The sequence below is a fragment of the Streptomyces sp. NPDC026522 genome (assembly GCF_055567555.1).
The window spans coordinates 476,454-531,290 of the sequence record NZ_JBVHQF010000005.1 but is presented as its reverse complement, the minus strand read 5'-3'; the positions used below and the strand labels follow the sequence as shown (position 1 = coordinate 531,290).

The 54,837-nt window shown below is 72.4% G+C and carries 57 protein-coding genes (1 of these 57 cut by a window edge); 22 read left to right on the top strand and 35 right to left on the bottom strand.

What is annotated here, in order from left to right:
• Positions 1–69: 69 nt before the first annotated feature.
• The 3 genes from ACZ4M3_RS16495 to ACZ4M3_RS16485 form a co-directional block, all read right to left on the bottom strand.
• Positions 70–1,047, bottom strand: coding sequence for an SPFH domain-containing protein (locus ACZ4M3_RS16495; RefSeq protein WP_467733075.1), 978 nt, complete (start codon positions 1,045–1,047; stop codon positions 70–72).
• A gap of 84 nt (positions 1,048–1,131) precedes the next feature.
• Positions 1,132–1,563 (bottom strand): NfeD family protein, encoded by a 432-nt coding sequence (locus tag ACZ4M3_RS16490; protein ID WP_467733073.1) that lies wholly within the window; start codon positions 1,561–1,563, stop codon positions 1,132–1,134.
• 66 nt (positions 1,564–1,629) lie between these two features.
• Positions 1,630–2,424: an ABC transporter ATP-binding protein gene (locus ACZ4M3_RS16485; RefSeq protein WP_467733071.1), complete on the bottom strand. Its 795-nt coding sequence runs from the start codon at positions 2,422–2,424 to the stop codon at positions 1,630–1,632.
• Between the two features lie 134 nt (positions 2,425–2,558).
• Here ACZ4M3_RS16485 and ACZ4M3_RS16480 point away from each other — a divergent pair, with 134 nt between their 5' ends.
• Positions 2,559–3,341 (top strand): hypothetical protein, encoded by a 783-nt coding sequence (locus tag ACZ4M3_RS16480; protein ID WP_467733069.1) that lies wholly within the window; start codon positions 2,559–2,561, stop codon positions 3,339–3,341.
• Between the two features lie 249 nt (positions 3,342–3,590).
• Here ACZ4M3_RS16480 and ACZ4M3_RS16475 read toward each other — a convergent pair whose 3' ends face one another.
• The 3 genes from ACZ4M3_RS16475 to ACZ4M3_RS16465 form a co-directional block, all read right to left on the bottom strand.
• A complete protein-coding gene (locus ACZ4M3_RS16475; RefSeq protein WP_467733067.1) occupies positions 3,591–3,836 on the bottom strand; it encodes a chaplin in 246 nt (81 codons plus the stop codon).
• A 138-nt stretch (positions 3,837–3,974) separates the two neighbouring features.
• Positions 3,975–4,622, bottom strand: a complete 648-nt coding sequence (locus tag ACZ4M3_RS16470; RefSeq protein ID WP_467733065.1) for a response regulator — start codon at positions 4,620–4,622, stop codon at positions 3,975–3,977.
• Complete coding sequence (locus ACZ4M3_RS16465) at positions 4,615–5,766, bottom strand: GAF domain-containing sensor histidine kinase (protein ID WP_467733063.1); 1,152 nt, start codon at positions 5,764–5,766, stop codon at positions 4,615–4,617. The genes ACZ4M3_RS16470 and ACZ4M3_RS16465 overlap by 8 nt, the downstream gene beginning before the upstream one ends.
• 521 nt (positions 5,767–6,287) lie before the next feature.
• On the opposite strand from ACZ4M3_RS16465, the gene ACZ4M3_RS16460 reads away from it, so the two are divergent.
• Complete coding sequence (locus ACZ4M3_RS16460) at positions 6,288–6,947, top strand: transglycosylase SLT domain-containing protein (protein WP_467733061.1); 660 nt, start codon at positions 6,288–6,290, stop codon at positions 6,945–6,947.
• 103 nt (positions 6,948–7,050) lie between these two features.
• On the opposite strand, the gene ACZ4M3_RS16455 is transcribed toward ACZ4M3_RS16460, so the two are convergent.
• Positions 7,051–9,555: an ABC transporter ATP-binding protein/permease gene (locus ACZ4M3_RS16455; protein WP_467733059.1), complete on the bottom strand. Its 2,505-nt coding sequence runs from the start codon at positions 9,553–9,555 to the stop codon at positions 7,051–7,053.
• 316 nt (positions 9,556–9,871) lie between these two features.
• On the opposite strand from ACZ4M3_RS16455, the gene serB reads away from it, so the two are divergent.
• From serB to ACZ4M3_RS16430, 5 genes are all read left to right on the top strand, one after another.
• Positions 9,872–11,071, top strand: a complete 1,200-nt coding sequence (gene serB / locus ACZ4M3_RS16450) for a phosphoserine phosphatase SerB (protein ID WP_467733057.1) — start codon at positions 9,872–9,874, stop codon at positions 11,069–11,071.
• Positions 11,072–11,278: 207 nt separating this feature from the next.
• Positions 11,279–12,085, top strand: a complete 807-nt coding sequence (locus ACZ4M3_RS16445) for an SDR family NAD(P)-dependent oxidoreductase (RefSeq protein WP_467733055.1) — start codon at positions 11,279–11,281, stop codon at positions 12,083–12,085.
• Positions 12,085–13,371: an aminotransferase class I/II-fold pyridoxal phosphate-dependent enzyme gene (locus tag ACZ4M3_RS16440; protein WP_467733053.1), complete on the top strand. Its 1,287-nt coding sequence runs from the start codon at positions 12,085–12,087 to the stop codon at positions 13,369–13,371. The genes ACZ4M3_RS16445 and ACZ4M3_RS16440 overlap by 1 nt, the downstream gene beginning before the upstream one ends.
• Positions 13,368–14,315, top strand: a complete 948-nt coding sequence (locus ACZ4M3_RS16435; RefSeq protein ID WP_467733051.1) for a diiron oxygenase — start codon at positions 13,368–13,370, stop codon at positions 14,313–14,315. Before ACZ4M3_RS16440 ends, ACZ4M3_RS16435 begins: the two co-directional genes overlap by 4 nt.
• Complete coding sequence (locus ACZ4M3_RS16430) at positions 14,308–15,144, top strand: tryptophan 2,3-dioxygenase family protein (protein WP_467733049.1); 837 nt, start codon at positions 14,308–14,310, stop codon at positions 15,142–15,144. Before ACZ4M3_RS16435 ends, ACZ4M3_RS16430 begins: the two co-directional genes overlap by 8 nt.
• A 61-nt stretch (positions 15,145–15,205) precedes the next feature.
• Here ACZ4M3_RS16430 and ACZ4M3_RS16425 read toward each other — a convergent pair whose 3' ends face one another.
• The 4 genes from ACZ4M3_RS16425 to ACZ4M3_RS16410 all read right to left on the bottom strand — a co-directional run bounded on the left by ACZ4M3_RS16425 (position 15,206) and on the right by ACZ4M3_RS16410 (position 17,632).
• Positions 15,206–15,727, bottom strand: a complete 522-nt coding sequence (locus ACZ4M3_RS16425) for a SixA phosphatase family protein (protein WP_467733047.1) — start codon at positions 15,725–15,727, stop codon at positions 15,206–15,208.
• Between the two features lie 108 nt (positions 15,728–15,835).
• Entirely contained in the window at positions 15,836–16,057 is a 222-nt protein-coding gene (locus tag ACZ4M3_RS16420) for a hypothetical protein (protein ID WP_467733045.1), read from the bottom strand.
• A 160-nt stretch (positions 16,058–16,217) separates the two neighbouring features.
• The gene (locus tag ACZ4M3_RS16415; RefSeq protein ID WP_467733043.1) at positions 16,218–16,337 is read right to left on the bottom strand and encodes an SGM_5486 family transporter-associated protein; all 120 of its coding nucleotides are present in this window, start codon (positions 16,335–16,337) and stop codon (positions 16,218–16,220) included.
• Positions 16,338–16,342: 5 nt separating this feature from the next.
• Positions 16,343–17,632, bottom strand: a complete 1,290-nt coding sequence (locus ACZ4M3_RS16410) for a CynX/NimT family MFS transporter (protein ID WP_467733041.1) — start codon at positions 17,630–17,632, stop codon at positions 16,343–16,345.
• Positions 17,633–17,719: 87 nt separating this feature from the next.
• On the opposite strand from ACZ4M3_RS16410, the gene ACZ4M3_RS16405 reads away from it, so the two are divergent.
• Complete coding sequence (locus tag ACZ4M3_RS16405; protein WP_467733133.1) at positions 17,720–18,391, top strand: FadR/GntR family transcriptional regulator; 672 nt, start codon at positions 17,720–17,722, stop codon at positions 18,389–18,391.
• Positions 18,392–18,399: 8 nt separating this feature from the next.
• On the opposite strand, the gene ACZ4M3_RS16400 is transcribed toward ACZ4M3_RS16405, so the two are convergent.
• The 3 genes from ACZ4M3_RS16400 to fabG form a co-directional block, all read right to left on the bottom strand.
• Entirely contained in the window at positions 18,400–18,855 is a 456-nt protein-coding gene (locus ACZ4M3_RS16400; RefSeq protein ID WP_467733040.1) for a hypothetical protein, read from the bottom strand.
• A gap of 224 nt (positions 18,856–19,079) precedes the next feature.
• Positions 19,080–19,850 carry an enoyl-ACP reductase FabI gene (gene fabI / locus ACZ4M3_RS16395; protein WP_467733038.1) on the bottom strand — a complete coding sequence of 257 codons (771 nt, stop codon included), beginning with the start codon at positions 19,848–19,850 and terminating at the stop codon, positions 19,080–19,082.
• 5 nt (positions 19,851–19,855) lie between these two features.
• Entirely contained in the window at positions 19,856–20,575 is a 720-nt protein-coding gene (fabG, locus tag ACZ4M3_RS16390) for a 3-oxoacyl-[acyl-carrier-protein] reductase (protein WP_453357642.1), read from the bottom strand.
• 185 nt (positions 20,576–20,760) lie between these two features.
• On the opposite strand from fabG, the gene ACZ4M3_RS16385 reads away from it, so the two are divergent.
• The 3 genes from ACZ4M3_RS16385 (at position 20,761) to tyrS (ending at position 25,046) form a co-directional block, all read left to right on the top strand.
• Positions 20,761–22,284, top strand: a complete 1,524-nt coding sequence (locus ACZ4M3_RS16385) for a TldD/PmbA family protein (RefSeq protein ID WP_467733036.1) — start codon at positions 20,761–20,763, stop codon at positions 22,282–22,284.
• Entirely contained in the window at positions 22,284–23,684 is a 1,401-nt protein-coding gene (locus ACZ4M3_RS16380; RefSeq protein ID WP_467733034.1) for a metallopeptidase TldD-related protein, read from the top strand. The genes ACZ4M3_RS16385 and ACZ4M3_RS16380 overlap by 1 nt, the downstream gene beginning before the upstream one ends.
• Positions 23,685–23,780: 96 nt before the next feature.
• A complete protein-coding gene (gene tyrS, locus ACZ4M3_RS16375; RefSeq protein ID WP_467733032.1) occupies positions 23,781–25,046 on the top strand; it encodes a tyrosine--tRNA ligase in 1,266 nt (421 codons plus the stop codon).
• A gap of 88 nt (positions 25,047–25,134) precedes the next feature.
• Here the strand turns inward: tyrS and ACZ4M3_RS16370 are convergent, their stop codons facing one another.
• Positions 25,135–25,416 (bottom strand): GlsB/YeaQ/YmgE family stress response membrane protein, encoded by a 282-nt coding sequence (locus tag ACZ4M3_RS16370; protein WP_467733030.1) that lies wholly within the window; start codon positions 25,414–25,416, stop codon positions 25,135–25,137.
• A gap of 133 nt (positions 25,417–25,549) precedes the next feature.
• Between ACZ4M3_RS16370 and ACZ4M3_RS16365 the strand changes: the two genes are divergently transcribed.
• Positions 25,550–25,927: a DUF3099 domain-containing protein gene (locus ACZ4M3_RS16365; protein ID WP_467733028.1), complete on the top strand. Its 378-nt coding sequence runs from the start codon at positions 25,550–25,552 to the stop codon at positions 25,925–25,927.
• Positions 25,928–26,065: 138 nt separating this feature from the next.
• On the top strand, positions 26,066–26,323 hold the full coding sequence (locus ACZ4M3_RS16360; RefSeq protein WP_467733026.1) for a hypothetical protein: 258 nt from the start codon (positions 26,066–26,068) through the stop codon (positions 26,321–26,323).
• An 80-nt stretch (positions 26,324–26,403) separates the two neighbouring features.
• Here ACZ4M3_RS16360 and moaA read toward each other — a convergent pair whose 3' ends face one another.
• The 3 genes from moaA to ACZ4M3_RS16345 all read right to left on the bottom strand — a co-directional run bounded on the left by moaA (position 26,404) and on the right by ACZ4M3_RS16345 (position 29,561).
• Positions 26,404–27,393: a GTP 3',8-cyclase MoaA gene (gene moaA / locus ACZ4M3_RS16355; protein WP_467733024.1), complete on the bottom strand. Its 990-nt coding sequence runs from the start codon at positions 27,391–27,393 to the stop codon at positions 26,404–26,406.
• A 177-nt stretch (positions 27,394–27,570) separates the two neighbouring features.
• Complete coding sequence (locus tag ACZ4M3_RS16350) at positions 27,571–29,196, bottom strand: solute symporter family protein (RefSeq protein ID WP_467733022.1); 1,626 nt, start codon at positions 29,194–29,196, stop codon at positions 27,571–27,573.
• Positions 29,193–29,561, bottom strand: a complete 369-nt coding sequence (locus ACZ4M3_RS16345) for a DUF485 domain-containing protein (protein ID WP_467733020.1) — start codon at positions 29,559–29,561, stop codon at positions 29,193–29,195. Before ACZ4M3_RS16345 ends, ACZ4M3_RS16350 begins: the two co-directional genes overlap by 4 nt.
• Before the next feature lie 308 nt (positions 29,562–29,869).
• Here ACZ4M3_RS16345 and ACZ4M3_RS16340 point away from each other — a divergent pair, with 308 nt between their 5' ends.
• On the top strand, positions 29,870–31,423 hold the full coding sequence (locus ACZ4M3_RS16340; protein ID WP_467733018.1) for a S8 family peptidase: 1,554 nt from the start codon (positions 29,870–29,872) through the stop codon (positions 31,421–31,423).
• A 91-nt stretch (positions 31,424–31,514) separates the two neighbouring features.
• Here ACZ4M3_RS16340 and ACZ4M3_RS16335 read toward each other — a convergent pair whose 3' ends face one another.
• The 3 genes from ACZ4M3_RS16335 to ACZ4M3_RS16325 are packed head-to-tail and all read right to left on the bottom strand — an operon-like array spanning position 31,515 to position 34,162.
• A complete protein-coding gene (locus ACZ4M3_RS16335) occupies positions 31,515–32,558 on the bottom strand; it encodes a zinc-dependent alcohol dehydrogenase family protein (protein WP_467733016.1) in 1,044 nt (347 codons plus the stop codon).
• A 30-nt stretch (positions 32,559–32,588) separates the two neighbouring features.
• Positions 32,589–33,293: a lysoplasmalogenase gene (locus ACZ4M3_RS16330; protein ID WP_467733014.1), complete on the bottom strand. Its 705-nt coding sequence runs from the start codon at positions 33,291–33,293 to the stop codon at positions 32,589–32,591.
• The gene (locus ACZ4M3_RS16325) at positions 33,290–34,162 is read right to left on the bottom strand and encodes a sterol desaturase family protein (protein ID WP_467733012.1); all 873 of its coding nucleotides are present in this window, start codon (positions 34,160–34,162) and stop codon (positions 33,290–33,292) included. Before ACZ4M3_RS16325 ends, ACZ4M3_RS16330 begins: the two co-directional genes overlap by 4 nt.
• Positions 34,163–34,275: 113 nt before the next feature.
• Here ACZ4M3_RS16325 and ACZ4M3_RS16320 point away from each other — a divergent pair, with 113 nt between their 5' ends.
• Positions 34,276–37,377 (top strand): NACHT domain-containing protein, encoded by a 3,102-nt coding sequence (locus tag ACZ4M3_RS16320; protein ID WP_467733010.1) that lies wholly within the window; start codon positions 34,276–34,278, stop codon positions 37,375–37,377.
• Between the two features lie 22 nt (positions 37,378–37,399).
• Here ACZ4M3_RS16320 and ACZ4M3_RS16315 read toward each other — a convergent pair whose 3' ends face one another.
• Genes ACZ4M3_RS16315 through ACZ4M3_RS16300 form a run of 4 tightly spaced genes read right to left on the bottom strand, consistent with a single transcriptional unit; the run spans position 37,400 to position 41,606 of the window.
• Positions 37,400–38,620, bottom strand: coding sequence for an amidohydrolase family protein (locus ACZ4M3_RS16315; RefSeq protein ID WP_467733008.1), 1,221 nt, complete (start codon positions 38,618–38,620; stop codon positions 37,400–37,402).
• Positions 38,617–39,903, bottom strand: a complete 1,287-nt coding sequence (locus ACZ4M3_RS16310) for an amidohydrolase family protein (RefSeq protein ID WP_467733006.1) — start codon at positions 39,901–39,903, stop codon at positions 38,617–38,619. Before ACZ4M3_RS16310 ends, ACZ4M3_RS16315 begins: the two co-directional genes overlap by 4 nt.
• A gap of 19 nt (positions 39,904–39,922) precedes the next feature.
• Positions 39,923–40,807: an SDR family NAD(P)-dependent oxidoreductase gene (locus tag ACZ4M3_RS16305; protein ID WP_467733004.1), complete on the bottom strand. Its 885-nt coding sequence runs from the start codon at positions 40,805–40,807 to the stop codon at positions 39,923–39,925.
• Between the two features lies 1 nt (position 40,808).
• Positions 40,809–41,606, bottom strand: a complete 798-nt coding sequence (locus tag ACZ4M3_RS16300) for an acetoacetate decarboxylase family protein (protein ID WP_467733002.1) — start codon at positions 41,604–41,606, stop codon at positions 40,809–40,811.
• Positions 41,607–41,735: 129 nt separating this feature from the next.
• Here ACZ4M3_RS16300 and ACZ4M3_RS16295 point away from each other — a divergent pair, with 129 nt between their 5' ends.
• The 5 genes from ACZ4M3_RS16295 (at position 41,736) to ACZ4M3_RS16275 (ending at position 45,345) form a co-directional block, all read left to right on the top strand.
• Complete coding sequence (locus tag ACZ4M3_RS16295; RefSeq protein ID WP_467733000.1) at positions 41,736–42,371, top strand: TetR/AcrR family transcriptional regulator; 636 nt, start codon at positions 41,736–41,738, stop codon at positions 42,369–42,371.
• A gap of 74 nt (positions 42,372–42,445) precedes the next feature.
• Positions 42,446–43,417, top strand: a complete 972-nt coding sequence (locus ACZ4M3_RS16290) for a DEDDh family exonuclease (RefSeq protein ID WP_467732998.1) — start codon at positions 42,446–42,448, stop codon at positions 43,415–43,417.
• A 64-nt stretch (positions 43,418–43,481) separates the two neighbouring features.
• A complete protein-coding gene (locus tag ACZ4M3_RS16285) occupies positions 43,482–43,742 on the top strand; it encodes a hypothetical protein (protein ID WP_453356202.1) in 261 nt (86 codons plus the stop codon).
• A gap of 48 nt (positions 43,743–43,790) precedes the next feature.
• Entirely contained in the window at positions 43,791–44,579 is a 789-nt protein-coding gene (locus tag ACZ4M3_RS16280; RefSeq protein ID WP_467732996.1) for an SURF1 family cytochrome oxidase biogenesis protein, read from the top strand.
• 10 nt (positions 44,580–44,589) lie between these two features.
• A complete protein-coding gene (locus ACZ4M3_RS16275; protein WP_467732994.1) occupies positions 44,590–45,345 on the top strand; it encodes an SDR family oxidoreductase in 756 nt (251 codons plus the stop codon).
• 64 nt (positions 45,346–45,409) lie between these two features.
• Here the strand turns inward: ACZ4M3_RS16275 and amaP are convergent, their stop codons facing one another.
• The 8 genes from amaP to ACZ4M3_RS16235 form a co-directional block, all read right to left on the bottom strand.
• Entirely contained in the window at positions 45,410–45,967 is a 558-nt protein-coding gene (amaP, locus tag ACZ4M3_RS16270) for an alkaline shock response membrane anchor protein AmaP (protein ID WP_467732992.1), read from the bottom strand.
• Positions 45,968–45,977: 10 nt separating this feature from the next.
• Positions 45,978–46,517 carry a DUF6286 domain-containing protein gene (locus tag ACZ4M3_RS16265; protein ID WP_467732990.1) on the bottom strand — a complete coding sequence of 180 codons (540 nt, stop codon included), beginning with the start codon at positions 46,515–46,517 and terminating at the stop codon, positions 45,978–45,980.
• Positions 46,514–46,903, bottom strand: coding sequence for a hypothetical protein (locus ACZ4M3_RS16260; RefSeq protein ID WP_467732988.1), 390 nt, complete (start codon positions 46,901–46,903; stop codon positions 46,514–46,516). Before ACZ4M3_RS16260 ends, ACZ4M3_RS16265 begins: the two co-directional genes overlap by 4 nt.
• Positions 46,904–46,910: 7 nt before the next feature.
• Positions 46,911–47,096 carry a hypothetical protein gene (locus ACZ4M3_RS16255; RefSeq protein WP_467732986.1) on the bottom strand — a complete coding sequence of 62 codons (186 nt, stop codon included), beginning with the start codon at positions 47,094–47,096 and terminating at the stop codon, positions 46,911–46,913.
• Between the two features lie 15 nt (positions 47,097–47,111).
• Entirely contained in the window at positions 47,112–47,543 is a 432-nt protein-coding gene (locus ACZ4M3_RS16250) for an Asp23/Gls24 family envelope stress response protein (RefSeq protein WP_190181940.1), read from the bottom strand.
• A 144-nt stretch (positions 47,544–47,687) separates the two neighbouring features.
• Positions 47,688–48,467 (bottom strand): enoyl-CoA hydratase/isomerase family protein, encoded by a 780-nt coding sequence (locus ACZ4M3_RS16245; protein WP_467732984.1) that lies wholly within the window; start codon positions 48,465–48,467, stop codon positions 47,688–47,690.
• 119 nt (positions 48,468–48,586) lie between these two features.
• Positions 48,587–48,808 carry a helix-turn-helix domain-containing protein gene (locus tag ACZ4M3_RS16240; protein ID WP_005319113.1) on the bottom strand — a complete coding sequence of 74 codons (222 nt, stop codon included), beginning with the start codon at positions 48,806–48,808 and terminating at the stop codon, positions 48,587–48,589.
• 374 nt (positions 48,809–49,182) lie between these two features.
• Entirely contained in the window at positions 49,183–50,781 is a 1,599-nt protein-coding gene (locus ACZ4M3_RS16235) for an ABC-F family ATP-binding cassette domain-containing protein (protein ID WP_136216327.1), read from the bottom strand.
• A 287-nt stretch (positions 50,782–51,068) separates the two neighbouring features.
• Between ACZ4M3_RS16235 and ypfJ the strand changes: the two genes are divergently transcribed.
• Together ypfJ and ACZ4M3_RS16225 are read left to right on the top strand one after the other, a co-directional pair.
• Positions 51,069–51,959, top strand: a complete 891-nt coding sequence (gene ypfJ / locus ACZ4M3_RS16230; protein ID WP_467732981.1) for a KPN_02809 family neutral zinc metallopeptidase — start codon at positions 51,069–51,071, stop codon at positions 51,957–51,959.
• Between the two features lie 108 nt (positions 51,960–52,067).
• Positions 52,068–52,463 carry a VOC family protein gene (locus tag ACZ4M3_RS16225; RefSeq protein ID WP_467732979.1) on the top strand — a complete coding sequence of 132 codons (396 nt, stop codon included), beginning with the start codon at positions 52,068–52,070 and terminating at the stop codon, positions 52,461–52,463.
• Between the two features lie 36 nt (positions 52,464–52,499).
• Here the strand turns inward: ACZ4M3_RS16225 and ACZ4M3_RS16220 are convergent, their stop codons facing one another.
• Entirely contained in the window at positions 52,500–54,008 is a 1,509-nt protein-coding gene (locus ACZ4M3_RS16220) for a hypothetical protein (protein ID WP_467732977.1), read from the bottom strand.
• A gap of 117 nt (positions 54,009–54,125) precedes the next feature.
• A protein-coding gene (locus ACZ4M3_RS16215) for an alpha/beta hydrolase (RefSeq protein ID WP_467732975.1) crosses the window boundary here: on the bottom strand, positions 54,126–54,837 show its 3' portion. 446 nt of this gene lie beyond the right edge of the window; the window shows 712 of its 1,158 coding nt (coding positions 447–1,158); its start codon lies beyond the right edge, outside the window; it ends in the stop codon at positions 54,126–54,128.

The window sequence follows — 54,837 nt, the reverse complement described above, 5'->3', positions numbered from 1 at the left end:
CATGAGTGAGTCGCCTCCCCGCCGTGAAGGTCGGGGGGCCTCACTGATCATGCAGGAGGTGGCGGGCGGTCAGTCGATGGGGGGCTGTTCGCGCCGGTCCGCGGCGGCCTTGTCGGCCGCGCCCACGCCGTCCTTGCCGTTGCCCGCCGGGTTGAAGCCGGAACCGCCGCCCATGGGGCCGAAGTTGCCCATGGCCCCGGAGAGGCCCTTGAGGGCGTCGCCGATCTCGCTGGGCACGATCCAGAGCTTGTTGGCGTCGCCTTCGGCGATCTTCGGGAGCATCTGGAGGTACTGGTAGGCGAGCAGCTTCTGGTCGGCGTCGCCGGCGTGGATCGACTCGAAGACCGTACGGATGGCCTGGGCCTCGCCCTCGGCGCGCAGGGCGGCCGCCTTGGCGTCACCTTCCGCGCGCAGGATGGAGGACTGCTTCTCACCTTCGGCGCGCAGGATCTCGGACTGCCGGACACCTTCGGCCTGGAGGATCGCGGCGCGCTTGTCGCGGTCGGCGCGCATCTGCTTCTCCATCGAGTCCTGGATGGAGGTCGGCGGCTCGATCGCCTTGAGTTCGACGCGGTTGACGCGGATGCCCCACTTGCCGGTGGCCTCGTCGAGCACGCCGCGCAGGGCGGCGTTGATCTCCTCGCGGGAGGTGAGGGTCCGCTCCAGGTCCATGCCGCCGATGATGTTGCGCAGGGTGGTGACGGTGAGCTGCTCGATGGCCTGGATGTAGCTGGCGACTTCGTACGTCGCGGCCCGGGCGTCGGTCACCTGGTAGTAGATGACGGTGTCGATGTTGACGACCAGGTTGTCCTGGGTGATGACGGGCTGCGGCGGGAAGGGGACGACCTGTTCGCGGAGGTCGATCCGGTTGCGGATCGAGTCGATGAACGGGACGACGATGTTCAGGCCCGCGTTGAGGGTGCGGGTGTAGCGGCCGAACCGCTCGACGATGGCGGCGCTGGCCTGCGGGATCACCTGGATCGTCTTGACCAGTGCGATGAAGACCAGAACCACCAGAATGATCAGGACGATGATGATCGGTTGCATGCGGTTCCCCGTGCCCTTCCGGCTGTCTGTGCTGCCCCGTTGATCGGAGTCTCGCAGACCCTGGGCCCGCGAGTCGGGTGGTTCTCACATGACGACCGCGGTCGCTCCGTCGATCTCCACCACGTCGACGGACTCGCCCGGTTCGAAACTGGTGTCCGAATCGAGGGTGCGCGCGGACCAGATCTCGCCGGCGAGCTTGATCCGGCCGCCGCCGGCGTCGACGCGTTCGAGGACGACGGCGCTGCGGCCCTTCAACGCGTCGATGCCGCTGCGGTGTTGGGGCCGTTGGTCGCGGTGGCGGTTGGCGAGGGGGCGGACGACGGCGATGAGCGCGACCGACACGATCACGAACACCAGGACTTGGGCCACCGCTCCCCCGCCGAGCGCGGCCGTCACGGCGGCGAGGGCGGCGCCGACGGCGAACATGCCGAACTCGGGCATTGCGGTGAGGACGAGGGGGATGCCCAGTCCGACCGCGCCGACGAGCCACCACACCCATGCGTCGATGTTGGTCACATGGTCATGGTAGTTCCGGCGGCCGCGGTCGGGACAGGGCGCGTGCTGGCCGCGGACCGACCCGTTCTAGCGGAGCGGCAGGCCCTGGGCGGTCCAGCGGTCGCTGTCGTTGCGCTCCACGACGAGCGGGAGGCCGAAGCACAGCGAGAGGTTGCGGGAGGTGAGCTCCAGGTCGATGGGACCGGCGGTGACGACCTTGCCCTGGCGGATCATCAGGACGTGCGTGAAGCCGGGGGCGATCTCCTCGACGTGGTGCGTGACCATGACCATGGAGGGGGCGAGCGGGTCGCGGGCGAGGCGGCCGAGGCGCCGTACGAGGTCTTCGCGGCCGCCGAGGTCGAGCCCGGCGGCGGGCTCGTCGAGGAGCAGCAGCTCGGGGTCGGTCATCAGGGCGCGGGCGATCAGGGTGCGCTTGCGTTCGCCTTCGGAGAGGGTGCCGAACTTCCGGTCGAGGTAGTCCGTCATGCCGAGGCGGTCGAGGAACGCGCGGGCGCGCTGCTCGTCGATGTCCTCGTACTCCTCCTGCCAGGTCGCCGTCATGCCGTAGGCGGCGGTGAGGACGGTCTCCAGGACGGTCTGCCGCTTGGGGAGCTTGTCGGCCATCGCGATGCCGGCGACTCCGATGCGGGGGCGCAGGTCGAAGACGTTGACCTTGCCCAGGGTGCTGCCGAGGATGGCGGCCTCGCCGCTGGTGGGGAAGAGGTAGCTGGAGGCGACATTGAGCAGGGTGGTCTTCCCGGCGCCGTTGGGGCCGAGGATCACCCAGCGCTCCCCCTCCTTCACCGACCAGGAGACCTGGTCCACCAGCGCCCGGCCCTCGCGGACCACGGATACGTCCACCAGCTCCAGAACATCGCTCATGAGCGTGTTGTCTCCCCTTGCAGTCTCGGTTCGTCTGTGCACCGGTAGGCGCAGCCCCAGGGGAAAACCTACGCCACTGGCGGAGGGGTCCGGGCGCCAGGCCGGTCCCCCGGCCCGATCCGTAAAGTGGGGGGATGCTTTTCGAACCACGTTCAGGGCGGCTGGCCGCCTGGGGGAACGCGCTGCTGGCCGGTCTGGTCTCGCCCGACGAGGCCGTGCTGTCGATCGTGGGTGAGGACGCCGTGCACCGGGTGGCGGAGCTGCCCGGGGAGTCCGGGCCGGTGGGGCTCACGCTGGCGCTGGGCCGGATGCGGGCACTGGGGGTGACCGGGCTGCGGGTGGCGCTGCCGGCGCCGGGGCATCCGTTGGGGCTCAGCGGGCCGCCGGAGTTCAACGCCCGGGCGCTGGAGTCCGGGGAGGCGGTGGTCGCGGTGGGGGCGGCGCTGGGTCTGGTGCCGGAGGTGACGGAGGCGGGGCCGGCCGGGGACCTGCACGTGGAGGTGGTCTGGCACTGCCTGCCCGTACGGGAGGCCCCGCCGGCGGACGTGCCGTCCCTCGGCGAGGCGGAGCGGGAGCTGGCGGAGGCGCTGCGCGAGGCGACGGTGGTGCTGACCCGGCTGGACGTGGCGGGGTCGGGGCCGGTGGCGGAGGCGGCGCTGTCGGCGTACCGGGCGCGGGCGGAGGCCGGCGGGGAGGTGCTGGCGCCGGGGTATCCGGCGCGGGCGGTGCGGGTGCTGGCGCTGGCGCAGCGGGTGGACCTGATGGTGTCGCTGGCGTACGAGAACGGGCACGGGGGTGCGGTGGCCGCCTCGGAGATGGCGGCGCGGGCGGAGGCCTTGCGGCCCGTGGAGCGGGTGGCGCGGCGGGCGCTGGTCGCGGCGTACAACGCGGCGGTGGAGGAGCGGGAGCGGGGCTGACCGGCCCCTCCGGGGGTGGGGCGGAAGCCCGATGCGGCGCCGTTGCGCTGCGCGGCCCCGGCTGCCGGTCCCTCCGGGGGTGGGGCGGAAGCCCGGTGCGGCGCCGTTGCACTGCGCGGCCCCGGCTGCGCCGGGCTTTCCGGGGCTCCGCCCCGGGCCCCGAGCCTCAAACGCCGACGGGGCTGTGTTTGTGACGGGACGGCCCCGCTTCCGGGGAGAAGGGGAAGCGGGGCCGGTGGGGCGGAGGGGTCAGGCGTTGAGGCCCGTGTTGCCGAAGGCGGGGTTCAGCAGGCCGATCACGTTGACCGAGTTGCCGACCACGTTGACGGGGACGTTCACCGGGGCCTGGACCAGGTTCCCCGAGGCCACGCCCGGCGAGTTCTGGGCCTCGCCCATCGCCGCAGCACCGCCGTGCGCCGAGGAGACACCGGCGCCGGCGGCGAGGAGGCCGCCCGCGATCATGGTGACGGCAGTGGCCTTCTTGAAGTTCTTCACGTTCTTCTTTCCTCCAGTACGTCCACCGCGGCCAGCCGCCGCGGCATGTATGGAGAACGCCCGCACCGCCGCCGGGATACGCCATGTGGGCGACATACACCCGACCGTATGAATCTCACACCGCGAGTGGAACCGGCCTCAGGCGTCGACGATCCCGTGCCTGACCGCCCACAGGGCGGCCTGGGTGCGGTCGGAGAGGTCCAGTTTCATCAGGATGTTCGAGACGTGCGTCTTGACGGTCTTCTCCGACAGGACCAGCGCGCGGGCGATCTCCCGGTTCGCCCGGCCGTCCGCGATGAGGGAGAGGACCTCCCGTTCCCGCTCGGTCAGCGCGCCCGCGCGCGGTGACGACGAGGGCTGGTCCTCCTGGGCGAGCAGCGCCCCCGCGACCTCCGGCTGGAGCAGGACGTGGCCCGCGTGGACGGAACGGATGGCTCCGGCCAGCGCGTCGGGGTCGATGTCCTTGTAGACGTACCCCGCGGCCCCGGCCCGCAGGGCGGGGACCACCGTCCGCTGTTCCGTGAAGCTGGTGACGACCAGGACCCGCGCCGGGTTCGCCAGGTCGCGCAGCCGCCGCAGGGCCTCGATGCCATCGGTGCCCGGCATCTTGACGTCCATCAGGATCACGTCGGGGCGCAGTTCCTCGGCGCGGGCGATGCCCTCCTCGCCGTCCGCGGCCTCGCCGACCACCTCGATGTCCTCCTGGACCTCCAGGAAGGTGCGCAGGCCGCGCCGGACCACCTGGTGGTCGTCGACGAGCAGGACGCGGATGGGTGTGTCAGCCACCGGGGACCTCCATCTCGATCGTGGTGCCCGCTCCGGGCTCCGAGCGGACTTCGAGCCGGCCCCCGACGCCGCCGGCCCGGTCCCGCATGGAGACGAGGCCGAGGTGGCGGCCGGCGGTGCGGACCGCCTCGGGCGAGAAGCCGCGGCCGTCGTCGCGTACGGACAGCAGCGCGCCGGTGGCGTGCCGGTTCAAGGTGACGTCGACGCGGTCGGCGTCCGAGTGGCGCAGGGCGTTGTGGAGGGCCTCCTGGGCGACGCGCAGGAGGGCTTCCTCCTGGGTCGCGGGGAGGGCCCGTATGCCGTCGCAGGTGAAGGTGACGTGGGCGGTGTGGGCGCGGTCGAGGACGCGGACGTGGTCGCGCAGGGTCGCGACGAGTCCGTCCTCGTCCAGGGCGGCGGGGCGCAGCTCGGTCACGGCGGCGCGCAGCTCGTCGGCGGCCTCGGCGGCGAGGGCGGCGACCTGCTGGAGTTCGCCCTTGGCCCGGGCGGGGTCGCGGTCCACCAGGGTGGCGGCGGCCTGGGCGGTCAGGCGCAGGGAGAAGAGCTTCTGGCTGACGGCGTCGTGCAGCTCGTGGGCCAGCCGGGAGCGCTCCTCGGCGATGGTGAGCTCGCGGCTGCGTTCGTAGAGGCGGGCGTTGGTGAGGGCGATCGCGGCGTGCTGGGCGAGGAGGGAGAGCAGGTCCTCGTCCTCGTCGGTGAATCCGCGGCCGCCGGGCCGGTCGGCCCGGTGCCGCTTGTTGGTGAGGAAGAGGGCGCCGAGGGTCTCCTCGCCGTCCCGGACGGGCATGCCGAGGAAGTCGGACATGTCGGGGTGGGCGGCGGGCCAGCCGCCGAAGCGCGGGTCCTCGCGTACGTCGCTGAGCCGCTCGGGGCCCTCGTCGTGGAGCATCGCGGCGAGGATCCCGTGCTGGCGGGGCAGCGGCCCGATCGTCCGCCACTGTTCCTCACTGATGCCGTCCACGACGAACTGGGCGAAGCCCCCGTGGTCGTCGGGGACGCCCAGGGCCGCGTATTCGGCGTCCAGGAGCTCGCGTGCGGAGACGACGATCGTCCGCAGGACGTCGTGGACCTCCAGGCGGCGGCTCATGGCCAGCAGCGCGGTGCTGACCGCGGCCAGTCCGGTACGGGGTCCGTTGGCGTGCATGGGCTCACCGTACCGGCGGCCCTGACCTGCGGGATCGGTCCTGGGACGTAGGCCGCAGGGACCGGTCCGGCGGTCCCCGGGCGTGCGGAGCGCCGCATACGTCAGGAGGAGGGGGGTACGGGGGCCCTGACGGCCCGCGGGGGCGGGGCCGGGTCGGCCTCCGGGACGAGGGGCGGGACCTTCGCCTGCTACCTGGGGATGAGACCGCTCACCGATTGCATTGCAACGGCAACGCACGGTGAGACCGAAACGTGCCCGATGTGAGCCCGGGCATAGGACGCAGGTCACTTACGAAGCTGCGTAGTACGTACGTAAAGGCGCTGTCAGCACTGCTGCGCCTAGCGGCGATCCCGCGGATCCGGCCTCGTCGGACAGTCGTGATCCACTAAGCGGGATCGTACGTCACACCTTTGCCATGCCATTTTGCCGCCGCTAAGAATGTCGACGTCGCACAGCGCCGCGATCTCCGGATCCCGCGGCGCTTTCCTGCGGCCCCCGCTATTCGAAGAGGTTGCTCACGCATGTCCGAGACCAGCACCCCCGGCCACAGTCTTCGTCTGACCAAGGCCCACAAGCTTTCCTTCGCCGGCGTCGCCGCCCTCGGCGCCGCCGCCCTCGCCTTCTCCCTCGTCCCGGCCAACGCCGCCGAGCAGGGCGGGACGACGGTCGCCCTCGCCCCCGTGGCGTGGACGAAGGTCGTGGACGGCGCCCAGACGAAGACCGTGCAGGCGCACCTCGGCACGCAGCTCGCCATCGCCGACAAGAACGCCAAGGCCAAGGCCGACGCCGAGGCCGCCGCGAAGAAGGCGCGCGAGCAGAAGGCCGCCGCCAGCCGTTCTGCGGTCCGCACCCCCGTCTACGCGAACAACCTGGACGGCTGGATCAAGGAAGCCCTCTCCATCATGAAGCGCGAGGGCATCCCGGGCACCTACGCCGGCATCCACCGCAACATCATGCGTGAGTCCAGTGGCAACCCCCGGGCGATCAACAACTGGGACATCAACGCCCAGAACGGCATCCCCTCCAAGGGCCTCCTCCAGGTCATCCAGCCGACCTTCGCCGCCTACCACGTCAAGGGCACGAAGTTCGACCTGTACGACCCGGTCGCGAACATCGTCGCCGCCTGCAACTACGCGGCCGACCGCTACGGCTCGATGGACAACGTCAACAGCGCCTACTAGGCCCGCTGGCGGCTGAGCAGCCCCCCATGCGCCTCAGGGCGGCCCCCGGTGATCCGGGTGCCGCCCTGAGGCGTTCGCGCAGCGTGCTGCGGCGCGGGTCGTGCTACTTGCGCATGACCTCGGGCTCGTGGCGGCGCAGCAGGCGGGCCACCGCGAAGCCGCAGGCGACGCCGAGGGCCAGCAGGACGAAGACGTCCAGGAACCACTGGCCGGCGCTCGGGTCCCACAGGGGGTCGGTGTTGGTGGGGTTCTCCGGGTCCCACGGCGCCATCAGCTTGCCCAGGTTGAGCGTGGTGCCGGCGGCGCCGACGGCCCAGCGCGACGGCATCAGATAGGCGAACTGCTCCAGGCCGATCTTGTCGTACAGCTGGAAGAGGATGCCGGTGAAGACGACCTGGATGATCGCGAACATGACCAGCAGCGGCATGGTCTTCTCGGCGGTCTTCACCAGCGAGGAGATCACCAGGCCGAACATCATGGCGGTGAAGCCGAGCGCGGTGACCGCGATGCAGAGCTCGACGGCGGGGGGCATGATCAGGCCCTCGGCCGGCAGCTTGCGGGGGGTGAAGCCGATGGCGCAGATGATCACGCCCTGGATGGCCGTGATGACACCGAGGACGATGACCTTCGACATCAGGTACGCCGACCGGGACAGGCCCGTCGCCCGTTCCCGTTCGTAGATGACCCGTTCCTTGATCAGTTCTCGCACCGAGTTCGCCGCGCCCGAGAAGCACATGCCGACGCAGAGGATCAGCATGATCGTGCCCGCGTCACCGTTGAAGCGGCTCGGCGGGGTCGGCGGGGCCAGGCCGAACTTCGCCGGGATCACGATGGAGACCACACCCAGGACCGCGGGCAGGAGCACCATCAGGGCCAGGAAGCCCTTGTCCGAGGCGATCACCGACACGTAGCGGCGGATCAGCGTCCACAGCTGCGAGCCCCAGGCCTGCGGCTTGGGCGGGTTCATCTGCTGCTGTGAGGGCATCGCGACCGACTGCGGGGCCACCGCGTCGATGTCGGCGGCGTACAGCTGGTAGTGCTGCGAGCCCTTCCAGCGGCCGGCCCAGTCGTAGTCGCGGAAGTTCTCGAAGGCGGAGAACACGTCGGCCCAGGTGGAGTAGCCGAAGAAGTTCAGCGCCTCGGCCGGCGGGCCGAAGTACGCGACCGAACCGCCGGGGGCCATGACCAGCAGCTTGTCGCAGATGGACAGCTCGGCGACGGAGTGGGTGACGACGAGGACCGTGCGGCCGTCGTCGGCGAGGCCGCGCAGGAGCTGCATGACGTCGCGGTCCATGCCCGGGTCGAGGCCGGAGGTGGGCTCGTCGAGGAAGATCAGGGAGGGCTTGGTGAGCAGCTCCAGGGCGACGGACACGCGCTTGCGCTGACCGCCCGAGAGCGAGGTGATCTTCTTGTCCTTGTGGATGTCGAGCTTGAGCTCGCGCAGCACCTCGTCGATGCGGGCCGCGCGCTCGGACTCGGCGGTGTCGCCGGGGAAGCGGAGCTTGGCCGCGTACTTGAGGGCGGTGCTGACCTTGAGTTCCTTGTGCAGGATGTCGTCCTGCGGGACCAGGCCGATGCGCTGGCGGAGCTCCGCGAACTGCTTGTACAGGTTGCGGTTGTCGTAGAGGACGTCGCCCTGGTTGGCGGGCCGGTACCCGGTCAGCGCCTTGAGGAGGGTCGACTTCCCGGAGCCGGAGGGGCCGATGACGCCGATGAGCGACTTCTCCGGGACGCCGAAGGTGACGTCCTTGAGGATCTGCTTGCCGCCGTCGACGGTGACGGTGAGGTGGCGGGCCGAGAAGGAGACCTCGCCGGTGTCGACGAACTCCTCCAGCCGGTCCCCGACGATCCGGAACGTCGAGTGGCCGACGCCGACGATGTCGTTGGGGCCGAGCAGCGCGGTGCCGGACTTGGGCAGCGGCTGGCCGTTGACGTAGGTGCCGTTGTGGCTGCCGAGGTCGTGGATCTCGAAGCGGCCGCCGGTGGAGCGGAACTCCGCGTGGTGGCGCGAGACCTGGAGGTCGGAGACGACGAGCTCGTTCTCCAGGGCGCGGCCGATGCGCATGACGCGGCCGACGGCGATCTGGTGGAACGTCGTCGGGCTGCGGTCGCTGTAGCCGGGGGCCGCGCCCTGCTGCTGCGGGAAGTGCGGCTGCGCCTGCTGCTGCGGGAAGTGCGGCTGGGCCTGCTGCGGCACCTGCTGCTGGGGCGCCACCTGCTGCTGCCAGGCCTGCTGCTGCGGCGGCTGCTGCTGGAGCGGGGCCTCGTACGCGGGGGCCTGGCCCTGGTACGCGGGCGCCGCCGCGGCCGCCGCGACGGCGGCGCTCGGATTCAGCCTCGGGCCGTCGGTGGCGTTGCCGAGGTGGACCGGCGTACCGGGCACGAGTTCGGTCTGCTGGACCCGAGTCCCGTGCACGTAGGTGCCGTTGGTGCTGCCGTGGTCCTCCAGGGCCCAACCACGGCCGTTCCAGGTGATGGTGGCGTGCCGCCACGACACCCGGGCGTCATCGATCACCATGTCTCCCTGGGGATCGCGCCCCAGTGAGTACGACCTGGACGGATCGAGCGTCCAGGTCCTGCCATTCAATTCCAGTACGAGTTCCGGCACTCCAGCCCCACTTAAGTCCCCCGAGAATCCCCCTGGCCGTCAGGGAGTCCGACGTCAGGGAGTCTAGGGATGGCGAACATCCGGGGGAACTATTTCAGGCCCGGGCCCACATGTGGAATCGAGGCCTTGGCGGGCGTTCGCGTAGGGGCGCAGACCCGGTCGAAAGCCACCGGGAGGACCCTCGTGCGGAAGGCCGCGCCGGGACACTGCGCCACCACGCCCGGATGGCGCGCGGGGGAACGCCCGGGGAACGTTGTGACCGCTGGGTGGGACGGGGGTCCTGGTGCGGGGGCGGCCAAGATACGGTGAGAGGACCATGAGCGCTTCGCAGACCTCCGAGGTCCCCACCCTCCTCGTCAAGATCTTCGGCAAGGACCGTCCCGGGATCACCGCCGGGCTGTTCGACACCCTCGCCGCCTACTCCGTCGACGTGGTCGACATCGAGCAGGTCGTCACCCGTGGCCGCATCGTCCTGTGCGCCCTCGTCACCATGCCCGCCGGCGGCACCGAGGGCGAGCTGCGGGCCACCGTCCACAGCTGGGCCGAGTCGCTCAAGATGCAGGCCGAGATCCTGTCCGGCACCGGCGACAACCGGCCGCGCGGCAGTGGCCGCTCGCACGTGACCGTGCTGGGACACCCGCTGACCGCCGAGTCGACGGCGGCCATAGCGGCCAGGATCACCGGGACGGGCGGCAACATCGACCGCATCTTCCGCCTGGCGAAGTATCCGGTGACGGCCGTCGAATTCGCCGTGTCCGGCACGGAGACGGAGCCGCTGCGGACCGCGCTGGCGACCGCCGCAGCGCAGATCGGCGTCGACGTGGCCGTGGTCTCGGCGGGGCTGCACCGCCGGGCGCAGCGCCTGGTCGTGATGGACGTGGACTCGACACTGATCCAGGACGAGGTCATCGAGCTGTTCGCGGCGCACGCCGGCTGTGAGGCCGAGGTCGCCGAGGTCACCGAGCGGGCGATGCGCGGGGAGCTCGACTTCGAGCAGTCGCTGCACGCCCGGGTCGCACTGCTCGCGGGGCTGGACGCCTCCGTCGTGGACAAGGTGCGCTCGGAGGTGCGGCTCACCCCGGGTGCCCGGACCTTGATCCGGACGCTGAAGATGCTGGGTTACCAGGTCGGGGTGGTCTCGGGCGGGTTCACGCAGGTCACGGACGACCTGCGGGAGCGGCTGGGTCTGGACTTCGCCTCGGCGAACACGCTGGAGATCGTGGACGGGCAGCTGACCGGCCGGGTCACGGGCGAGATCGTGGACCGGGCGGGCAAGGCCCGGCTGCTGCGCCGCTTCGCGGCGGAGGCGGGTGTGCCGCTGGCCCAGACCGTGGCCATCGGCGACGGCGCCAATGACCTGGACATGCTGAACGCGGCCGGGCTGGGCGTGGCCTTCAACGCCAAGCCGGTGGTCCGCGAGGCCGCGCACACGGCGGTGAACGTACCGTTCCTGGATGCGGTGCTGTACCTGCTGGGCATCACGCGCGAGGAAGTGGAAGCCGCCGATCTGGCCTGACGGGCCGCCCTTCTCCCCACGCCTTTCCCTACCGAGCGGTCTGCTGACCACAGGTGCCCGGCCGGACGTTCCGGCCGGGCACCTGTGCGTGTCAACCGCTTCCCAGCCCTCTCCGAGCCGTCCTCGACCGGCCTTCTACTGAGCCGTTCTCAAGCCGCCTTCGCTAGAAAAGCGGTATTCGGCCGTGTCGTTCAAGGGGGAGCCGCAATGACTCGAAGCGTACTCATCACAGGAGGGTCGGGCGGTATCGGCCGGTCCTGCGTGGAGAGGTTCGCCCGCGAAGAAGACTGGACGGTCTGGTTCACCTACCGTCATGGGCGGGAGCGGGCCGATGAACTCGTACAGGAGCTGGCCCTGACCGGACGGGCCAAGGTGGAGGCCTTCCCGTTCGCCCAGGGCGACTGGGAGGAGCACGAGCGGCTGCTGGACCGGCTGCCCGGCCCCGTCGACGTCCTGGTGAACAACGCGGCCGTCGGCTCCAAGACCGTCGAACAGCACACCGACGGCCCCCGGCACACCAAGGCGTCGGCCTTCTTCCAGATCAACGCGGTGGGCCCGCTGTGGCTCGTCGACGGCCTGCTCCCGGGGATGCTGGAGCGCGGCTACGGCAAGATCGTCAACATTTCCAGCGTGGGCGGCGGGATCTTCCAGTTCCCCGGCTTCCACCCCGCCGACGGGATGAGCAAGGCCGCCCTGACCTACCTCACCCGCCACCTCGCCGCCGAGCTGGCCCACGACCCGGTCGACGTCTTCGCCCTGTGCCCGGGGGTGGTCGAGACCAACATGTTCCAGGCCAGCACCCTGGACCGGCTGACGCCCGAGGAGCGCGCCGCGCTCACCGCGCAGCTGCCCGGCTCCCGCATGATCCGCCCCGAGGAGATAGCGGAGTTCGTGTGGTGGCTGGCCGGTGACCAGTCCGCCGCCCTGCACGGCGCGGTCATCGACGCCTCCATGGGCCTCGGCGTCAACCCCGGGCTGCTGACCGCCGCCGGCCTCGACAGCGGGAGGGCCTGATGGTCTCCCGCCAGGCCGCCCGGCTCCTCGCCGACACCCCCGCCATCGCCGAGGCGCACTTCCGCGCCGAGGCCGAACCGTACGACGCCCTGCTGCGCCCGGACGGCTACCTCAACCTGGGCACCGCCGAGAACCGCCTGCTGTGGGACCTGCTCGAAGACCGGCTGGCCGCGCTGCCCCCCATGCGGGAGGCGACCGCCCGCTACGCGCCGCTGCACGGCACGGAGGTACTGCGCGAGCGGGTCGCCGCCCTGCTGTCCAAAGCCTTCGGCGCGCCCCCGGCCGCGCGGGACCTGGTGGTGATCAGCGGGGCGACCGGGGCGCTGGACGCGATCGCCTCCGTCCTGTGCGATCCGGGCGAGGCGATCGTGGTGCCCGCCCCGTACTACGGCGCCTTCGACACCGATCTCGGCGGCCGCTCCGGCGCCCGGATCCTGCCCGCGCCGCTCTCCCCCGCCGATGGTTTCCGGCTGAGCGCCGAGGCCGTCGACCGGGCGCTGTGCGAGGCCCGGGCGGCCGGCACGACGGTCCGCGCCGTGGCCCTGTCCTCCCCCTCCAATCCCGTCGGCGAGGTGCATCCGCCGCAGGTGCTGGCCGAGCTGCTGCGGGTGGTCCGCGCGCACGACGTGGACCTGATCTCCGACGAGATCTACGCGCACGCCGTCTTCGGCGACCGCGAGTTCACCAGCGCCGCCGATCCGGCGGTCAATCCGCACTGGGCCGGGCGCACCCACGTCGTCTGGGGCTTCGCCAAGGACTTCGGGCTGCCCGGGCTGAAGACCGGCGTCCTGCACACCCGCGACCCGAAGGTGCTGGCCGCCGCCCGCGCGATGGCCTACTTCGCGCCCGTCTCCACCGCGACCCAGGAGACGCTGGCCGCCCTGCTGGCCGACGGGGAGTGGACGGCCGGCTTCCTGAAAGCGGGCCGGGAGCGGCTCGCCGCCTCGTACGGGCACCTCGTCGCCCGGCTGGAGGCCCACGGCATCCCGTACGCGGCCGCCGAGGCCGGGTTCTCCGTCTGGCTGGACCTGCGCCGGTGGCTGCCCGGCCCCGGCTTCGACGCCGAGGAACGGCTGTGGCGGGAGCTGTTCGACTCCGCGAGGGTCAGCATCCTGCCGGGCGGGGCGTTCCGGTCGCCGGAGCCGGGCTGGTTCCGGCTGTGCCACACCGTCGAGGCGCCGCTGGTCGCCGAGGCGGTCCGGCGGATCGCCGACCACCTCGCCGCCGCGCCCGCCGCCGCGCCCGCCGCCGCCCCGCAGACCGCCGCGAGCGGAGGCCGCTCATGAGCGCCGCACCGGGACCCCTGGACCGCTGGTACGAGAGCGCGGGCGTACGCGGCGGGGTCCGGCGGATCTTCCACGCCGAGGCCGAGCAGGGGCGGGTCTTCTTCCCCGACGCGCTGGTGCCCCACCTGTCCCATCCGGAGGTGAAGGCGCTGGCCCCGGAGCGGATCCGGGAGGTCTCCGTACGGCACCTCTACCAGTTCCTGCACTCCACGACCCACCTGGAGACCCGGGTGGTCAACGGGGCGGCCGAGCCCGTGGCAAACGGCATCTCAGGACTGCACTTCCCCACCGCACTGCGGATGGACGCCTTCAAGGTGTACTGCGACGAGGGCTACCACGCCCTGTACAGCCTCGACCTGGCCGACCAGATCGCCGCCGTCACCGGCATCCCGGTCCCGGAGGTCGACTACGGCGGCTTCGTCACCGCCCTCCAGGACAGCGGGCGGCGGCTGCTGCCCGACGACCCGGTCCTGGCGGGCCAGTTGCAGGCGGTGGTGTTCGAGACGCTGATCACGGCGGTGCTCAACGAGGTGCCGCAGGACCCGACCGTGGTGAGCACCGTCCGCGAACTGATGCGCGACCACGCCAAGGACGAGGGCCGCCACCACCGCTTCTTCTCGGCGTTCTTCCTCGAACTGTGGGCGCGGCTCGACCCGGGCCGGCGGATCGCGGCGGCGCGGGCCCTGCCGGCCATGATCCGCGCGGCGCTCGACTGGGACCTGGAGCCGGTCCGGGTGTCGCTGCGGCTGGCGGGCCTCGACGGCGACCGCGTCGAGGCCGTCCTGGAGGACGGCTACGGCGGCGGCGCGGGCGCGGACCGCATCCAGACCATCTCCCGCTCGACGCTGCGGCTGTGCGCCCAGGTCGACGCCTTCGACCTGCCGGGCGTCACCGAGGCGTTCGCGGCGTACGGACTGCGCGCGCCGGAGGACTCCGATGTCTGATCCGATCTCCGGGGGGACGCCGGTGGCCGGGCCCGTGACCTACGCCGGCTACCTGCGGCTGCCCGAACTGCTCTCGCTCCAGGTTCCGCTGGCCGACGGGGTGCACGACGAGCGGCTGTTCATCACCGTCCACCAGGTGCAGGAGCTGTGGTTCGGCCAGCTGCTCGCCGAACTGGCCGACGCCCGCGAGCGGATGCTCGACGGGGACGCCCGCACGGCCCGGGTCCGGCTCGTGCGGTGCGTGGCGATCACCCGGGTGCTCATCGCGGGGATCCGTCCGCTGCGCGGCATGCCGCCCCGGGAGTTCCACGCCTTCCGGGGCGTGCTGGGCAGCAGCAGCGGCGCCCAGTCCGCGCAGTACGTCGAGATCGCCGCGCTGTGCGGCGCCGACTGGGTGCACGGCGCGTACGGGGCCCGGGCCGTCGCGGGGCTGAGCGGGCCGGAGCAGGAGCGGCTGCGCGAGCGGCTGGCCCAGGCCACGGTGTGGGACGCGTTCGTGGCGCTCCTGGGCAAGGCGGGCTTCGCGGTGGCGGACGAGGAGGGCCGGCGGGCGGCGTACGAACGGCTGGCGGCGCCCGCGGCGGACGGGGATCCCGCGCAGTTCGCGGAGCTGGCCGAGCTGGCCGAGGCGCTGGTGGACCTGGACGAGGCCTGGACCGAGTGGCGGGCCTGCCACGCGCTGCTGGTCGAGCGCCAGATCGGCGCGGGCCCGGGATCGGGCGGCAGCACCGGCGTCGCCCACCTGCGGGCGGCGGTGCACCGGCGGTTCTACCCGGAGCTGTGGCAGGCGCGGGACGCGGCGCTGCCGGGAGCGGGGTCCGGGCGCTGAGGGCCGACCCGTGCGGCCCGGCCACGAGGGGCCGGCCGGGCCGCACGGCGTCGTCGGGCTGTCAGTGGTCGGCCGGGGTCCAGAAGTCGAGCAGGGTGCCCACACCGTGCTCCAGGGACTTCCAGGTACCGGTGAAGGAGACGACGGCGAGGGCGGAGGTGGGGAAGCCGCTGCGGCTCATCCGCTGGAGCGCGTCCCCCTGGGCCGTGCCGGACAGGGCGTCGGCGAGGGCGTGCATCCCGGGGTTGTGGCCGATGACCAGGAGGTCGGCCACCTCGTCGGGGGTCTCGTTCAGCAGGGCGATGAGCTCGCCCAGCGAGGCGTCGTAGAGCCGCTCCTCGTACGCGGTCCGCGGCCGGTGCGGCAGCTCCTGGACGGCGAGCTTCCAGGTCTCGCGGGTCCGGGCGGCCGTCGAGCAGAGGGCCAGGTCGAAGCCGATGCCCGTCCGGGCGAGCTTGCGGCCGGCAGCCGGGGCGTCGTGCCGGCCGCGTTCCGCCAGCGGGCGTTCGTGGTCTGTACCGTCCGACCATTCGGCCTTGGCGTGCCGGAGGAGGACGATCCTGCGGGGTGTGTCGGCGCTCATGGATCCCAGCTTCGCATGAAACGAGCCATGGGGCGCGGGGTGTTGAGGGGTTCGCGGCCGGGACACGACGCCTGCCTGCGCCCCCCCGCACGCCCCGGCGTACGCCGGTCAGCCGACCGCGCGCAGCAGCTGCGCGGTGACGTGGAGCAGCGAGGGGCCGCCCCCGCTCGCCGCGTGCGCCTCACCGGATCCGGCCAGGAGCAGCAGCAGGAGGCAGAAGGCGAGCGCGGGCAGTGCCAGCGCCCACCAGTGCAGCCGGGCGTTGGCTCCCGTACCCGGTCCGAGGGAGCGCCGGCGGGTACCGGACGGCGTGTGCGTGGGGGCCGACATGGCCGCCTCCGTGGGTGTGCGGGTGGGACTGGCTCGCGGTGTCGAATCTATTGATCCGGCGCCGCGGCTCCCATCCGGGGCACACCCCAGTTCACCCTGAGCCTGACCCCCTAGGGGTACGGGGGCTGGCCCTACCTTCCGCCCCTCGCGGGGCGGGGAGTCACGGGGAGGCGATCGTGGCGATGACAGCGATGATGACGGTCACGACGAGCATCGCGCCGAGCACGAGGCCGAGCTTGCGGTGGCCGTTCTGGGGGTTCGGTTCGAGTACGGGCGACATGCCGGTCAGTCTCCCATGCCGCATTCGTCCTCGATCGTGCGGTCCCGTCCGGCGAGCACGCCGAGCACGATCTGGGGGACCAGCAGCCCGGCCATCAGGGCCAGGGGCAGGCCCCAGCCGCCGCTGTGCTGGTAGAGGGCGCCGATGAGCAGCGGGCCGGGGATGGAGATCAGGTAGCCGACGCTCTGCGCGAAGGCGGAGAGCTTGACGACCCCGGCCGACGACTTGGCCCGCAGTCCGATCATGGTGATGACCAGCGGGAAGGCGCAGTTGGAGACGCCGAGCAGGAGCGCCCAGGCCCAGGCCCCGGCGGCCGGGGCGAACCAGAGGCCCGCGTACCCGAGGAGGCCGAAGAGGCCGAGGGTGACGGCAATGGGGCCCTGGTGGCGCATCCGCCCGGCGAGGCGGGGGATGACGAAGGCGAGCGGGACGCCCATGAACATGGTGACGGCGAGCAGTACGCCGGCCGTGGAGGCGGAGACGCCGGCGTCGCGGAAGATCTGCGCGAGCCAGCCCATGGTGACGTAGGCGCCGGTGGCCTGGAGGCCGAAGTAGCAGGCCAGCGCCCAGGCGGTGCGGCTGCGCACGACGCGCGGGCCGGTGTCGGTGCCGCTCCCGGCGGGGGTGGCGGCCCGGGCGGCCCGGCGGCTCGCGACGGCGATGGGCAGCCAGGGCAGGACGGCGGCCACGGCGAGGACGGCCCAGACCAGCAGTCCGGTGCGCCAGCTGCCACCGAGGGCGGAGGTGAGCGGGACGGTCGCGGCGGCGGCGAGGGAGGTGCCGGCGGCCAGGGACATGGAGTACAGGCCGGTCATGGCGGCGACGCGGTCCGGGAACCAGCGCTTGATGATCACCGGGAGCAGCACGTTGGTCAGGGCTATGCCGGCCAGGGTCAGGGCGCTGGCCGCGAGGAACCCGGCGGCGTTGGTCGCGAAGGGCCGGATCAGCAGGCCCGTGGCGACGGCGGCCATGCCGGCGCAGACGACCGCGGCCGGTCCGAAGCGGCGGGAGAGGCGGGGCGCGGTGACGCCGAAGACGGCGAAGCAGAGGGCGGGGACCGAGGTGATGAGTCCGGCGACGGTGCCGCTCATCCCGAGACCGGTACGGGTCTCCTCGAAGAGGGCGCCGAGGCTGGTGATGGCGGGCCGCAGGTTGAGGGCGGCGATCACGATGCCGACGATGAGTACGGGTCCGAGCCAGGCCGGCTCGGGGGTGGCGGAGGCGGCGAGGGGCTGCGGGGGCGCCGAGCGGGTGGCTCCGGGCCGGTTCATGGTCTGGACTTCATCCTCGGACATTGCTCCATCATAGAATCATGGGATGATTGGTTGTCCAGCCCCGCTCCCCCACGCTTCGCCCGCGTGCCCCGAGAGGACCCCGACCGCATGCCGCTGACCTCGCCCCGGCGATCCGCGCTCGTCGACCAAGTGATCGCCCAGCTCAGGAACCAGATCACCTCGGGTGAGTGGCCCGTGGGCGCCCGCATCCCCACCGAGCCCGAACTGGTCGAGCTGCTGGGCGTCGCCCGCAACACGGTGCGCGAAGCCGTCCGGGCCCTCGCCCACAACGGCCTGCTCGACATCCGCCAGGGTTCGGGCACGTACGTGCTCGCCACCAGCGAGCTGGCCGGGGTGATGCACCGGCGCTTCGCCGCGGCGGACCCCCGGCACATCGCGGAACTGCGCTCGACGCTGGAGTCCTCGGCGGCCCGGCTGGCGGCCCAGCGCCGTACCGAGCGGGACCTCGCCCAGCTGGACGCGCTGCTGGCCCGGCGCGAGGAGGCCTGGCACAGCGGGGACGCCGAGCTGTTCGTCGCGGCGGACGTCAGTCTGCACATGGCGGTGGTGGCGGCCTCGCACAACGAGGTGCTGGTCGGCCTGTACGCGGACCTGGGCGACCTGGTGGCCGACTGGCTGCGCGCGGACGTCGGCCCGGAACTTACTGCGCGGACGCACCTGGACCACGGCCGGCTGGTCGAGGCGATCCGGCGCGGGGACGCGGACACGGCCGCGTCGGAGGCGGCGGGCTACCCGTTCGCCTGCCTGCGCGAGCGGTAGCCGTCAGCTCAGCCGCGCTCGTGGCTCACCCACGCCGAGCGGACCTCCTTCCAGCAGCGGCCGCTGAGCTCGACCCGGCCGGCCGGCCCCACGGCGACGGCCGCGCCGTCCCCGTCGATGTCCCACCACCGGTCGCACTCCACGTGCAGCCGCACCAGGTCGGTCCGCGGGAAGCTGTTGTGGCAGTACGCCGTCACCTGCGAGGCCTCGATCACGGTGTCGCAGTCGGCCCCGAACAGCTCCCGGCCGGGCGGCTCGGTCGGCACGGGCGGCTCGGCGGGGATCTCGGCCAGGTCCACGACGGCCACGTCCGGGGAGCCGAGTCCTTCCGCGGCCGGGCCCCCGGCGGCCGGGGCCCCGGGCACGGGCTCGCCGCGCGCGGGCTGTGCGACGGCTCCCGGGATCAGGAGGGCGGCCAGCGCCACGGGGGTGACCAGCAGTGACACCGCTCGGCTCGGCCTCACGCCCACGCCCGTACCTCCTCCCCGAAGGACCCGGGAAAGTCCCGGCCCGGTCAGTTTGCAGGCACATGTCCCGGTTTTCGACTCGGGAAGATCCGGCCAGACGACGAACATCCGGTCGAACGCCCCCACGCAGCCGTGCCCCGGGGGCCGAAACGGCGGTGGGCGCGCCTCCCCGGAGGGAAGCGCGGCCACCGCCGTACGGATGTACGGAGCCGACGCGGAGGTCAGGCGCCCATGGCGTGCAGGCCGCCGTCCACGTGGACGATCTCGCCGGTGGTCTTCGGGAACCAGTCGGACAGCAGGGCGACGACGCCCTTGCCCGCCGGCTCCGGGTCGCTCATGTCCCACTCCAGCATCGAGCGGGAGTTCCACACGTCCGCCAGCTCCGAGAAGCCCGGGATGGACTTCGCGGCCATCGAGCCGATCGGACCGGCCGAGACCAGGTTGCAGCGGATGTTCTCCTTGCCCAGGTCACGGGCGAGGTAGCGGCTGGTGGCCTCCAGCGCGGCCTTGGCCGGACCCATCCAGTCGTACTGCGGCCAGGCGTACTGCGCGTCGAAGGTCAGGCCCACGACGGCCGCGCCCTCCGCCGGGAACAGCGGCTTGCACGCCATGGTCAGCGACTTCAGCGAGAACGCCGAGACGTGCATGGCCGTCGCGACCGACTCGAACGGGGTGTTCAGGAAGTTGCCGCCCAGGGCGTCCTGCGGCGCGAAACCGATGGAGTGGACGACCCCGTCCAGGCCGCCGAGCTCGTCACGGACGAGCTGCTCCAGACGGGCCAGGTGCTCGTCGTTGGTGACGTCGAGCTCGATCACCTTCACGGGCTTGGGCAGCTTCTTGGCGATGCGCTCGGTCAGCGAGGGGCGCGGCCACGCGGTGAGGATGACCTCGGCGCCCTGCTCCTGGGCCAGCTTGGCGGCGTGGAAGGCGATGGACGACTCCATCAGCACCCCCGTGACGAGGATGCGCTTGCCTTCGAGAATTCCACTCATGGTGATCAGTGACCCATGCCCAATCCGCCGTCTACGGGAATGACGGCTCCGGTGATGTACGCGGCGTTGTCGGACGCCAGGAAGCTCACGACCTGCGCGATCTCCTCGGGCTGCGCGTAGCGGCCGAGGGGCACCTGCTGCATGATGACCGCGCGCTGCTCGTCCGTGAGCACCTTCGTCATGTCGGTGTCCACGAAACCGGGGGCGACGACGTTGAAGGTGATGTTGCGGGAACCGAGCTCACGGGCGAGCGAGCGGGCGAAGCCGACCAGAGCGGCCTTCGAGGCGGCGTAGTTCGCCTGACCCGCGGCGCCGAGCAGGCCGACGACCGAGGAGATCAGGACGACGCGGCCCTTCTTGGCGCGCAGCATCCCGCGGTTGGCCCGCTTCACGACCCGGAACGTGCCGGTGAGGTTGGTGTCGACGACCGACGCGAAGTCCTCCTCGGACATCCGCATGAGCAGCGTGTCCTTGGTGATGCCGGCGTTGGCCACCAGCACCTCGACCGCGCCGTGCTTGTCCTCGATCTCCTTGTAGGCCTGCTCCACCTGCTCCGAGTCGGTGATGTCGCAGCGGACCGCCAGGACGCCCAGGGAGGTGAGCTCCTGCGGCGGCTCGCCGGACCGGTACGTGATCGCGACCTTGTCGCCCGCCTCCGCGAAGACTCGGGCGATGGCGAGGCCGATGCCCCGGTTTCCTCCGGTGACGAGAACCGAGCGGCTCAACGGATCACCCTTTCGCTTAGCTGTGTGATGAACAAAAACCTATCGGTCCCGGCTCGGATAAGGAGAATCGGGGCCCCACAGGGCCTTGCCGCGGCCTCTGTCGAGTCTCTACAGAAAGAAGTGTGCACAACGGCCCCGGGCGCGACATGATCGGGGCGACCGGCCCCGACCCCGGGAGGAATTCCGTGCCCCATTCCATCGACGCGGCTTTCACCGCGCTGCCCTTGCGGGCGCTCGCTGACGCGGCGCTCGCGCGGGCGCGCGCGCTGGGCTCCGACCACGCCGACTTCCGGCTGGAGCGGATCCGCAGCGCCTCCTGGCGGCTGCGCGACGCCAAGCCCTCCGGCAGCTCCGACACCACCGACCTCGGCTACGCGGTGCGCGTGGTGCACGGCGGCAGTTGGGGCTTCGCCTCCGGCGTGGACCTGACCATGGACGCCGCCGCCAAGGTGGCCTCGCAGGCCGTCGCGATGGCCAAGCTGTCGGCGCAGGTGCTCAAGGCCGCGGGTTCCGACGAGCGGGTCGAGCTCGCCGCGGAGCCGGTGCACGCCGACCGGACCTGGATCTCCGCCTACGACGTGAACCCCTTCGACGTGCCGGACGCGGAGAAGGCGGCCCTGCTGGCCGAGTGGAGCGCGCAGCTGCTGGCCGCCGACGGCGTGACGCACGTGGACGCGTCGCTGCTCGCCGTGCACGAGAACAAGTTCTACGCCGACACCTCCGGCACCTCCACCACCCAGCAGCGGGTACGGATCCACCCGCAGCTCACCGCGGTCGCCGTCGACGCCGCCACCGGCGAGTTCGACTCGATGCGCACCATCGCCCCGCCGGCCGGGCGCGGCTGGGAGTACCTGACGGGCACCGGCTGGGACTGGGACTCCGAGCTGGAGCAGATCCCCGGTCTGCTCGCGGAGAAGATGCGGGCGCCCGGTGTGCAGGCCGGCCGCTACGACCTGGTCGTGGACCCGTCGAACCTGTGGCTGACCATCCACGAGTCGATCGGGCACGCCACCGAGCTGGACCGGGCGCTGGGGTACGAGGCGGCGTACGCGGGGACCTCCTTCGCCACCTTCGACCAGCTGGGCGAGCTCAGGTACGGCTCCTCGATCATGAACGTGACCGGTGACCGCACGGCGGAGCACGGCCTGGCCACCATCGGCTACGACGACGAGGGCGTCGAGGCGCAGAGCTGGGACCTGGTCAAGGACGGCACCCTGGTCGGCTACCAGCTGGACCGCCGGATCGCGAAGCTGACCGGGCTCGGGCGCTCCAACGGCTGCGCGTTCGCCGATTCGCCCGGCCACGTGCCGGTGCAGCGGATGGCGAACGTGTCGCTCCGGCCGGATCCGGGCGGCCTGTCCACGGAGGACCTGATCGGCGGGGTGGAGCGCGGGATCTACGTGGTCGGCGACCGCTCCTGGTCGATCGACATGCAGCGCTACAACTTCCAGTTCACCGGGCAGCGGTTCTTCCGCATCGAGAACGGCCGGCTGGCCGGGCAGCTGCGTGACGTGGCGTACCAGGCCACGACCACCGAGTTCTGGGGCTCGATGGAGAAGGTCGGCGGCCCGCAGACGTACGTGCTGGGCGGCGCCTTCAACTGCGGGAAGGCGCAGCCGGGACAGGTCGCGTCCGTGTCCCACGGCTGCCCGTCCGCGCTGTTCCGTGACGTGAACATCCTGAACACGACCCAGGAGGCCGGACGCTGATGTCGGTTCGTACGAAGCCCCACGAGATCGTCGAGCGGGCCCTGGAGCTGTCCACCGCCGACGGCTGCGTCGTCATCGCCGACGAGGAGTCGACGGCCAACCTGCGCTGGGCGGGCAACGCGCTCACCACCAACGGCGTCACCCGCGGCCGGACCCTGACGGTCATCGCCACGGTCGACGGCAAGGAGGGCACGGCCTCGGGGGTCGTGTCGCGCTCCGCCGTCACCGCGGACGACCTGGAGCCGCTGGTGCGGGCCGCCGAGGCGGCCGCACGCAACGCCGGACCGGCCGAGGACGCCCAGCCCCTGATCACCGGCACCCCGGCCGCGCCGGACTTCACCGACGCCCCCGCCGAGACCTCCTCGGCGGTGTTCGCGGACTTCGCCCCGGCCCTCGGCGAGGCCTTCGCCCGGGCCCGCGCGGGCGGCCGGGAGCTGTACGGCTTCGCCAACCACGAGCTGGTCTCCACGTACGTCGGCACCTCGACGGGGCTGCGGCTGCGCCACGACCAGCCGAACGGCACGCTGGAGCTGAACGCGAAGTCGCCGGACCGCCAGCGCTCGGCCTGGGCGGGCCGCGCCACGCGGGACTTCAAGGACGTGGACCCGACCGCGCTGGACGCGGAGCTGGCCGTACGCCTCGGCTGGGCGGAGCGCCGCTTCGACCTGCCGGCCGGGCGGTACGAGACGCTGCTGCCGCCGACGGCCGTGGCGGACCTGCTGATCTACCAGATGTGGTCGGCGGCGGCCCGGGACGCGGTGGAGGGCCGGACGGTCTTCTCCAAGCCCGGCGGCGGCACCCGGATCGGGGAGAAGCTGTCCGGGCTGCCGCTGACGCTGCGCAGCGACCCGCACGCGGCGGGCCTGGAGTCCGCGCCGTTCGTGATCGCGCACAGTTCCGGCGACGACGCCTCGGTGTTCGACAACGGCCTGCCGGTCCCGGCGACGGAGTGGATCAGCGGCGGGGAGCTCGCCCGCCTGACCACGACCCGGCACAGCGCGGACCTGACGGGGCTCCCGCTCTCCCCCGGCTTCGGGAACCTGATCCTGGAGGGGGGCGGGGAGAAGTCGCTGGAGGAGATGGTGGCCGGCACCGGCCACCAGGGGCGCGGCCTGCTGCTGACCTGCCTCTGGTACATCCGCGAGGTCGACCCGGCGACGCTGCTGCTCACGGGGCTGACCCGGGACGGCGTGTACCTGGTGGAGAACGGCGAGGTCATCGGCGAGGTCAACAACTTCCGGTTCAACGAGTCCCCCGTGGACCTGCTGTCGCGGGCCACGGAGGCCGGCCGGACCGAGAAGACCCTGCCGCGCGAGTGGAGCGACTGGTTCACCCGCACCGCGATGCCGGCCCTTCGGATCCCGGACTTCAACATGAGCTCGGTCAGCAAGGGCGTCTGATCAGCGAGGGCGTCTGAGGGGTCGGCTCCGCCCGCCTAGACTGGCGGGGATACCCCTCAGCACCTCTTTTCACCTCGTTCAAGGAGAGTCACGACCGTGACGGACATCGTCGACGAACTGAAGTGGCGCGGGCTGTTCGCCCAGTCCACCGACGAAGAAGCGCTGCGCAAGGCGTTCGCGGACGGTCCTGTCACGTTCTATTGCGGCTACGACCCCACCGCGGCCTCGCTGCACGTGGGTCACCTGGTGCAGGTGCTGACCATGCGCCGGCTCCAGCTGGCGGGCAACCGGCCGCTGGCGCTGGTCGGCGGGGCCACCGGCCAGATCGGCGACCCGCGCCCGACCGCCGAGCGCACCCTGAACGACCCGGCGGTCATCGCGGAGTGGGTGAACCGGCTGCGCTCGCAGATCGAGCCGTTCCTCTCCTTCGAGGGCGAGCACGCGGCGGTCCTGGTCAACAACCTGGACTGGACGGCGGGCATGTCCGCCATCGAGTTCCTGCGGGACATCGGCAAGCACTTCCGCGTCAACAAGATGCTGACGAAGGACTCGGTCGCCAAGCGGCTGGAGTCCGACCAGGGCATCAGCTACACGGAGTTCAGCTACCAGCTGCTCCAGGGGATGGACTTCCTGGAGCTGTACCGGCGCCACGGCTGCGTCCTCCAGCAGGGCGGCTCCGACCAGTGGGGCAACCTGACGGCCGGCCTCGACCTGATCCACCGGGTCGAGCCGGACGCGCAGGTGCACGCGATGGCGACCCCGCTGATGGTCAAGGCGGACGGCACCAAGTTCGGCAAGACCGAGGGCGGGGCCGTCTGGCTGGATCCGGAGATGACCACCCCGTACGCGTTCTACCAGTTCTGGCTGAACGTGGATGACCGGGACATCTCGGGCTACATGCGGATCCTCTCCTTCAAGTCCCGCGAGGAGCTCGAAGAGCTGGAGAAGCAGACCGCCGAGCGGCCGCAGGCGCGCGCCGCGCAGCGGGCGCTGGCGGAGGAGCTGACGACGCTGGTGCACGGCGCCGGCCAGTGCGCCGCCGTGATCGCCGCCTCGAAGGCGCTGTTCGGCCAGGGCGAGCTGGCGGACCTTGACCCCTCGACGCTGGCCGCGGCCCTGTCGGAGCTGCCGCACGCCCGGGTGGCCGAGCTCGTCCCGGTCGTGGACCTGCTCGCGGAGACGGGCCTGGTCGCCAGCAAGTCCGCGGCCCGGCGGACGGTGAAGGAGGGCGGCGCCTACGTGAACAACGTGAAGGTGACCGCCGAGGACGCGGTCCCGGCGCGGGAGGAGCTGCTGCACGGACGCTGGCTCGTGCTGCGGCGCGGGAAGAAGAACCTGGCGGCGGTCGAGGTCACGGGCTGACCCCACGGCGCGCGCGGAGGGGCCGGTACGGACGTCTGTCCGGCCGGCCCCTTCGCCATGGCCCGGACGGACGGGGGCGCCTGGGGGGTCAGGTCGTCTGCCGCCGCCGGTCGCCCTTGAGCGCCATGTAGACCATGTCGCCGAGTCCGACGATGAGGACGGCTCCGGCGAGCTGGAGCAGGTGGCGGATCCAGTCGATGCCCTTGGTGTCGTGGACACCGATCCACGTGGCCACGGCGTTGCCCAGGACGCCTCCGATGATGCCGAAGATCACGGTCAGCCAGATCGGCTGGTGCTGCTTGCCCGGCAGGATGGCCCTGGCAATCAGCCCCAGCACCAAACCGACGATGATCGCCCACAACCAATGCATGTCGAGCCTCCTCGTGGCGCGTTGTGCGCAGGTGCGGCCAGTCTCGGGCCGCCCCGCCCGGGCCGCATTCCCGGTAGCGCCATTCGGGCGGCACCCCCTCTCCTCGCCCTGGTGGCGGCGGCGTACGGTGGAGATGTCCGGGCCGGGAGCGCCCGGCGGGTGGAGCAGGTGGTGGAAAGTGGAACGGTCGAAGCGGAACGGGGCCGAGGTCTTCCGGATCACCGGAGCGCGGATGGGCCTCAGTGAGGACGTGCGCGGCCGGCAGCGCCGGTACGTGATCTCGATGACGATCAGGACCCTGTCGGTCATCGCGACCGTTCTCCTGTGGAACGTGGAGCGTCATGTGGCGATCGTGACGCTGGTGGCGGGGGCCCTGCTGCCGTACGTCGCGGTGGTCATCGCCAACGCGGGGCGCGAGTCGGCGCCCTCGCTGCCCTCGCACTTCGTGCCCGCCCCTGTGCACCCGGCGCTGGAGGCGGGAAACCTCAAGAAAACCTCAGATCAATCATGAAGTTCCGGTGCACCGCACCGGGTCCTGCGTGACATACTGCCTACGCGCTCCGCATCCCCCGTCGGAGCGACGGACCGACGCCGGGCAGCTCCCCCCGTGGCTGCTCGGCGTCGCCCTTCCGTTTGTAGGGTTGAGGCTGTGAACTCCCCTGATACGGACACCAGCGCTCCCGGCACCGATCCCACCTGCTCCGCCAAGGGCTGCCGCGCCGCGGCGGTCTGGGTCCTGGCGTGGAACAACCCGAAGCTGCACGCGCCGGAGCGCCGCAAGACGTGGCTGGCGTGCGCGGAGCACCGCGAGCACCTCTCGCAGTTCCTCGGCGTGCGCGGGTTCCTCAAGGACGTCGTGAAGCTGGAGGAGTGGGTCCAGCCGGAGGGCTCGGAGCGCGAGCGCTAGAGGACGACCGGAGATCCGCTGGAGAACGGGACGAGGCCCCGTCCGGTCGCCGGACGGGGCCTCGTGGCACAGCTCGGCGGTCAGCCGCCGATCGCCGACATCGGGCGGTCGGGCTGCAGGAAGCTCGGGTCGTCGAGGCCGGAGCCGGCCTTCTTGCCCCACATCGCCACCTTCCACAGACGGGCGATCTCCTCGTCCGGGGCGCCCGAGCGCAGCGCGGCCCGCAGGTCCGACTCCTCGGTGGCGAAGAGGCACGTACGGACCTGACCGTCGGCCGTGAGGCGGGTGCGGTCGCAGGCGCCGCAGAACGGGCGGGTGACGGAGGCGATGACCCCGACGGTGGCCGGACCGCCGTCCACGAGCCAGCGCTCGGCGGGGGCGGAGCCGCGCTCGTCGGCGCCTTCCTCGGTGAGGGTGAAGCGGGTGCGCAGCGAAGCGAGGATGTCACCGGCGGTGATCATGCCGTCGCGCTTCCAGCCGTGCTGCGCGTCGAGCGGCATCTGCTCGATGAAGCGCAGCTCGTAGGCGTTCTCCACGGCCCAGGCGAGCAGGTCGGGGGCCTCGTCGTCGTTCAGCCCGGGCATCAGCACCGCATTGACCTTCACGGGGGTGAGACCGGCCGCGCGGGCGGCGGCCATCCCGTCGATGACGTCGTGGTGGCGGTCGCGGCGGGTGAGGGTCTTGAACACCTCGGGCCGCAGGGTGTCCAGCGAAACGTTCACTCGGTCCAGGCCGGCGGCCTTGAGCGCCTGTGCGGTGCGCTTGAGGCCGATGCCGTTGGTGGTGAGCGACATCCTGGGCCGCGGCTCCAGGGCCGCGCAGCGCTCGACGATGCCGACCAGGCCGGGGCGCAGCAGCGGTTCGCCGCCGGTGAAGCGGACCTCGGTGATGCCGAGCCGGGTGACGGCGATGCGGATCAGCCGGACGATCTCGTCGTCGCTGAGCAGGTCCGTCTTCTGCAGCCACTGCAGGCCTTCTTCGGGCATGCAGTAGGTGCAGCGCAAATTGCACCGGTCGGTGAGTGAGACGCGCAGGTCAGTGGCCACGCGGCCGTACGTGTCGAGAAGCACTGTGGGCCCCCTCCCCTGTCCGGTTCATAGAGGTCGCGCAGCTCGGATGAGACATGTGTGCGCTGCTTTCGAGCCTACGCGACGCCTGTGACTTGTTGTGGTGCCCGATTGAACGAGACGCGGCGTGGCCGTGTCGTAGGGAACTACGACACGGCCACGACGGGTGTTCGGAGTATTTCAGTGTGCGCCTGTTCCCGTCAGTGAGCGGACCTCAAGCTCCGCGAACTTCCGGGGGTCGGCCTGCTCCTTGGACAGGAGGGTTCCCAGCCAGCCCAGGAGGAAGCCCAGCGGGATGGAGATGATGCCGGGGTTCTCCAGCGGGAACCAGTAGAAGTCGGCGTCCTTGAACATCGAGGTGGGCTTGCCGGAGACCACGGGCGAGAACAGCACCAGGACGACCGAGGAGACCAGGCCGCCGTAGATGGACCAGAGCGCGCCCCGGGTGGTGAAGCGCTTCCAGAACAGGCTGTAGAGGATCGTCGGCAGGTTGGCGGAGGCGGCGACGGCGAAGGCGAGCGCGACCAGGCCGGCCACGTTGAGGTCGCGGGCGAGGGCGCCGAGTCCGATGGCCACGGCGCCGATCACGACGGTGGACCAGCGGGCCGCCCGGACCTCCTCCTTCTCCGTGGCCTTGCCCTTGCGGATGACGTTCACGTAGATGTCGTGCGCGAAGGACGAGGAGGACGCGAGGGTCAGGCCCGCGACCACCGCGAGGATGGTGGCGAAGGCGACCGCGGAGATCACGGCGAGCAGGACGGCGCCGCCGGTGGTGCCGGGACCGCCGCCGACTTCCTGGGCGAGCAGCGGGGCCGCGGTGTTGCCCGCCTTGTTGGAGGCGAGGATGTCGGCCCGCTTCAGCAGGGCGGCGGCGCCGAAGCCGAGGGCGATCGTCATCAGGTAGAAGGCGCCGATGATGCCGATGGCCCAGTTCACGGACTTACGGGCGGCCTTCGCGGTGGGCACGGTGTAGAAGCGGATCAGGATGTGGGGCAGGCCGGCGGTACCCAGCACGAGGGCGATGCCGAGGGAGATGAAGTCCAGCTTCGTGATCCCGTCCTTGCCGTACTTCAGGCCGGGCTCCAGGAACTTGGCGCCCTGGCCGCTGTTCTCGGCGGCCTTGCCCAGCAGTTCGGAGATGTTGAAGTGGAACTTCAGCAGTACCAGGAAGGTGACCAGCAGGGCACCCGCGATGAGCAGGACGGCCTTGACCATCTGGACCCACGTGGTGCCCTTCATGCCGCCGATGGTCACGTAGAGGATCATCAGGACGCCGACCAGGGCGACGACGGCCACCTTGCCGCCGTCGCTGGTGATGCCCAGGAGCAGCGAGACCAGGACGCCGGCGCCGGCCATCTGGGCGAGCAGGTAGAAGATCGAGACCACGATGGTGGAGGTGCCCGCGGCGGTACGGACGGGCCGCTGGCGCATCCGGTAGGCGAGGACGTCACCCATCGTGTACCGGCCGGAGTTGCGCAGCGGCTCGGCGACGAGCAGCAGGGCCACCAGCCAGGCGACGAGGAAGCCGATGGAGTAGAGGAAGCCGTCGTAGCCGAACAGGGCGATGGCCCCGGCGATGCCGAGGAAGGACGCGGCGGACATGTAGTCGCCGGAGATGGCCAGGCCGTTCTGGAAGCCGGTGAACTGGCGGCCGCCGGCGTAGAAGTCGGCGGCGTCCTTGGTCTGGCGGCCCGCCCAGATGGTGATCACCAGGGTGGCGACGACGAACAGCCCGAACAGGGTGATGATCAGCGGGCGGTGCTCGGTGGCACCGGCGGCGACGGTCAGGTGCAATGGAGCGCTCATTCGCCGGCCTCCATCCGGGCCTTGATGGCGGCGGCCTGGGGGTCGAGCTGGGTGGCGGCGTGCCGCGAGTAGAACCAGGCGATGAGGAAGGTCGTCGCGAACTGGGCGAGGCCGAGTACGAGGGCGACGTTGATGTTGCCGAAGAGTTTGGTCCCCATGAAGCCGCCCGCGTAGTTCGAGAGCAGGACGTACAGCAGGTACCAGGCGATGAACGCGACGGTGAGCGGGAAGGCGAAGGAGCGGTGGGACCGGCGCAGTTCGGCGAACTCAGGGCTCTGCTGGACGCGTTCGAACTCTTCGGCCGTGCGGCCCGCCGGAAGTGGTTCCACGCCGCCGGGCGGCTGCGCTGCTGCTTGGGTTGTCACCGGGGGCTCTCCTTGTGACGCGGGTGCGAGGGGGTGGGTACGGACAAGACGACCTCCGTGTGGGGGGGGTAACGCCGGTCCCCCTGACAACGGCACGGCTCGCGCGACGGGACGGTTCAACGGGTTCCGTTTCTTCGGCCGTTTCCCCGGCCGGGCTTCTCCGTCGTGCCGCTCCGTCGGCTTCTTCGTCCTGATTCCTCGAACTGATGGCGCAAAGACGAAGGGCGGCACTAGGTTCGCCTGTCATGAACCCGTCGCCCTGCGCGATCGCGCGGGGACGGATCTTTCCCGGATGATGTGGAGAACCCATGGCTCAGCTGGGGTCACGATCCCCCAAGAGGCACGTCCGTCTCGCCATACCGGTCGGTCTGGCGCTCACCGCCTCCCTCGCCTTCCTGCCCTCGGTCGCGGCCTCCGCCGCACCGCTCGGCACGACCGCGGGCGCGGCGGCCGCCGCGAAGCCCGACACCTCGGGCCCCAAGCTGTCGTACGTGGCGAACCTCAACACCTACGCGACCGTGACGGCGGCCGAGAAGGCCGTCGAACGGGCCGGCGGCACGGTGGTGGCGTCGTACGAGCAGATCGGGGTGATCGTCGCCCACTCGCAGAACCCCGACTTCGCCAAGCAGCTCCGCGCCCAGCGCGGTCTGTTCGTATCGGTCGGCGCCACCCGCACGGCCCCCCTCGCGACGGTGCAGACCACCGAGGAGGGCACCACGCAGCGCCTGAGCGCGGCGGAGGCGGCCAAGGCTGCGGCGTCGGCGCAGGCCGGTCAGGAGCCGCTGGAGCCCAACCAGTGGGACCTGCGGGCGATCAAGGCCGATCAGGCGCAGGCGGTCAACGCCGGCAGCCCGGACGTCACGGTGGGCGTCATCGACACGGGTGTCGACGACACCCACCCGGATCTCGCCGCGAACTTCTCCAAGAGCCAGTCGGCCAACTGCGTCGGCGGCGTCGCCGACACCACGGACGGCGCCTGGCGCCCGTACCCGGACGGCAGCGACCACGGCACCCACGTGGCCGGCACCATCGCGGCCGCCCGCAACGGCATCGGCGTCACCGGCATCGCACCGGGCGCGAAGGTAGCCGCGATCAAGGTGAGCGAGCCCGGGTCCAGCCTCTTCTACACCGAAGCGGTCGTCTGCGGCTTCGTGTTCGCCGCCGAGAAGGGGATCGAGGTGACCAACAACAGCTACTACGTCGACCCCTGGTACTTCAACTGCAAGTCGGACGACGACCAGAAGGCGCTGGTGGAGGCCCTCGGCCGGGCGAGCAAGTACGCGGAGCGCAAGGGCGTGCTCAACGTGGCCGCCGCGGGCAACGAGAACTGGGACCTGGCGTCCCACTCGATCGTGGACGACACGAGCCCGGACGACGGGACCCCCACGCCGCGCACGATCGACCCGCACGACTGCCTGGACCTGCCGACGCAGCTGCCGGGCGTGGTCTCCGTCTCCGCCACCGGGGTCAAGGGCCTGCGCTCCTACTACTCCAGCTACGGCCTCGGCGTCATCGACGTGGCGGCGCCCGGCGGGGACAAGTGGCAGCTGCCGGACACCCCGGACGCCAACGGCCGGGTGCTGTCCACCCTCCCGGGCGGCGGCTACGGCTACAAGCAGGGCACCTCGATGGCCTCCCCGCACGTCGCCGGCGTCGCGGCCCTGCTCAAGAGCGCCCACCCCTCGGCCACGCCCGCCCAGCTCCAGGCGATGCTCAAGGCCCAGGCCACGAAGACGGCCTGCCCGGACAAGATCTACGACAACGCGGGCGCGCTGATCGACGCCACCACCTGCCAGAGCAAGTGGGGCCAGACCGGTTACTACGGCTACGGCGTGGTCGACGCGCTCAAGGCCGTCAAGTAACCCGGCCCTGAGGCCGCGCAACGCGGGCGGGGGCCGGCCCGGGGCAGTGTGCCCCGGCCGGCCCCCGCGGGCCGTTCCCGGCTGGTCAGAATCAGGGCGTGATCATCACCTTGAGTGCGCTGCGGTCGTCCATCGCGCGGTAGCCGGCCGGCACCTCGTCGAGGGTGACCGTCCGGTCGAAGACGGGCGCCGGGTCGATCGCGCCGCTCAGCACGTCCGCCAGCAGCTCCGGGATGTACGCCCGGACCGGGGCGACGCCCCCGCGCAGGGTGAGGTTGCGGTCGAACATCACGCTGAGGTCCAGGCCGGTGCCGCTGCCGTGCGGGACGCCGACGTAACCGATGGCCCCGCCGTCGCGGGCGATGTTCACGGCGGTGCGCATGGACTCCTCGGTGCCGACGGCCTCGATGACGCAGTGGGCGCCCTGGCCGCCGGTGAGCTCGCGGACGGCCGCCTCGGCGGCCTCGCCGCGCTCGGCGACGATGTCGGTGGCGCCGAACAGCTTCGCGATGTCCGTACGGACGGCGTGCCGGCCCATGGCGATGATCCGCTCGGCGCCGAGCCGCTTGGCGGCGAGGACGCCGCACAGGCCGACCGCGCCGTCACCGACGACGGCGACGGTGGAGCCCTTGCGGACGCCCGCGCCCACGGCTGCGTGGTGGCCGGTGCCCATGACGTCGGACAGCGCGAGCAGCGCGGTCAGCAGGTGCTCGTCGGAGGCGGCGTCGGCGGGCAGCTTCACCAGGGTGCCGTCGGCGTGCGGCACCCGCACCGCCTCGCCCTGGCCTCCGTCGTAGCCGACCGAGCCCCAGAACCCGCCGTGCACGCAGGAGGTGTACAGGCCCTCGGAGCAGTAGTCGCAGGTGCCGTCGGACCACATGAAGGGGGCCACGACGAGGTCCCCGGCGCGCAGGCCGGACACGGCGGAGCCGGTCTCCTCGACGATGCCGAGGAACTCGTGGCCGATGCGCTGGCCGGGCCGGCGCGCGGCCTCGCCGCGGTAGGCCCACAGGTCGCTGCCGCAGATGCAGGCACGCAGGACGCGGACGACGGCGTCCTCGGGGCGCTGGATCGCAGCGTCGGGCACCTCCTCCACGCGGATGTCGTGCGGGGCGTGGATGACGGTGGCACGCATGGTGGTGCAGCCCTCCGGATCGGGTGTGGTTCAGTCTTGTATGACTGACCCACCGTACGCCTGCCGGGAGGCGAGCGCGCCCGTGGCCAGCAGGTACTGGGCCGCGAGGTACGTGGCCATGATCCAGAAGTCCGGCCGGGGCGGCTGCGGCCACTCGGCGACGCCCGTGGCGATGAGCGTGTCGGAGAGCAGGAACAGCGCACCGCCGATCGCCGCGCGCCTCCCGAGGGCGCCGGAGCGGTAGGCCATCGCGGTGAGCAGCAGGCTGTACCCGGCTACCGGTACCCGCAGCCCGGCCGGGAGGTCGTTCCAGAGCAGCGCGACCGTGGCGACGAGCGCGGTGGCGTACGCGCCCCCGAGCGCGGGGTGCGTCCTGCCCCTGCCGAAGAGCAGGAGGTAGCAGACGTGCCCGGCGGCGAAGGAGCCCATGCCGATGAGGAAGGCGGCGGGGGCGCCGAAGAGCAGCGCCAGGTCGCCGCCCCAGCCGAAGAGCAGGGCCGCCACCAGCAGGCGCGGCGCGCGGCGGGTGCCGCCGTGGCGCCGGGAGCAGACGTAGGCGACGAGCAGCGGCATCAGCAGCGGCTTGGCGAGGACGTGCCCGAGGTGCCAGCCGGCGAGCAGCGAGGTGAGGTCGGCCGCCCCGGCGGCGGCGAACGCGGCGAGCAGCGTCCGCCCGGCGGTGTCGACCGGTACGGGGCGGGCCCAGGAGGGCGTACGGGACTCGGTGGCGCTCACGCGGCCTGCTCCGCCGGGGCCTTGGCGGGCCCGGCGGCCGGGGCGGGCTGCCAGCCGGGGCCGCGGAAGACCCGTCCGGCGCGCTCGCGCCAGGTGCGGGCGCCGCGCAGGTCCCGGGCGATGGCGGCGTATTCGTGCGTCGCCACCCGCAGCGGGTTGTAGGTGTCGATGTTCTTGGTCAGCCCGAAGACGGGCTTGTCGCCCTCGCCCACCCAGGAGCCGAACATCCGGTCCCAGACGATCAGGATCCCGCCGAAGTTGCGGTCCAGGTAGCCGCCTTGGGAGGCGTGGTGGACCCGGTGGTGGGAGGGGGTGTTGAAGACGTACTCGACCGGTCGGGGCAGCTTCCCGATGCGCTCGGTGTGGATCCAGAACTGATAGGCGAGGTTGACGGAGTAGCAGAAGGCGATGGCCGCGGGGTGCACGCCGAGGGCGATCATCGGCAGGTAGAACGGCCAGGAGGTGGCGCTGGTCCACGGCTGGCGCAGGGCGGTGGTGAGGTTGAACTTGCGGCTGCTGTGGTGGACGACGTGGCAGGCCCACAGGATCCGGATGACGTGGTGCCCGCGGTGCTGCCAGTAGTAGAAGAAGTCCTGCGCGAGCAGCATGAGGGGCACGGTCCACCACAGGACGGGCACCCGCAGCGGCGTCAGCTCGTAGACCGCGGTGTAGACCGCGAGGATCGGGATCTTCCAGAGGAAGTCGAAGACGAGACTGCCCAGGCCCATCCCGATGCTGGTGACGGCGTCCTTGGTCTCGTATCCGGCGGCGTCCTCGTCGGGATGGATCCGGTAGCTCACCAGCTCCACGACGGTGAGCAGCACGAAGGCGGGTATGGACCACAGCACGACATCGGGCAGGTTCGGCATGCCCGCACCATAGAGGCGCCTCCGGGGCTGCCGCTAGAGGTTGTTACCGATCGGTATCCGACCGGGTTACCCGGGGTACCCCGCATACTGGTCGGTCGGGGCGGGGAGGCCGTGTGACCGGGTTCGAGGCAGTTCTCTTACGGGTGGCGGGTACGGCGGCGAGCGCGCTGGTGAAGTCGCTCCTGACGCGCGCCCCGGGAGCGGGCCTGACGCCCGACCCGGCCGCACCTTCGGCGCGCTGGCGGCGGCCCGCCGAACTGGGCGACGCCGAGATGCGGACGCTGGCGGCCGGACTGGCCGCCCGCCTGGACGGGGCGGCGGCGGGACTGCCCGGCCACGAACGCCTGGCTGCCCTGGACGCGGTCGCCGACTCCTTCGCCGCGCTGGGGCCGCTGGACCTGGAGGCGCTCTTCGCCGTGGACCTGGACCCGGCGGCGCTGGCCGCGGCCCTGCCCCCGCCCCCACGGGGCCTGAGCGAGCGGGCGGAGGCCCTCTACCGGCGGCTGGCCGCCCTGTGCTGCCTCCACGTGGTGGAGTACGCCACCACCCTCCCGGCCTTCGGGCCCCACGCCCAGCTGGAACTGATCCGCCGCACCGGCCGGCTGGAGCGCGTCGTGCGGCAGCCGGCGGAGCCGGCCGGGTACCCGGACGCGAAGCAGCTCCGCTTCGAGCAGCAGTACACCCAGTACATCGCCGAAGCCCACGGCCGGCTCCAGCTCTACGGCCTGACGCTCGGCCAGGACCGCCAGGAGTGGCCGCTGGACCTGGCGTACATCAGCCTCGCGGTGACCGGCGACCCGCTGCCGGAGGAGCCGGGCTCGCACCGGACCACCGTCGAGGCGGAGCGGGCGATCGCGGGCTCGGACCGGGTGCTGCTGCGCGGGCCGGCCGGTTCCGGCAAGTCGACGCTGGTCCAGTGGCTGGCACTGAACGCGGCGCGCCAGAGCTTCTGGCGCCGGCCGGCCCACTGGAACACGCTGGTCCCCTTCGTCCTGCGGCTGCGTTCCTTCCACGCCTCCGAGGCGCTGCCCGTCCCCGAGGACTGGCTCCGGGCCTCCGGCGTACCGCTGACCGCGCCGCCCGGCTGGACCGAGGGCCTCCTGGCGAGCGGCCGGGCCCTGGTGCTGGTGGACGGGGTGGACGAGGTGCCCCAGCGGCTGCGCACTCGGACCGAGGCCTGGCTGCGCTCGCTGATCGCGGCCTTTCCGAAGGCGCGTTACGTCGTGACCACCCGTCCGTCCGCGGTGCCGGAGGACTGGCTCAGGGGACAGGGCTTCGCCCCGCTGTCGCTGGTGTCGATGGAGCGGGACGACGTACGGGCGTTCATCACGCACTGGCACGACTCGGCGCGCGAGGAGTGCGGCTCCGCCGAGGAGCGGTCGCAGCTCGACACCTTCGAGCGGACGCTGATCCAGTCGGTGGGCTCCCGCCGCGATCTCGGGCGGCTGGCGACGAACCCGCTGATGTGCGCGCTGCTGTGCGCCCTGAACCGGGACCGGCGGATGCAGCTGCCGCGCGCCCGCAAGGAGCTGTACGACGCGGCGCTGGACATGCTGCTGGTCCGCCGCGACACCGAACGGGACATAGCGGGGGTCGAGGGCGTCTACCTCAGCCGGGACGAGCAGACGGCGCTGCTCCAGCGGCTGGCGTACTGGCTCATCCGCAACGGGCAGGTGGAGGCGGCCCGGGACGAGGTCGTGCTGATGCTCGACGAATGGCTCGACGCGATGCCCCAGGTACGGGCGCAGGGCAGCACCGAGCGCGTGTTCAGGCACCTGCTCATCCGCAGCGGGCTGCTGCGCGAGCCCGTGCCCGGTGCCGTGCACTTCGTGCACCGCACCTTCCAGGATTACCTGGGCGCCAAGGCCGCGGTGGAGTCCCGGGACTTCGGCGTACTGATCCGCAACGCCCACGAGGACGCCTGGGACGACGTGGTCCGGATGGCCGTCGGCCACGCCCGGCCCGACGAACGCGCGCGCCTGCTCACCCAGTTGCTGCGGCGCGCGGACAAGGTGAAGCGGGACCGCAGTCGGCTGGTACTGCTGGCTGCGGCCTGCCTGGAGCACGCGCCCGAGCTGGATCCGCAGGTACGCGCCGAGGTGCAGGCGCGCACGGCGCGGCTGTTGCCGCCGCACAGCACGGCCCAGGCGGAGGAACTGGCCAAGGCGGGCGAGCTGGTGCTGGAGCTGCTGCCGGAGCCGGTGGACCTCAGCGAGGAGGAGGCCGCGGCGACCGTGCGGACGGCCGCGCTGATCGGCGGGGACCGGGCGCTCCAGGTGATCGCCGGATTCCGGCGCGACGACCGCTACGAGGTGGGCCACGAGCTGTCCGAGTCCTGGGGCCGCTTCCCCACCGGGGACTACGCGGACGCGGTCCTGGCGGGCGCCTCCATGCGGGCCGCCCACTTGCACATCCGCACGCCGGAGCAGCTCCGGGCCTTTCGCGGGCTGCCGAACGTCCGCCGGGTGCACCTCACCTGGAACGGGCAGCTGCCCCCGGAGATCACCGGCCGGCGGGACCTGCAATGGCTGGTCGTGCAGCACAATTCGGAGCTGCGGGACCTGGCGGCCCTCGGCGGACACCGCGCGCTGGAACACTTCGGGGTCTTCGACTGTCCGCGGCTGACCGGGATCGAGCCGATCGGTGAGCTGACGCCGGAGAGCCTGGCCTTCGGGTACGTGCCGGACGGGCTGTCGCTGGCCCCGCTCGCCGGGATCCCGGCCCTGCGGTCGCTGGTGATCGGCTTCGAGCCGAAGGAACGGAACATCGGGGACGTCCCCGCGGCGCCAGGGCTGGTGAAGCTCACCCTCTGGCAGGGCGCCCGGGGCCTCTCGCTCGACGGGCTGGAGCGCTGGACCGCGGTGCACGACCTCACCGTCGCGGGCGAGCGGCAGTACGAGCAGCTGGCGAGACGGCAGCCGCTGACCGGCCTGACCTCGCTCCAGATCCGGCACACCGTGTCGGTGGACCTCGGGGTGCTCGCCCCGTACCGCAGGCTGACCGAGCTGATGCTGCTGCGCTGCGGCTTCCCCGGCGGCCTGGGGCCGCTGGTGGACCTCCCGGGGCTCCGCCGGCTGCGGCTCGTGGAGTGCGCCGGTGTCGTGGACCTCTCCCCGCTGGCCGGGCTGCACTGGCTGCGGATCGAGCTGGACCGGAGGTCCGCCTTCACCGGCGCCGAGCTGATCGCGCCGGAGCGGCTCGTCCACATCGGCTGAGCCGCTCCGGCTGAGGGCGCTCTCACCAGACGCGGACCGAGCCGCCGCGGGCGAAGGCCGGGCTGGTGGCCTCGGGCGGGATCTCGGTCAGCGGCCGGGCGACCTCCGAGACCAGCGGGCCGCACTTGGCGGCCAGCGCGTCCAGCAGGGGCAGGTCGAAGCCGTAGACGCGGGCCGCGTTGCCGCCGACCATGGCGGCGACCTCCGCCCTGGGCAGGCCGGCGTAGGCGATGCGCAGGCCCTCGCGGGAGAAGGGCGTGGTGCCCTCGTCGTGGGGGTAGTCGCTGCCCCACATGATCTTGTCGAGGCCGATCCGTTCCCGCAGCGGGACCTCGTGGGGGCGCATGAAGCTCGCCCCCACGAAGCAGTTGTCGCGCCAGACCTCGCCGGGGCCCTTGCCCATCGACTCCGCGAGGCCCGCGCCGAACTTGGCCTCCGCCGTGGCCGAGGCGGCGACCAGGCGGGCGTGGTAGTAGTCCAGCATGTCCAGCACGCCCGGGATCCAGCCGGAGCCCTGCTCCGTCAGGACCAGCCGCAGGCCCGGGTGGCGGCGGAAGGCCCCGCCGAAGATGAGGTGCCACAGGGCGCGGTGCGAGAACCAGGTGGTCTCCACCATGAACACCGCCCGGGCGGCGGGCTCGTCGCCCAGGGGCGGGGACGCCGAGCCGCCGTGGTGGTTGACCGGGACGTCCAGTTCTTCGCACACCGCCCAGATCGGGTCGTAGACCGGGGAGTAGAGCTCCGGGATGCCGGAGCCGGGCGGGGCTCCGGGGAGCAGGACCCCGCCGGTCAGGCCGGCCGCCTTCGTGCGGCGGATCTCCTTGACCGCCTCCTCCACGTCGTTCAGCAGGATCTGGACCACGCCCGCGCGGCGGCCCGGGGCGTCCGCGCAGAAGTCCGCCAGCCAGCGGTTGTGGGCCCGCAGCCCCGCCCAGCGCAGGGCGAACTCGGCCGCCGTCGGCGCGGGCGCCATCAGGGCGGCGCTCGGGAAGAACGGCGGGATGGTGTTCGGGAAGAGCACCTCCGCGACGATGCCGTCCGCTTCGAGCTCGGCCAGCCGGCGGGCGGAGTTCCAGTTGCGGTCCGCGCTGTCCGCCAGGAGGTCCTCGTACGGGTTCACGTACTCGGCGGCCCAGGCGTCGAACTCGTCGTGGTAGCGCTTCTCCAGGTACGGCTTGTAGTCGAGCAGGTCCGCGCCCGCATGGCAGTCCGCCGAGATGACCGTGTAGCGGTCCGGTGTCATGACGAGACCCCCAGCACCGGGAAGTCCTCGCCGGTCAGCCAGTGCCGGCCGGTCTCCCGGGAGCGGGCCCAGGACGCCTCCACCGAGGCCTGGTCGGCGCTCTGGCCGAGCTCGGCCGGGGTCGGGCCGATCCGCGCGGCGAGCGGGGCCAGCTTCGCGGTGTCGAAGCCGAACACCTCGGCCGCCGCCAGGCCCAGCATCCGGCGGGTCTCGCCGACCGGGATGTCGTGGAAGGTGTTGCGCAGCCAGTTGCGGGTGTCGGGCCAGGTGCCCTCGGGGTGCGGGAAGTCCGAGCCCCACAGGATGTTGTCCACGCCGATCTCGTAGCGCTGGGCCAGCTCGCGCCGTTTGGTGTTCGTCGCGCAGACGAAGACCTGGCGGTCCAGGTACTCGCTCGGCGGACGGCTCAGTTCCGCGAACGGGGAGAGCTTCTTGCCGCCGTGCGCGCCGAGGTAGAGCCGGTCCATGAACCACAGCTGGTTCGGCAGCCACCAGCAGCCCGATTCGGCCACCCCGAACCTGAGCCCCGGGTGCCGCTCGAACACCCCGGACCACAGCAGGAACCACAGGGGCCGGGCCGGCCACCAGGTGACCTCGGAGACGTAGATGCCGAGGTGGTCCCCGTACTCGTGGCGGGGCGCGGCGCCCGAGTGGGTGACCACCGGCATCGCGGTCTCGGCCGCCGCCGCCCAGACCGGGTCGTAGCGGCGGTCGTGGTAGGGCGCCTGGTCCACCCACATGGAGGGGATCATCAGCGCGCCGAGCCCGGACTCCTTCGCCCGGTGGATCTCCGCGACGACCTTCGCCGGTTCGCCGGTGATGGGCAGCAGGGCGACCCCGCAGTGCCGTTCGGGGTGTTCGGAGACGAACTCCGCCAGCCAGCGGTTGTGGGCCTGCGCGCCGGCCATGCCCAGCTCGGGGTCCTGGTCGCCGGAGAGGCCGAGACCGACCCCGAAGGGGGCCGCGGTCTGGCTGTCGACGGCGTCCGCGTCGGGGAAGACGACTTCGCCGGCCACCCCGTCACCGTCGAGTTCCTTCAGCCGCTGCCCGACGTCCCAGCCTCCCTTGAGCCCCTCCTCGTGGTCGTGGAACCACTTCTCGGCGAAGGCCTCGTTGCGGACCCCGAGGCGGGTGGCCTCCTCCCGGCGGGCGTCGCGCTGTCCGAGGAACTCGTCGAACTGGGGGTGGAAGCGGGAGTCGAGGTACGGGCGGTAGCGCTCGGTCGGCAGTCCCGCGTGGCAGTCGGAGGAGATGATCAGGTACGGGTCTTCGTACGCGTTCACGGCAGGGCTCCTCTGCTCCTCAGTCGAGGATGAAGGCTTCGAGGTAGGCGGGGTTGGCGCGGTCGAGCATCGACTGCGAACGGGCGCGGATCTGCCGGTCGCTGTGCTCGCTCGGCGGGAGCATCCAGAACCGGCCGGCCCGGATGCCGTCGACCACGTGCTCGGCGACCTCCTCGACCGGGGTGAACTCCACCTCGTGGCCGGCCTGCTTCATCGCGGCCTCGTACTGGTCGAGACTGCGGTACGGGGTCTTGCGCGGCCGCTGCTTCGCGTAGCGGTCGGGCCGGTTGCGGTGCGACTCCCACAGGCCGGTGCGCAGCATGTGCGGTCCGGGGAAGAGGACGGAGGCGCCGACGTCGGCGCCCGCCGCCTTGAGGTGGGCGTACAGCGACTCGGTCATGGTCACCACGGCGGCCTTGGTGACGGCGTACACGGAGGCGGTGGGCAGCGGGGCGATGCCGCCGTCACCGGAGCTGGTGTTGACGACGTGGCCGGGGGCGCCGCCCGCGATCATGCGGGGGACGAAGGCCTGGATGCCGTGGAAGACGCCCCAGACGTTGACGGAGAACGCCCATTTCCAGTCGTTGGGCTCGTGCTCCCACATCCGGCCCTCGGCGCCGGAGCCGACGCCCGCGTTGTTGCAGAGGACGTGGACGGCGCCGAAGGCCTCGTAGGCGGCGTCCGCGAGGGCGATGACCGAGTCGCGTTCGCTGACGTCGACCTGCCGGGCGAGCACCTCGGCGCCGGCGGTGGAGAGCCCGGCGGCCGCCTCGCGCAGGGCGTCCTGCTCCACGTCGGCGAGGACGACCCGCAAGCCCTCGGCGGCGAAGCGGCGGGCCATGGCGAGCCCGATGCCACTGGCCGCGCCGGTGACGACGGCGACCTGTCCCGGTTCGAGGCGCATCTCACACGCTCCCCTCGGGCGGCCCGTCGAGTACCTGGAGCGGGTCGTCGTAGCGCTGGTGGACGTACGGGAGCAGGGCCTGGGCGCTGACCCGCTCGGCGACCCGGCCCCGCTGGTCGGTGGTCTTCTCGCCGATGGTCAGCTCCACGATGCGGCGTACGGGGAGGTCCGTCACCGGGTCGTACATGGACTCGCGGAGCACGACGTCGCCGGTGAGGTGCTCCAGCCTGCGGACCTTCTCGTGCCGCGTGCAGTGCACGAGCACCGGGTCGGCCTCGAAGCCCGAACCGTCCACGGCGGGCAGGAACTTGAAGTAGAAGTCGGTCTTGGTGGCGGGCTCGGGCAGCGGCAGGACGCCGTCGACGGCTCCGCGCACCTCCACGAAGGCGATGCCGTGGCGGGCGAGGGCGGCCCGTACGACCAGCCCGTCGCGCTCGACGGTGACCTCGCCCAGCTTCTTCGGTTCGCCGAACACCTCCCGGCCGCCGATCAACGCGCGTTCGTGGGTCATCGGCATGACCAGCGGGTACCAGCCCTCGACCGCGCCGTGGCGGGCGGCGACGGCGACCGAGCCGGCGCCGAGCGGGTACCCGGGCAGGTCGACCTTGCTGATGTTGGCCCGCACGAGGGGCCGTTCGGCCGGCTTGAGCGGGGGCGGCAGGACCGCGGCGACCACGTCCGGGTCGCTCTCCCAGACCGCCACCACGCCCGTCGACCAGATGTCGGGGAGCTGGGAACTCTTCTCGCGCGACGCCGCGATCTCGGCCTCCGTGCGCGCTCCGTACCGTACGCGTGCCATGGGTGTACCACCCTTCACTGGGTCGTCCTCGTCCCGGACTGCGCTCTGTAACACAGTTACACCGCGGAGGATGAAGGGTAAAGGCCCCCGACCGGACGAACTGACGGACCGACAGATTGGCGGCGATCCATGGCCCGAAGCCCGCTGACCCGCGAGGAGGTGCTGGACGCGGCCGCGTCCCTGGTCAGACAGCACGGCCCGGCGGCCCTCACCATGCGGGGGCTCGCCGCGGCCCTCGGTACCGCCGTGACCTCCATCTACTGGCACGTCGGCAACCGCGAGTCGCTGCTCGACGCCCTCGTGGAGCGGACCGTGCGGGAGATGGGCGCGATCGGGCCCTCGGGCCGCACCCCGGCCGAACGGATCGTCTCCGTGGCCCGGCTGCTGCGCCGCGAACTGCGCGAGCGCCCGCACCTGATCGCGATGGTCCACGAACGGGGGCTGACCGAGCGGATGTTCCTGCCCGTCCAGCAAGCCCTCGTGCACGAGGTGCGCGCGGCCGGGCTGCGCGGGGCCCGGGCCGCCGACGCGGTGCGCGCGATCCAGTTCCAGATCGTCGGCTTCCTGCTGGTGGAACGCAACCGCGAACGCTCACCCGCCCAGTCCCCCGCCGAGGGCGAGCTCTGGGACCCGGCCGCGGCACCCGGTGATCCGGCCCTCGCGCGCGCCCTGGCCCGGCCGCCGGAACCCGAGCGGCTGTTCCTGCTTTCCGTACGGGCATTGACGCGGTCGCTGCTGGCGCCGGACCCGCCGGGGCACCGCTGACGCACCCGGGCGGCGGCCTCCCGTCCGGCCGTCGGGGGCACGGGTGTCAGCAGGGGCCGATATCCTCTGTGACCATGCTCGACGACCGAACGACCGCAGAGACGATGTGGCCGACCGCGTACCCCCAGGGGTACGCGGTCGTCGACGTGGAGACCACCGGGCTCGCGCGCGACGACCGGATAGTCTCCGCCGCCGTCTACCGGCTCGACGCGCAGGGCAACGTGGAGGACCACTGGTACAGCCTGGTCAACCCGCGCCGGGATCCCGGGCCCGTCTGGATCCACGGCCTGACCAGCGACATGCTCCAGGACGCGCCGCTCTTCGAGGACATCGCCGAGGAGTTCGCCGGCCGCCTCGCGGACCGGGTCCTGGTCGCGCACAACGCCATCTTCGACTGGCAGATGATCGCCCGGGAGTACGCCCGGGCCGCCGCGGCGGCGCCGGTCCGTCAGCGGCTGTGCACCATCGCCCTGTCGAAGGAGCTGAACCTTCCGCTGCCCAACCACAAGCTGGAGTCGCTCGCCGCGCACTTCGGCGTCGTCCAGCAGCGCGCCCACCACGCCCTCGACGACGCCCGGGTGCTGGCCGAGGCCTTCCGTCCGTCGCTGCACGCCGCCGCCCGGGACGGCGTACGGCTGCCGCTGCTGGAATGCCGCCCGCTCACGGAGTGGTCGGACTCGCCCGCCGCGCCCCGCGTCGGCTACCAGGGTCCCTTCGGCGCGACGAGCTGGCGGCCCTCCCGGAAGCGGCCGCCGTGCCCGTACCCCAACCCGGGCCGGTTCGAGGACGGCAAGCCGCTCAAGCAGGGCATGCGGATCGCCTTCTCCGGGGACACCTCCGTGGACCGGGAACTCCTGGAGGACCGTGCGGTCGAGGCCGGTCTGCATGTCGCGACGAGCGTGTCGCGGCTCACCAGCCTGCTGGTCACCAACGACCCGGACTCGGCCACCTCGAAGACCGTCAAGGCGAAGTCCTTCGGGACCCCCGTGGTGGACGAGGCCGCCTTCACCCAGCTCCTGCGGGACGTGGCTGCGGCAGACGGGTGACCCTCGCACGACTCGCCACGGGACCTCTTCCCCGGGCCGCCCGCCCGGTCCCACCCTGTGGCGCATGGCCCGTTGCGAAGTATGCGGAAACGATTACGACCTGGCGTTCTACGTGGAGACCCAGGACGGTGCGCGGCACGTGTTCGACTCCTTCTCCTGCGCCATCCACCGGATGGCGCCCATCTGCGAGCACTGCCGCGTGCAGATCATCGGACAGGGCGTCGAGGCGGACGGCCACTGGTACTGCGGAGCGCACTGCGCCCGCGCCGAGGGGAGGGCGGGGATCGTCGACAAGGTGGGCAGCGCGGCCGGCGCCGCGGGATGACGCCACCCGGCCGCCGGGGCCCGCACGGGTGGGGGTACCGTCGTGGGCGTGTACCGCTTTGTGCTGACCCGGCAGTGGGTGTGCCTCACCCTCATCACCCTCGCCCTCATCCCCGCGATGATCAAGCTGGGGTTCTGGCAGTACCACCGCCATGAGCACCGGGTCGCGCAGAACGCGCTGATCGCACGGAACCTGACCGGGAAGCCGGTCCCCGTGAGCGAGCTCACCTCCCCCGGCCACACCGTCCCGAGGAGCGACTTCTGGCGCGCGGTCTCCGCGACCGGTACGTACGACTCCGCGCACGAGGTGGTCGTACGGATGCGCACCTCCAACGACGGCAAGGTCGGCTTCCAGGTCGTCACCCCGCTGGTGCTGGACGACGGCCGGGTGGTGCTGGTCAACCGCGGCTGGGTGGCGGGCGGCGAGGACTCGCGCGCGTACCCGCCGGTGCCGGCCGCGCCCACGGGCGAGGTGACGGTCACCGGCCGGCTCAAGGCCGACGAGACGAGCGGTGACAGCGGCATCAAGGACCGCAAGGGCCTGCCGGAGCGCCAGGTGATGCTGATCAACAGCGCCCAGCAGACGGCGGACGTGGGCAGGCCGGTGCTCGGTGGCTACCTGGAGCTCACCGCGCCGGTCCCGGCGGGAGGCAGCCCCGAGCCGGTCGCCGAGCCCGACCACGACTCGATCGGCCCGCACATGGCGTACGCGGTGCAGTGGTGGCTGTTCGCGGCGGCGGTACCGGTGGGGTGGCTGATCCTGGTGCGCCGGGAGAAGCGGGACCGCGACGAGGAGTCGGCGAAGGCCGCTTCGGAACCGGCGACCGCCGCGGCGTAGCGTGTCCGGCATGGATCTTGGACTGAAGGACCGTGTCTACATCGTCACCGGAGCCACCCGTGGCCTCGGTCACGCCTCCGCGCGCGAACTGGCCGCCGAGGGCGCGAAGCTGGTCATCACCGGACGGGACGAGGAGCGCGCGGCCGCTGCCGCCGCCGCCCTGGGCCCGGACGCGGTGGGCATCGCGGCGGACAACTCCGACCCCGGGGCGGCCGCGCGGCTCGTGACCACCGCCGTGGAACGCTTCGGCCGGCTCGACGGCATCCTCATCAGCGTCGGCGGCCCGCCGCCGGGCGCGGCGGCGGACAACACGGACGAGCAGTGGGCGGCCGCCTTCGAGTCGGTCTTCCTCGGCGCGGTCCGGCTGGCCCGGGCGGCGGCGGCCGAGCTGGGCGAGGGCGGGGTCATCGGCTTCGTGCTGTCGGGCTCGGTCCACGAGCCGATCCCCGGTCTGACCATCTCCAACGGCCTGCGCCCGGGGCTGGCCGGCTTCGCGAAGTCCCTGTCGGTGGACCTGGGCCCGCGCGGGATCCGGGTCGTCGGGCTGCTCCCGGCGCGCATCGACACGGACCGGGTGCGGGAGCTGGACGCCCTGTCCGGTGACGCGGCGGCCGCGCGGGCGGCGAACGAAGCGCGGATCCCGCTGCGGCGCTACGGCACGCCGGAGGAGTTCGGCCGCACGGCGGCGTTCTTCCTCTCCCCGGCGGCCTCGTACCTGACGGGCGTCATGCTGCCCGTCGACGGCGGCTCCCGGCACGGCTTCTGACGCCGTGCCCGACGGCCGCGGCCGACCGTGGGCCCCGGCCGGCCACGGCCGTCGGGGGGCCGGGTCAGGTGACCCGGCTCGCCCGGTGGGAGGTGACCGCGAGGCGCGCCTCGGTGGGCAGGGGGGTCAGGCCCGTCGAGGCGCGGGCGTGCTCCAGGACCGGGCCGGCCAGCGCGGCCAGGGTGTCCGAGGGGACCGCGTGCGGCTCCAGTTCCAGTTTCACCCGGAGGGCCGGCGCATCCCGCCGGCCCCGCAGGGCGACCCGGCACCCGGCGACCCCGTCCAGCGCGCCCACCTCCGCGGCCACCGCCGACTCCAGCGCGCGCCCGCGCAGCAGCGCGTAGGCCCCGTCGCCGGTGTCCACCGCCACCGTCGCCAGTCTCGGCCGGCGCAGCTGGGCCAGCAGCCACCACAGCGCCAGCAGCACGCACAGCGCCAGCCCGCCGAGCACCGCCCACCACCACCAGCCCTCGACGTGCAAGTGGGCCCGCCGGGCCCGCGCCGACAGCAGCGGTGCGTGCCGCCCGGCCAGCGGCCACGACGCGGTCAGCACCGACACCCCGGCCGCCAGCAGCACCAGCCCGATCAGGGCCAGCAGGACCCGGTTCACCACCCCGAGCATCGCGTCACCGTCACCCTTTCCGGCGGACCCGTACCCGCGCCACCGGCGGGTGCGCGAGCCCGAGTTCCTCGATGCCGACCGCGAGTACCGCCTCCAGGTCGGCCCGTACGTCGGCCAGCTCGCGGAAGTGCGAGGTGGCCCGGACCCGGACGCGGGAGCGGCCCGTCTTCACCCGGACCGACCGCACCCCGGACACCTCCATCGCCCGGTCGCGCAGCACCAGAGCGGCCGCCTTGCGACCGAGCCCGGCCCGTACCTCCGAGCCCCGCATGACCAGGATCCCGCGCAGCCCCGGCGCGAGGGCCAGCAGCAGGAGCACCGCCCCGGCCACCGCCAGGACCGCCCCGGCGATCATCACCTCCGTGTCGGCGGGGGTCCGTCGCTCCAGCTGCTGCACCAGTTCCCGCCGCCAGCCCATGCCGGCCCGGTGCGCCCGTACCGCCGCGAGGTCGTAGAGGAACAGCCCCGCGACCGCGAGCACCGCCAGTGCGGTGAGCCCCGCCGGGATCCGCCGCGCCGACCTGAACCGCCGCGCGCGCCGGGCCGTCACCGCAGCCGCCGGCCGCTGCGCCCGTGGGCGGCCGGCCCGGCCGGGTAGGGGCGCAGCTGCTCGATGTCGAGGTCCACCTCCGGTACGGTCATCCCGGCGCACCGCTCGATCCGCTCGGTCACTTCACGGCGCACGGCGGCGCACTGGGCGGTGAGGTCGGAGGGGTAGCCGAGCTCCAGGCTCACCCGGACCCGGGCGATGTCGTGGTGCACGGTGACGCTCGCGTGCGGGGACTCCGGAGCGGGACCGGTCCCGGCGAGCGCCTCGCGGGCCGCCTGGGCCGCGATCTTGGCCACGACCCGGTCGGCGATCCGGGTCGCTCCCCGTTCCGCGGGCGGTACCCCCGGCGGGGTGGCCCGCGGCGTGTTGGTGCTGCTCGTACTCATCGGCGCCTCACCTGCGCCGGCCGTCGCGCGGACGGAACAGGTCGGCGACGTCGAGGTCGCCGTCGAGGAACCGGCCGACCACGAAGCCGATGGCGCCCAGGGCCGCCACCAGCAGGAAGGCCCCGAAGCCGCCGAAGTATCCGGCGAACGCCAGTGCCATGCCGGCCACCAGGCCGACGACCGCCATGCTCATGCGGGGCTCCTTCGGCTACTGGAGACGGGATTCCGGCTCTTCGTCTTCTTCGTCGGGCAGTTTGACGTCGGTGACGGCGATGTTGACCTCCACGACTTCCAGGCCGGTCATCCGCTCGACCGCCGAGATGACGTTCTCCCGGACCGCCCGGGCCACCTCGCGGATCGCCACGCCGTAGTCGACGACGATCTCCAGGTCGAGCGCGGTCTGGAGCTCGCCGACCTCGGCCTTCACGCCGCGCGAGGCGGAGGATTTGGCGCCGCCGGGTACCCGTTCGCGGACGGCGCCGAACGTACGGGAGAGGCCGGAGCCGCTGCCCATCGCGTGGACGCCCACCACCTCCCGGGCGGCCAGTCCGGCGATCTTCTCGACCACCCCGTCGGCGATGGAGGTGCGGCCGCGGTCGGCGGCGTCCTTGGCAGAGCTCCCTGGCACGAATTCGGTCATCGTGTGTCCCTTCGAGCGTGCGGACTCACGACCACCGTAAGCGCGAAACCCCTCCGCCGCTCTGAGGACGCGGGTGCGCCGGGCGGATCGGAGGGGTTGCCGGGCCGGATCGCGGGGGCCGGCGGGCCGGCTGGCCGGCCGGTTTCAGTCGGAAAGGCCGGCCAGGTCGCGCAGCCGGCGCGCCTGCGCCGCCCGCTCGGCGCTGCGCTGGTCGTCGTACGAGCGCGCGGTCGCCCCGCGCAGCAGCGCCTTCGTCTCGATGACCGCGTCACGCGGCGGGGCCAGCAGGGCCGTCGCCAGGTCCTGGACGGCCGCGTCGAGCTCGTCCACGGGGACGACGAGGTTCGCCAGACCCACCCGTTCGGCCTCTTCGGCATGCACGAAGCGGCCCGTCGCGCAGATTTCGAGCGCGCGGGCGTAGCCCACCAGCGAGGTCAGCGGCTGGGTGCCGGTCAGGTCGGGCACCAGGCCGAGGCTGGTCTCGCGCATGGCGAACTGCACGTCGTCCGCGACCACCCGCAGGTCGCACGCGAGCGCGAGCTGGAAGCCGGCGCCGATCGCGTGCCCCTGCACGGCGGCGACGGAGATGATGTCGTTGCGCCGCCACCAGGTGAACGCCTCCTGGTACTCGGCGATGGTGCTGTCGAGCAGTTCGTCCGAACCGCGCGCCAGATCGAGGAAGGACGGCTCACCCTCGAAACCCTCGGGCGTGAAAGCCTGGCGGTCGAGTCCGGCGGAGAAGGACTTGCCTTCGCCGCGCAGCACGACGACCCGGACGCTACCCGGCAACGACCGTCCGGCCTCCGCCAAAGCCCGCCAGAGCGCGGGGGACTGAGCGTTTCGCTTGGCCGGATTGGTCAGTGTCACCGTGGCGACCGTGTCGTCCACGGTGAGCCGTACGCCGTCCTTGTCGAGCAGAGCCATCTCGGTGCCTCCGGTGTGCAGTCGGCCGGCAATCCCGGCCTAAGTGACTGCACAGTAACCACCCGGTCGGCCGCAGGGCCGACCGGGGGCCACCGAAGAACCGTCCTTGACGGCCAGGGTCAGGCCGAGGCCGCCTTCTTGCCGCGCGTCGCGCCTCCGCGACCACGCAACACGACTCCGGACTCGCTGAGCATCCGGTGGACGAATCCGTAGGACCGGCCGGTCTCCTCGGCCAGCGCCCGGATACTCGCACCGGAGTCGTACTTCTTCTTCAGGTCTGCCGCGAGCTTGTCGCGCGCGGCGCCGGTTACCCGGCTGCCCTTCTTCAGAGTCTCGGCCACCCGTGCCTCCTCATGGGAAGTGCGCTCTGGACTTCTCATGATCACCCCTCCCCGCGATCCTGGCCACCCATTCAGCAAGGTCGGTACGACGGCATTTCCCGAGGAGTGGACACCTGAGCAGAACGGAACTTCCCCTTCCGCCGCATGACCTCCGTCACACTCCCCCGCTCGCGCAAGGAATCACCAGGTCAGGGGCCGGGCGCCGGAAAGTGGACGGGCCCCGGTCGCGTACCCCGGCGGGTACGGCCGGGGCCGTCGTCACGGTGCGACGGTATGAGACCGCCTCACTCAGATGATGGATCACGCGTGGGCCGAATGATCCATAAGGAACTGGATCAACCTCCCGGCGGGCCGGCGCGGGCCCGCGCGGGGACTCAGGCGAGCGCCACGAGGTCCCGGTAGTCCGGGCCCCACAGGTCCTCCACGCCGTCCGGCAGCAGGATGATCCGCTCCGGTTCCAGGGCCTCCACCGCGCCCTCGTCGTGCGTGACGAGGATGACCGCGCCCTTGTACGTGCGCAGCGCGCCCAGGATCTCCTCGCGGCTGGCCGGGTCGAGGTTGTTGGTGGGCTCGTCGAGCAGCAGGACGTTCGCCGAGGAGACGACCAGGGTGGCCAGGGCCAGCCGGGTCTTCTCACCGCCGGAGAGCACGCCGGCCGGCTTGTCGACGTCGTCGCCCGAAAACAGGAACGAACCGAGCGTCTTGCGGACGGCGACCAGGTCCAGGTCGGGCGCGGAGGAGCGCATGTTCTCCAGGACCGTGCGCTCCGGGTCGAGCGTCTCGTGCTCCTGGGCGTAGTACCCGAGCTTGAGGCCGTGGCCGGGGGTCACGGTGCCGGTGTCCGGCTTCTCGGTGCCCGACAGCAGGCGCAGCAGCGTGGTCTTGCCGGCGCCGTTGAGGCCGAGGATCACCACGCGCGAGCCCTTGTCGATGGCCAGGTCGACGTCGGTGAAGATCTCCAGCGAGCCGTAGGACTTCGACAGGCCCTCCGCGGTCAGCGGGGTCTTGCCGCAGGGCGCCGGGTCCGGGAAGCGCAGCTTGGCGACCTTGTCGGAGACGCGGACGGCCTCCAGGCCGGACAGCAGCCGCTCGGCGCGCTTGGCCATGTTCTGCGCGGCGACGGTCTTGGTCGCCTTGGCGCGCATCTTGTCGGCCTGCGAGTTGAGGGCCGCGGCCTTCTTCTCGGCGTTCTGTCGCTCGCGCTTGCGGCGCTTCTCGTCCGCCTCGCGCTGCTGCTGGTAGAGCTTCCACCCCATGTTGTAGACGTCGATCTGGGCGCGGTTGGCGTCCAGGTAGAACACCTTGTTGACGACGGTCTCGACCAGGTCGACATCGTGGGAGATCACGATGAACCCGCCGCGGTAGTTCTTGAGGTAGTCGCGCAGCCAGACGATCGAGTCGGCGTCCAGGTGGTTGGTGGGCTCGTCGAGCAGCAGGGTGTCGGCGTCGGAGAAGAGGATCCGGGCGAGCTCGACCCGGCGGCGCTGACCGCCGGAGAGGGTGTGCAGCGGCTGGCCGAGCACCCGGTCGGGCAGGCCGAGGGCGGCGGAAATGGTGGCCGCCTCCGCCTCGGCGGCGTACCCGCCCTTGGTCAGGAACTCGGTCTCCTGGCGCTCGTACTGCTTCATCGCCTTGTCGCGGGTGCCGCCGCTGCCGGTGGCGATGCGCTCCTCGTTCATGCGCATCTTCTTGATCAGTACGTCGAGCCCGCGCGCGGAGAGGATCCGGTCGCGGGCGAGTACGTCGAGGTCGCCGGTGCGCGGGTCCTGCGGCAGGTAGCCGACCTCGCCCGAGCGGGTGATCGAGCCGGCGGCGGGCTGGCCCTCGCCCGCGAGGCACTTGGTGAGCGTGGTCTTGCCCGCTCCGTTGCGGCCGACCAGGCCGATGCGGTCGCCCTTGGCGACACGGAAGGAAGCGGACTCGATGAGGACGCGGGCGCCGGCGCGCAGCTCGATGCCGGTGGCGGTGATCACGGAAATACTCCAGGGCGGTGGGGACGGCGGAAGGGGGGCAGGGACGCGCGAGGCTTCGACGCCGCTAATCCGCGAGGAGATTTGCCATGAGGACATTCTACCGGGGGTGCGCAACCACTTTTCGGGCCGCCCGGCCGCCTGCGCCGCCACCGCCCCGCCCCCCGCCGGGTCCTCGCGGGGTCGTCCGTTCGGCGCACGGATCTCCCGGGCCGGCCGGGGCACGTATCAGGATGGCGACGGCGACGGCCGCCGCTGGTGCGGACACGTGGGAGCGAGGGCGGTGCGGCATGCAGTTCGACGACGACGCCAATCTGGACACGTCGGAGGTCTCGGACCAGCGCGGCAGCCGCGTCCCGGGCGGCAGGGCCACGATCGGCGGGGGTCTCGTCGGGGTGATCGCCCTGGTGCTGGGGCTGCTGCTGGGGGTGGGGCCGGACGAGCTGGGGCTGTCCGGCGGGAGCCCGCAGCCGGTTTCGAGCCCCTCCTCCGCCGCACAGGTGCAGCAGAGCTGCCGGACCGGCCGCGACGCCAACAGCCGCGAGGACTGCCGGCTCGTCGCCGTGACGAACAGCACGCAGGATTACTGGCGCCAGGAGTTCCAGCGGCGGGGCGCCCGGTACGTGCCGGCCTCGACGGTCTTCTTCACCGGCCAGGTGAACACCGCCTGCGGCGCGGCCACCTCGGCGGTCGGCCCGTTCTACTGCCCCGTCGACCGGAAGGTCTACCTCGACCTGGGCTTCTTCCAGGAGCTGCGGACGAAGTTCGGCGCGAGCGGCGGCCCCTTCGCCCAGGCGTACGTGGTGGCCCACGAATACGGGCACCACATCCAGAACCTGACGGGCACGCTCCAGAAGACCCAGGACGGGCGGGCGGGCGCGAACAGCAACTCGGTCAAGGTGGAGCTCCAGGCCGACTGCTACGCCGGGGTGTGGGCCCACAACGCGACCCGGACCCCGGACGAGTCCACCGGCCGGCCGCTGATCACCAGCCTGACCGACCAGGACATCAGGGACGGCCTGGACGCGGCGGCCGCGGTCGGCGACGACCGGATCCAGGAGAAGTTCCAGGGGCGGGTCACCCCGGAGTCCTGGACGCACGGCTCGGCGCAGCAGCGCCAGCAGTGGTTCTACCAGGGCTACCGGACCGGTGACATGGCCCAGTGCGACACCTTCCGCTGACTGTCAGCGGTGCCTGCCATGCTGTGAGGCGGGTCACACGGGACGCTGGGCCCCCGTCACCCGACCGCAGATCCACACACGCGCACCGCACGAGGGGAAGTGATCGTCATGGCAGGTGTTCCGTCCATCGTTCCGACGCTGCTCTACCGCGACGCAAAGGCCGCGATCCGGCAGCTGACCGAGGCCTTCGGGTTCACCCAGGTCGCCGTCTACGAAGGGGAGGACGGCACCGTGATGCATGCGGAGCTGTCGTACGGGAACGGCGCGGTGATGCTCGGCAGCAAGGGCCGCGGCGGGGTCTTCGACAAGGCCATGGCGGACGGCGGCCCCGTCGGGGTCTACGTCGTGGTGGAGGACGTGGACGCGCACCACCGCCGGGCCGCGGAGCACGGCATGGAGATCGTGATGGAGCCGACCGACCAGGACTACGGCTCGCGGGACTACATGGCCCGCGACGCCGAGGGCAACATCTGGAGCTTCGGGACGTACGCCCCGCAGGTCTGACGCCCGCGGCGGGTACGCCCCGGCTCCTCCCCGGTGTTACGCGCCGCCGGTGTGGACCTGGAAGGCGGCCCGGCGGACCGCCTTGGCCAGGGCCGGGTCGGGGTGGGCGGCGGCGAGGGCGACCAGGACCTGCACGGTCCGGGGGTGGCCCACCGCGCGGACCTCGTCCAGCAGCCGGGGGACGGTGGTGCGCACGGCCGAATCGAGGTGGCGGGCCAGCAGTTCGGCCTCGCCGTGATCGGCGATCGCCGCGGCCGTGTCCACCCACAGCCAGGTGGACTCCTCCGCGGTCAGGACGTCCTGCGCCTCGTCGGGGTCCACCCCGTCGTGCTCGGCGAGCCAGAGCAGGGCATAGGGGCGCAGCGCCGGATCGCGCACGGCGGCGCGGACGTCGGGCTCGGCGGGGGCGCCGACCACGCGGAGCGCCTCGAAGGCGAGGCCGCGCAGCAGGGCGTCCTCGCCCCGGGCGGCCTGGAGCAGTTCGCCGACCGCGTGTCCGACGGGGCGGGCGGCGAGCCAGGCCTGGTACTCGGCGCGCGCGGGGCCCGGGGTGAGCCGGGCACAGCCGTGCAGCATGGCGGCGGCGGACTGTTCGATGTTCCCGGCCGGGCTCTGCGCGGCGACGCAGATCTGCTCCAGCTTGACCCATACGGCCCAACTGCCGAGCGGGGTGAGGGTGGCCTGGGCCGGCCCGAGCGTGACGGCGTCGACGGCGGCGAGCCCGCCGAGCGCCCAGCGCAGCAGGCGGGCGAGGGGGACGGGGGGCGCGGGAGCGGCCGCCCGGGCGGGCGGCGCCGTCGCCACCGGGCCGTGGTGCGCGACGGCGGCCGTGGCGGCTGCTGCGACGGTGGCGTCCGTGGCGGAGGCGCCCGTACCGGAGGCGTCCGCGGCGGCGCCCTCGTACGGGACCTCGCACCGCTCGTCGCGCAGTTCCGTCACCCGCTGGCCGAGCAGGTCCAGCAGGTCCGGGACGGTCACCGGACCTGCGGACAGCTGGAGCAGGGAAAGGAGTTGGGGCATGGCCTCGACGACCTCGGCCACGACCGCCGGTGCGATGTCGGCGGGGGCCGGGTGGACCAGCGACCAGGCGTCGAAGAGGGCGACCCAGCCGCGCAGGACGGCGGTGTCGTCGCGGTCCCAGGCGCGCAGGCGCCAGCCGGGCCGGGCGTGGCCGCCGTGCACCTCGACCAGGCCGGAGAGGCGGGCGCGGTCCCAGCCCACCCGGATCTGGCCGTGGGTCAGGCGCAGCTCTGCGGCGGCCCGTTCGACATCGGCGGCGGGCAGCGCGCCCGCCGGGGCGGGCCTGCCGCCGTCACCGGCCCCGAGGTGCCGCTCGGCCCAGCGGGCCAGCCGTACCGCGTCGGCGAGTGAGGCCCGGGCCCGGTTCGCCAGGTCGGCCGTCGCGGGGGTGCCCGCCGGGGGCCGGGGGGCGGTCCGCGTCCGCCGGTCGGTCACCGCCTTGCGGGCCGCGGCGACGGAGCGCGGGGAGACGAGTCGGAGTCTGGAGTCGCGAGCCAACTGCTCATCAGGCTTTCGGGACGTCACGGAAGCAGTCTCGCCCGTCACTGGCCGAAAGCCCAAACGGAATGGACCGTTTCCACGGACCGCCCGGCAGGCATACCGGGACAAGCCGACCCGGACGCCCCGTCCGCCACAGGGCTTTCACATAAGAGGGGTCAAAAAGCGGCGCAAGGTCTCCTCGTACTCCTCCGGGGCCGCGTTCCACATCGCCCCGTGGGGGGCGTCCCGGACCGGCTGCAAGGTGACGAGGTCGGGGCGGTCCGCGGCGAGCCGGCGGGCGGGCCCCCAGGGAGCCAGGGTGTCGTCGGGCCCGTGGAAGATCAGGACGGGCATCCGCAGCGCGCCCGGGTTCGCCCCCGGCGGCCTCCGGTCGACGCGCAGGCCCGCGCGGCTTTCGGCGGCCCGGACCACGAACGGCATCAGCGGTGCCGGAGTGCCCCGGGCCGCGGCCAGCGCGCGCAGGGTGGCGTGCCAGTCGAGCACCGGGGAGTCCAGCACCAGCCCGGAGATCCGGCCGGCCAGCGCCGAGCGCTCGGCGGCGTGCAGGGCCATGGTGGCGCCGGTGGACCAGCCGTACAGGATGACGCGGCGGGCGCCGTAGCGCAGGGCGTAGCGGATCGCGGCGTCCAGGTCGCGCCACTCCGACTCGCCGAGGTGGCCGACGCCGTCCGGGGAGCGGGGCGCGCCCAGGTCGCCCCGGTAGGCGAGGTCGAGTACGGGCAGCCCGTGGCGGTGCAGGAACGGCATGACCACCATCGGGTGTTCGCGGGTGGCGCCCAGGCCGTGCACCGCGATGACCCAGGTGTCGCGGGCCGCCGGGACGAACCAGGCGGGCAGCGGGCCGAGCTCGCCG

Bases quoted from the DNA above. Each gene is read 5' to 3' on its own strand.
- ACZ4M3_RS16495 (WP_467733075.1), bottom strand. From the start codon at position 1,047: ATGCAACCGATCATCATCGTCCTGATCATTCTGGTGGTTCTGGTCTTC.
- ACZ4M3_RS16485 (WP_467733071.1), bottom strand. From the start codon at position 2,424: ATGAGCGATGTTCTGGAGCTGGTGGACGTATCCGTGGTCCGCGAGGGC.
- ACZ4M3_RS16480 (WP_467733069.1), top strand. From the start codon at position 2,559: ATGCTTTTCGAACCACGTTCAGGGCGGCTGGCCGCCTGGGGGAACGCG.
- ACZ4M3_RS16465 (WP_467733063.1), bottom strand. From the start codon at position 5,766: ATGCACGCCAACGGACCCCGTACCGGACTGGCCGCGGTCAGCACCGCG.
- ACZ4M3_RS16460 (WP_467733061.1), top strand. From the start codon at position 6,288: ATGTCCGAGACCAGCACCCCCGGCCACAGTCTTCGTCTGACCAAGGCC.
- serB (WP_467733057.1), top strand. From the start codon at position 9,872: ATGAGCGCTTCGCAGACCTCCGAGGTCCCCACCCTCCTCGTCAAGATC.
- ACZ4M3_RS16445 (WP_467733055.1), top strand. From the start codon at position 11,279: ATGACTCGAAGCGTACTCATCACAGGAGGGTCGGGCGGTATCGGCCGG.
- ACZ4M3_RS16440 (WP_467733053.1), top strand. From the start codon at position 12,085: ATGGTCTCCCGCCAGGCCGCCCGGCTCCTCGCCGACACCCCCGCCATC.
- ACZ4M3_RS16435 (WP_467733051.1), top strand. From the start codon at position 13,368: ATGAGCGCCGCACCGGGACCCCTGGACCGCTGGTACGAGAGCGCGGGC.
- ACZ4M3_RS16430 (WP_467733049.1), top strand. From the start codon at position 14,308: ATGTCTGATCCGATCTCCGGGGGGACGCCGGTGGCCGGGCCCGTGACC.
- ACZ4M3_RS16425 (WP_467733047.1), bottom strand. From the start codon at position 15,727: ATGAGCGCCGACACACCCCGCAGGATCGTCCTCCTCCGGCACGCCAAG.
- ACZ4M3_RS16420 (WP_467733045.1), bottom strand. From the start codon at position 16,057: ATGTCGGCCCCCACGCACACGCCGTCCGGTACCCGCCGGCGCTCCCTC.
- ACZ4M3_RS16415 (WP_467733043.1), bottom strand. From the start codon at position 16,337: ATGTCGCCCGTACTCGAACCGAACCCCCAGAACGGCCACCGCAAGCTC.
- ACZ4M3_RS16410 (WP_467733041.1), bottom strand. From the start codon at position 17,632: ATGTCCGAGGATGAAGTCCAGACCATGAACCGGCCCGGAGCCACCCGC.
- ACZ4M3_RS16405 (WP_467733133.1), top strand. From the start codon at position 17,720: ATGCCGCTGACCTCGCCCCGGCGATCCGCGCTCGTCGACCAAGTGATC.
- fabI (WP_467733038.1), bottom strand. From the start codon at position 19,850: ATGAGTGGAATTCTCGAAGGCAAGCGCATCCTCGTCACGGGGGTGCTG.
- ACZ4M3_RS16380 (WP_467733034.1), top strand. From the start codon at position 22,284: ATGTCGGTTCGTACGAAGCCCCACGAGATCGTCGAGCGGGCCCTGGAG.
- ACZ4M3_RS16370 (WP_467733030.1), bottom strand. From the start codon at position 25,416: ATGCATTGGTTGTGGGCGATCATCGTCGGTTTGGTGCTGGGGCTGATT.
- ACZ4M3_RS16365 (WP_467733028.1), top strand. From the start codon at position 25,550: ATGTCCGGGCCGGGAGCGCCCGGCGGGTGGAGCAGGTGGTGGAAAGTG.
- ACZ4M3_RS16350 (WP_467733022.1), bottom strand. From the start codon at position 29,196: ATGAGCGCTCCATTGCACCTGACCGTCGCCGCCGGTGCCACCGAGCAC.
- ACZ4M3_RS16340 (WP_467733018.1), top strand. From the start codon at position 29,870: ATGGCTCAGCTGGGGTCACGATCCCCCAAGAGGCACGTCCGTCTCGCC.
- ACZ4M3_RS16335 (WP_467733016.1), bottom strand. From the start codon at position 32,558: ATGCGTGCCACCGTCATCCACGCCCCGCACGACATCCGCGTGGAGGAG.
- ACZ4M3_RS16325 (WP_467733012.1), bottom strand. From the start codon at position 34,162: ATGCCGAACCTGCCCGATGTCGTGCTGTGGTCCATACCCGCCTTCGTG.
- ACZ4M3_RS16315 (WP_467733008.1), bottom strand. From the start codon at position 38,620: ATGACACCGGACCGCTACACGGTCATCTCGGCGGACTGCCATGCGGGC.
- ACZ4M3_RS16305 (WP_467733004.1), bottom strand. From the start codon at position 40,807: ATGCGCCTCGAACCGGGACAGGTCGCCGTCGTCACCGGCGCGGCCAGT.
- ACZ4M3_RS16300 (WP_467733002.1), bottom strand. From the start codon at position 41,606: ATGGCACGCGTACGGTACGGAGCGCGCACGGAGGCCGAGATCGCGGCG.
- ACZ4M3_RS16295 (WP_467733000.1), top strand. From the start codon at position 41,736: ATGGCCCGAAGCCCGCTGACCCGCGAGGAGGTGCTGGACGCGGCCGCG.
- ACZ4M3_RS16290 (WP_467732998.1), top strand. From the start codon at position 42,446: ATGCTCGACGACCGAACGACCGCAGAGACGATGTGGCCGACCGCGTAC.
- ACZ4M3_RS16285 (WP_453356202.1), top strand. From the start codon at position 43,482: ATGGCCCGTTGCGAAGTATGCGGAAACGATTACGACCTGGCGTTCTAC.
- ACZ4M3_RS16275 (WP_467732994.1), top strand. From the start codon at position 44,590: ATGGATCTTGGACTGAAGGACCGTGTCTACATCGTCACCGGAGCCACC.
- amaP (WP_467732992.1), bottom strand. From the start codon at position 45,967: ATGCTCGGGGTGGTGAACCGGGTCCTGCTGGCCCTGATCGGGCTGGTG.
- ACZ4M3_RS16260 (WP_467732988.1), bottom strand. From the start codon at position 46,903: ATGAGTACGAGCAGCACCAACACGCCGCGGGCCACCCCGCCGGGGGTA.
- ACZ4M3_RS16255 (WP_467732986.1), bottom strand. From the start codon at position 47,096: ATGAGCATGGCGGTCGTCGGCCTGGTGGCCGGCATGGCACTGGCGTTC.
- ACZ4M3_RS16250 (WP_190181940.1), bottom strand. From the start codon at position 47,543: ATGACCGAATTCGTGCCAGGGAGCTCTGCCAAGGACGCCGCCGACCGC.
- ACZ4M3_RS16245 (WP_467732984.1), bottom strand. From the start codon at position 48,467: ATGGCTCTGCTCGACAAGGACGGCGTACGGCTCACCGTGGACGACACG.
- ypfJ (WP_467732981.1), top strand. From the start codon at position 51,069: ATGCAGTTCGACGACGACGCCAATCTGGACACGTCGGAGGTCTCGGAC.
- ACZ4M3_RS16225 (WP_467732979.1), top strand. From the start codon at position 52,068: ATGGCAGGTGTTCCGTCCATCGTTCCGACGCTGCTCTACCGCGACGCA.